The organism is Pseudomonas sp. Q2-TVG4-2 (genome assembly GCF_013620795.1).
In the GTDB taxonomy this organism is placed as follows: Bacteria; Pseudomonadota; Gammaproteobacteria; order Pseudomonadales; family Pseudomonadaceae; genus Stutzerimonas.
Map to the genome: position 1 here is coordinate 114,990 of NZ_LGLW01000001.1, position 55,914 is coordinate 170,903.

Annotated in this window: 62 protein-coding genes (1 of these 62 cut by a window edge); 32 read left to right on the top strand and 30 right to left on the bottom strand. The window is 58.9% G+C overall.

The window, feature by feature from the left end:
• Positions 1-355 carry the 5' portion of a MarR family winged helix-turn-helix transcriptional regulator gene (locus tag H3028_RS00520; protein ID WP_375154384.1) on the bottom strand. Its footprint begins 77 nt before the window's first position, so the window shows 355 of its 432 coding nt (coding positions 1-355); the start codon lies at positions 353-355; the stop codon falls past the left edge of the window.
• A gap of 265 nt (positions 356-620) precedes the next feature.
• Here H3028_RS00520 and H3028_RS00525 point away from each other — a divergent pair, with 265 nt between their 5' ends.
• The 5 genes from H3028_RS00525 (at position 621) to H3028_RS00545 (ending at position 8,909) form a co-directional block, all read left to right on the top strand.
• Complete coding sequence (locus H3028_RS00525; RefSeq protein ID WP_181295940.1) at positions 621-2,393, top strand: N-acetylglutaminylglutamine amidotransferase; 1,773 nt, start codon at positions 621-623, stop codon at positions 2,391-2,393.
• Positions 2,394-2,482: 89 nt separating this feature from the next.
• Complete coding sequence (ngg, locus tag H3028_RS00530) at positions 2,483-4,225, top strand: N-acetylglutaminylglutamine synthetase (protein WP_181295135.1); 1,743 nt, start codon at positions 2,483-2,485, stop codon at positions 4,223-4,225.
• A gap of 120 nt (positions 4,226-4,345) precedes the next feature.
• Entirely contained in the window at positions 4,346-5,545 is a 1,200-nt protein-coding gene (locus H3028_RS00535) for an osmoprotectant NAGGN system M42 family peptidase (protein WP_181295136.1), read from the top strand.
• A 219-nt stretch (positions 5,546-5,764) separates the two neighbouring features.
• The gene (locus tag H3028_RS00540; RefSeq protein WP_181295137.1) at positions 5,765-8,533 is read left to right on the top strand and encodes a hybrid sensor histidine kinase/response regulator; all 2,769 of its coding nucleotides are present in this window, start codon (positions 5,765-5,767) and stop codon (positions 8,531-8,533) included.
• Positions 8,534-8,678: 145 nt separating this feature from the next.
• Entirely contained in the window at positions 8,679-8,909 is a 231-nt protein-coding gene (locus tag H3028_RS00545) for a YheU family protein (RefSeq protein ID WP_181295138.1), read from the top strand.
• A gap of 3 nt (positions 8,910-8,912) precedes the next feature.
• On the opposite strand, the gene H3028_RS00550 is transcribed toward H3028_RS00545, so the two are convergent.
• The 5 genes from H3028_RS00550 to H3028_RS00570 form a co-directional block, all read right to left on the bottom strand.
• Positions 8,913-9,335 carry a hypothetical protein gene (locus tag H3028_RS00550; protein WP_181295139.1) on the bottom strand — a complete coding sequence of 141 codons (423 nt, stop codon included), beginning with the start codon at positions 9,333-9,335 and terminating at the stop codon, positions 8,913-8,915.
• Positions 9,336-9,466: 131 nt separating this feature from the next.
• Complete coding sequence (locus H3028_RS00555; RefSeq protein ID WP_181295941.1) at positions 9,467-10,612, bottom strand: CynX/NimT family MFS transporter; 1,146 nt, start codon at positions 10,610-10,612, stop codon at positions 9,467-9,469.
• A 110-nt stretch (positions 10,613-10,722) separates the two neighbouring features.
• Positions 10,723-11,529, bottom strand: a complete 807-nt coding sequence (locus H3028_RS00560) for an SDR family oxidoreductase (RefSeq protein WP_181295140.1) — start codon at positions 11,527-11,529, stop codon at positions 10,723-10,725.
• A 200-nt stretch (positions 11,530-11,729) separates the two neighbouring features.
• Positions 11,730-13,385, bottom strand: a complete 1,656-nt coding sequence (locus H3028_RS00565) for a cation acetate symporter (RefSeq protein WP_181295141.1) — start codon at positions 13,383-13,385, stop codon at positions 11,730-11,732.
• On the bottom strand, positions 13,385-13,699 hold the full coding sequence (locus H3028_RS00570; RefSeq protein WP_181295142.1) for a DUF485 domain-containing protein: 315 nt from the start codon (positions 13,697-13,699) through the stop codon (positions 13,385-13,387). Before H3028_RS00570 ends, H3028_RS00565 begins: the two co-directional genes overlap by 1 nt.
• A gap of 253 nt (positions 13,700-13,952) precedes the next feature.
• Between H3028_RS00570 and H3028_RS00575 the strand changes: the two genes are divergently transcribed.
• The 4 genes from H3028_RS00575 to H3028_RS00590 all read left to right on the top strand — a co-directional run bounded on the left by H3028_RS00575 (position 13,953) and on the right by H3028_RS00590 (position 17,777).
• Positions 13,953-14,177, top strand: coding sequence for a DUF2061 domain-containing protein (locus H3028_RS00575; protein WP_181295143.1), 225 nt, complete (start codon positions 13,953-13,955; stop codon positions 14,175-14,177).
• A gap of 445 nt (positions 14,178-14,622) precedes the next feature.
• Positions 14,623-15,915, top strand: a complete 1,293-nt coding sequence (locus tag H3028_RS00580; protein ID WP_181295144.1) for a serine/threonine protein kinase — start codon at positions 14,623-14,625, stop codon at positions 15,913-15,915.
• Between the two features lie 166 nt (positions 15,916-16,081).
• Positions 16,082-16,837 (top strand): VacJ family lipoprotein, encoded by a 756-nt coding sequence (locus tag H3028_RS00585; protein WP_181295942.1) that lies wholly within the window; start codon positions 16,082-16,084, stop codon positions 16,835-16,837.
• 94 nt (positions 16,838-16,931) lie between these two features.
• Positions 16,932-17,777, top strand: a complete 846-nt coding sequence (locus H3028_RS00590; RefSeq protein ID WP_181295145.1) for a pirin family protein — start codon at positions 16,932-16,934, stop codon at positions 17,775-17,777.
• Here the strand turns inward: H3028_RS00590 and H3028_RS00595 are convergent.
• Positions 17,767-18,717, bottom strand: a complete 951-nt coding sequence (locus H3028_RS00595; RefSeq protein WP_181295146.1) for a lipid A biosynthesis lauroyl acyltransferase — start codon at positions 18,715-18,717, stop codon at positions 17,767-17,769. The genes H3028_RS00590 and H3028_RS00595 overlap by 11 nt on opposite strands.
• Positions 18,718-18,876: 159 nt before the next feature.
• On the opposite strand from H3028_RS00595, the gene minC reads away from it, so the two are divergent.
• The 5 genes from minC to H3028_RS00620 all read left to right on the top strand — a co-directional run bounded on the left by minC (position 18,877) and on the right by H3028_RS00620 (position 22,882).
• Positions 18,877-19,608, top strand: coding sequence for a septum site-determining protein MinC (gene minC, locus H3028_RS00600; RefSeq protein ID WP_181295147.1), 732 nt, complete (start codon positions 18,877-18,879; stop codon positions 19,606-19,608).
• A 92-nt stretch (positions 19,609-19,700) separates the two neighbouring features.
• Positions 19,701-20,516, top strand: a complete 816-nt coding sequence (minD, locus tag H3028_RS00605) for a septum site-determining protein MinD (RefSeq protein ID WP_181295148.1) — start codon at positions 19,701-19,703, stop codon at positions 20,514-20,516.
• The gene (gene minE, locus H3028_RS00610; RefSeq protein WP_019341568.1) at positions 20,513-20,770 is read left to right on the top strand and encodes a cell division topological specificity factor MinE; all 258 of its coding nucleotides are present in this window, start codon (positions 20,513-20,515) and stop codon (positions 20,768-20,770) included. The genes minD and minE overlap by 4 nt, the downstream gene beginning before the upstream one ends.
• Before the next feature lie 78 nt (positions 20,771-20,848).
• On the top strand, positions 20,849-21,484 hold the full coding sequence (locus tag H3028_RS00615; protein WP_181295149.1) for an RluA family pseudouridine synthase: 636 nt from the start codon (positions 20,849-20,851) through the stop codon (positions 21,482-21,484).
• A gap of 108 nt (positions 21,485-21,592) precedes the next feature.
• Positions 21,593-22,882: a M18 family aminopeptidase gene (locus tag H3028_RS00620; RefSeq protein WP_181295150.1), complete on the top strand. Its 1,290-nt coding sequence runs from the start codon at positions 21,593-21,595 to the stop codon at positions 22,880-22,882.
• Positions 22,883-22,915: 33 nt separating this feature from the next.
• Here H3028_RS00620 and H3028_RS00625 read toward each other — a convergent pair whose 3' ends face one another.
• Positions 22,916-23,878, bottom strand: coding sequence for an NAD(P)H-quinone oxidoreductase (locus tag H3028_RS00625; protein WP_181295151.1), 963 nt, complete (start codon positions 23,876-23,878; stop codon positions 22,916-22,918).
• Positions 23,879-24,178: 300 nt separating this feature from the next.
• Here H3028_RS00625 and H3028_RS00630 point away from each other — a divergent pair, with 300 nt between their 5' ends.
• The gene (locus H3028_RS00630) at positions 24,179-26,275 is read left to right on the top strand and encodes a carboxy terminal-processing peptidase (protein WP_181295152.1); all 2,097 of its coding nucleotides are present in this window, start codon (positions 24,179-24,181) and stop codon (positions 26,273-26,275) included.
• A 100-nt stretch (positions 26,276-26,375) separates the two neighbouring features.
• A complete protein-coding gene (locus H3028_RS00635) occupies positions 26,376-28,172 on the top strand; it encodes a bifunctional diguanylate cyclase/phosphodiesterase (RefSeq protein ID WP_181295153.1) in 1,797 nt (598 codons plus the stop codon).
• On the opposite strand, the gene H3028_RS00640 is transcribed toward H3028_RS00635, so the two are convergent.
• From H3028_RS00640 to H3028_RS00725, 18 genes are all read right to left on the bottom strand, one after another.
• Complete coding sequence (locus H3028_RS00640) at positions 28,139-28,606, bottom strand: SEL1-like repeat protein (protein WP_181295154.1); 468 nt, start codon at positions 28,604-28,606, stop codon at positions 28,139-28,141. The genes H3028_RS00635 and H3028_RS00640 overlap by 34 nt on opposite strands.
• The gene (locus H3028_RS00645) at positions 28,606-28,986 is read right to left on the bottom strand and encodes a hypothetical protein (protein ID WP_375154385.1); all 381 of its coding nucleotides are present in this window, start codon (positions 28,984-28,986) and stop codon (positions 28,606-28,608) included. The genes H3028_RS00640 and H3028_RS00645 overlap by 1 nt, the downstream gene beginning before the upstream one ends.
• Positions 28,983-29,306 (bottom strand): helix-turn-helix transcriptional regulator, encoded by a 324-nt coding sequence (locus tag H3028_RS00650; protein ID WP_181295156.1) that lies wholly within the window; start codon positions 29,304-29,306, stop codon positions 28,983-28,985. Before H3028_RS00650 ends, H3028_RS00645 begins: the two co-directional genes overlap by 4 nt.
• A gap of 143 nt (positions 29,307-29,449) precedes the next feature.
• Positions 29,450-29,917 (bottom strand): YkvA family protein, encoded by a 468-nt coding sequence (locus tag H3028_RS00655; RefSeq protein WP_181295157.1) that lies wholly within the window; start codon positions 29,915-29,917, stop codon positions 29,450-29,452.
• Positions 29,918-30,403: 486 nt separating this feature from the next.
• Positions 30,404-30,718 (bottom strand): ComEA family DNA-binding protein, encoded by a 315-nt coding sequence (locus H3028_RS00660; protein ID WP_181295158.1) that lies wholly within the window; start codon positions 30,716-30,718, stop codon positions 30,404-30,406.
• Between the two features lie 127 nt (positions 30,719-30,845).
• Positions 30,846-32,111, bottom strand: coding sequence for a flagellar hook-associated protein FlgL (gene flgL / locus H3028_RS00665; protein WP_181295159.1), 1,266 nt, complete (start codon positions 32,109-32,111; stop codon positions 30,846-30,848).
• A gap of 11 nt (positions 32,112-32,122) precedes the next feature.
• Positions 32,123-34,111, bottom strand: a complete 1,989-nt coding sequence (flgK, locus tag H3028_RS00670; RefSeq protein WP_181295160.1) for a flagellar hook-associated protein FlgK — start codon at positions 34,109-34,111, stop codon at positions 32,123-32,125.
• Between the two features lie 2 nt (positions 34,112-34,113).
• Positions 34,114-35,307 carry a flagellar assembly peptidoglycan hydrolase FlgJ gene (gene flgJ / locus H3028_RS00675; RefSeq protein ID WP_181295161.1) on the bottom strand — a complete coding sequence of 398 codons (1,194 nt, stop codon included), beginning with the start codon at positions 35,305-35,307 and terminating at the stop codon, positions 34,114-34,116.
• 10 nt (positions 35,308-35,317) lie between these two features.
• Positions 35,318-36,421 carry a flagellar basal body P-ring protein FlgI gene (locus H3028_RS00680; protein WP_181295162.1) on the bottom strand — a complete coding sequence of 368 codons (1,104 nt, stop codon included), beginning with the start codon at positions 36,419-36,421 and terminating at the stop codon, positions 35,318-35,320.
• Positions 36,422-36,433: 12 nt separating this feature from the next.
• On the bottom strand, positions 36,434-37,129 hold the full coding sequence (flgH, locus tag H3028_RS00685) for a flagellar basal body L-ring protein FlgH (RefSeq protein WP_181295163.1): 696 nt from the start codon (positions 37,127-37,129) through the stop codon (positions 36,434-36,436).
• A 29-nt stretch (positions 37,130-37,158) separates the two neighbouring features.
• The gene (gene flgG / locus H3028_RS00690; protein ID WP_045426038.1) at positions 37,159-37,944 is read right to left on the bottom strand and encodes a flagellar basal-body rod protein FlgG; all 786 of its coding nucleotides are present in this window, start codon (positions 37,942-37,944) and stop codon (positions 37,159-37,161) included.
• A 45-nt stretch (positions 37,945-37,989) separates the two neighbouring features.
• Positions 37,990-38,730: a flagellar basal-body rod protein FlgF gene (gene flgF / locus H3028_RS00695; RefSeq protein ID WP_181295164.1), complete on the bottom strand. Its 741-nt coding sequence runs from the start codon at positions 38,728-38,730 to the stop codon at positions 37,990-37,992.
• A gap of 202 nt (positions 38,731-38,932) precedes the next feature.
• The gene (gene flgE / locus H3028_RS00700; protein WP_181295165.1) at positions 38,933-40,222 is read right to left on the bottom strand and encodes a flagellar hook protein FlgE; all 1,290 of its coding nucleotides are present in this window, start codon (positions 40,220-40,222) and stop codon (positions 38,933-38,935) included.
• 31 nt (positions 40,223-40,253) lie between these two features.
• A complete protein-coding gene (flgD, locus tag H3028_RS00705) occupies positions 40,254-40,934 on the bottom strand; it encodes a flagellar hook assembly protein FlgD (RefSeq protein WP_181295166.1) in 681 nt (226 codons plus the stop codon).
• A 19-nt stretch (positions 40,935-40,953) separates the two neighbouring features.
• Positions 40,954-41,397 (bottom strand): flagellar basal body rod protein FlgC, encoded by a 444-nt coding sequence (gene flgC / locus H3028_RS00710; protein WP_168424655.1) that lies wholly within the window; start codon positions 41,395-41,397, stop codon positions 40,954-40,956.
• Between the two features lie 14 nt (positions 41,398-41,411).
• Positions 41,412-41,816, bottom strand: coding sequence for a flagellar basal body rod protein FlgB (gene flgB, locus H3028_RS00715; protein ID WP_181295167.1), 405 nt, complete (start codon positions 41,814-41,816; stop codon positions 41,412-41,414).
• A 215-nt stretch (positions 41,817-42,031) separates the two neighbouring features.
• Complete coding sequence (gene cheR, locus H3028_RS00720) at positions 42,032-42,856, bottom strand: protein-glutamate O-methyltransferase CheR (protein WP_181295168.1); 825 nt, start codon at positions 42,854-42,856, stop codon at positions 42,032-42,034.
• Between the two features lie 37 nt (positions 42,857-42,893).
• On the bottom strand, positions 42,894-43,826 hold the full coding sequence (locus H3028_RS00725) for a chemotaxis protein CheV (RefSeq protein ID WP_181295169.1): 933 nt from the start codon (positions 43,824-43,826) through the stop codon (positions 42,894-42,896).
• 95 nt (positions 43,827-43,921) lie between these two features.
• On the opposite strand from H3028_RS00725, the gene flgA reads away from it, so the two are divergent.
• The 5 genes from flgA to H3028_RS00750 all read left to right on the top strand — a co-directional run bounded on the left by flgA (position 43,922) and on the right by H3028_RS00750 (position 48,030).
• Entirely contained in the window at positions 43,922-44,662 is a 741-nt protein-coding gene (flgA, locus tag H3028_RS00730; protein ID WP_181295170.1) for a flagellar basal body P-ring formation chaperone FlgA, read from the top strand.
• 103 nt (positions 44,663-44,765) lie between these two features.
• Complete coding sequence (gene flgM / locus H3028_RS00735) at positions 44,766-45,095, top strand: flagellar biosynthesis anti-sigma factor FlgM (RefSeq protein WP_181295171.1); 330 nt, start codon at positions 44,766-44,768, stop codon at positions 45,093-45,095.
• A gap of 47 nt (positions 45,096-45,142) precedes the next feature.
• Positions 45,143-45,613: a flagella synthesis protein FlgN gene (locus H3028_RS00740; protein WP_181295172.1), complete on the top strand. Its 471-nt coding sequence runs from the start codon at positions 45,143-45,145 to the stop codon at positions 45,611-45,613.
• Between the two features lie 72 nt (positions 45,614-45,685).
• Positions 45,686-46,432, top strand: a complete 747-nt coding sequence (locus H3028_RS00745; RefSeq protein WP_181295173.1) for a flagellar brake protein — start codon at positions 45,686-45,688, stop codon at positions 46,430-46,432.
• Between the two features lie 383 nt (positions 46,433-46,815).
• Positions 46,816-48,030 carry a site-specific integrase gene (locus H3028_RS00750; RefSeq protein WP_181295174.1) on the top strand — a complete coding sequence of 405 codons (1,215 nt, stop codon included), beginning with the start codon at positions 46,816-46,818 and terminating at the stop codon, positions 48,028-48,030.
• Here H3028_RS00750 and H3028_RS00755 read toward each other — a convergent pair.
• Positions 48,027-48,728: a hypothetical protein gene (locus tag H3028_RS00755; RefSeq protein WP_181295175.1), complete on the bottom strand. Its 702-nt coding sequence runs from the start codon at positions 48,726-48,728 to the stop codon at positions 48,027-48,029. The genes H3028_RS00750 and H3028_RS00755 overlap by 4 nt on opposite strands.
• Before the next feature lie 151 nt (positions 48,729-48,879).
• Between H3028_RS00755 and H3028_RS00760 the strand changes: the two genes are divergently transcribed.
• From H3028_RS00760 to H3028_RS00790, 7 genes are all read left to right on the top strand, one after another.
• Entirely contained in the window at positions 48,880-49,080 is a 201-nt protein-coding gene (locus tag H3028_RS00760; protein ID WP_021208502.1) for a helix-turn-helix domain-containing protein, read from the top strand.
• Complete coding sequence (locus H3028_RS00765) at positions 49,077-49,217, top strand: hypothetical protein (RefSeq protein ID WP_181295985.1); 141 nt, start codon at positions 49,077-49,079, stop codon at positions 49,215-49,217. The genes H3028_RS00760 and H3028_RS00765 overlap by 4 nt, the downstream gene beginning before the upstream one ends.
• Positions 49,214-49,558 (top strand): helix-turn-helix domain-containing protein, encoded by a 345-nt coding sequence (locus H3028_RS00770; RefSeq protein WP_258237657.1) that lies wholly within the window; start codon positions 49,214-49,216, stop codon positions 49,556-49,558. Before H3028_RS00765 ends, H3028_RS00770 begins: the two co-directional genes overlap by 4 nt.
• Positions 49,559-49,612: 54 nt before the next feature.
• The gene (locus H3028_RS00775; RefSeq protein WP_258237658.1) at positions 49,613-50,080 is read left to right on the top strand and encodes a hypothetical protein; all 468 of its coding nucleotides are present in this window, start codon (positions 49,613-49,615) and stop codon (positions 50,078-50,080) included.
• A gap of 249 nt (positions 50,081-50,329) precedes the next feature.
• Entirely contained in the window at positions 50,330-50,587 is a 258-nt protein-coding gene (locus tag H3028_RS00780; RefSeq protein ID WP_181295176.1) for a hypothetical protein, read from the top strand.
• The gene (locus H3028_RS00785) at positions 50,584-50,883 is read left to right on the top strand and encodes a hypothetical protein (protein ID WP_181295177.1); all 300 of its coding nucleotides are present in this window, start codon (positions 50,584-50,586) and stop codon (positions 50,881-50,883) included. Before H3028_RS00780 ends, H3028_RS00785 begins: the two co-directional genes overlap by 4 nt.
• A gap of 326 nt (positions 50,884-51,209) precedes the next feature.
• Entirely contained in the window at positions 51,210-51,473 is a 264-nt protein-coding gene (locus H3028_RS00790) for a pyocin activator PrtN family protein (RefSeq protein WP_181295178.1), read from the top strand.
• 59 nt (positions 51,474-51,532) lie between these two features.
• Here H3028_RS00790 and H3028_RS00795 read toward each other — a convergent pair whose 3' ends face one another.
• From H3028_RS00795 to H3028_RS00805, 3 genes are all read right to left on the bottom strand, one after another.
• Positions 51,533-51,919 (bottom strand): hypothetical protein, encoded by a 387-nt coding sequence (locus H3028_RS00795; protein WP_181295179.1) that lies wholly within the window; start codon positions 51,917-51,919, stop codon positions 51,533-51,535.
• A 417-nt stretch (positions 51,920-52,336) separates the two neighbouring features.
• Complete coding sequence (locus tag H3028_RS00800; RefSeq protein WP_181295180.1) at positions 52,337-52,651, bottom strand: DNA-binding transcriptional regulator; 315 nt, start codon at positions 52,649-52,651, stop codon at positions 52,337-52,339.
• Positions 52,648-52,992 (bottom strand): toxin, encoded by a 345-nt coding sequence (locus H3028_RS00805; protein WP_181295181.1) that lies wholly within the window; start codon positions 52,990-52,992, stop codon positions 52,648-52,650. The genes H3028_RS00800 and H3028_RS00805 overlap by 4 nt, the downstream gene beginning before the upstream one ends.
• 667 nt (positions 52,993-53,659) lie before the next feature.
• Between H3028_RS00805 and H3028_RS00810 the strand changes: the two genes are divergently transcribed.
• From H3028_RS00810 to H3028_RS00825, 4 genes are all read left to right on the top strand, one after another.
• Positions 53,660-53,851, top strand: coding sequence for a hypothetical protein (locus H3028_RS00810; RefSeq protein WP_181295182.1), 192 nt, complete (start codon positions 53,660-53,662; stop codon positions 53,849-53,851).
• 71 nt (positions 53,852-53,922) lie between these two features.
• Complete coding sequence (locus H3028_RS00815) at positions 53,923-54,486, top strand: hypothetical protein (RefSeq protein ID WP_181295183.1); 564 nt, start codon at positions 53,923-53,925, stop codon at positions 54,484-54,486.
• Positions 54,483-54,686, top strand: coding sequence for a hypothetical protein (locus H3028_RS00820; protein WP_181295184.1), 204 nt, complete (start codon positions 54,483-54,485; stop codon positions 54,684-54,686). Before H3028_RS00815 ends, H3028_RS00820 begins: the two co-directional genes overlap by 4 nt.
• Before the next feature lie 279 nt (positions 54,687-54,965).
• The gene (locus tag H3028_RS00825; RefSeq protein ID WP_181295185.1) at positions 54,966-55,583 is read left to right on the top strand and encodes a recombinase family protein; all 618 of its coding nucleotides are present in this window, start codon (positions 54,966-54,968) and stop codon (positions 55,581-55,583) included.
• The last annotated feature ends 331 nt before the right edge of the window (positions 55,584-55,914 follow it).

Below are 55,914 nucleotides of genomic sequence, written 5' to 3' on the forward strand. Positions count from 1 at the left end.
CTGCGAATCGCTTGGCGAATTCCGGTGGCAATAGCGAGGGCGCCTGTTGTTGCAGCGCCCCACCCTCCGGCGTCAACAGCAACCATTGCCGTCGCCGGTCCTGATCGTCGCGCTGACGCAACAACAGGCCACGTTCGGCGAGTCGGTCGAGCTGTCCGGACAAGGTGGCGGCGGTCAGGCTGACCCGCTTGCTCAACGCACTGGCGGTGAGCGGACCCTCGTTGGCCAGCATCTGCAGAATCATCAGCTGTACCGGGCTCAGGCCTCCATAACGGGCCAGCCGCTTGGCGTGGACTTCGGCGTCCTGTTGTAGCCTTCGAAAGGCCTGAAACAACGACAGCTCAAGCGCCGCCATTCCGGCCCTACCAGTAGTTTGATCCAGAAGTGTTTTTCCGCTCATAAGCTCTAATTTATGCTGACCTTACGGTTTGACATGAAAGCATTTGTTTGTTTTTCTGTAAAACCCGACTGACTCGAACGGATGCCATTCAGGCGGCGCTGGCAACGCCATGCAAGCCACGCAAGCAGCGGTCCAGAGCCGTGCACGCTGGTCTGAAAACCTGAACTTCGCGATCCGCACGTCAGTCACACTCCCCAACGGCAGAACCGGTAAGGATCTTATGTGTGGCATAGCTGGCGAACTTCGCTTCGATAATCAACCGGCCGATCTGGCCGCCGTTGAACGCATCACCCAACACCTCGCTTCCCGTGGACCCGACGCGTGTGGCTTCAACAGCCAGGGCCCTCTTGCCCTCGGCCACCGTCGCCTGAAAATCATGGATCTCTGCGAGGCCTCGGGCCAGCCGATGATCGACTCCGCGCTGGGTTTGTCGATGGTCTTCAACGGTGCGATCTACAACTACCCGGAATTGCGCGCCGAGCTCGAGGCACTGGGCTATAGCTTCTTTTCCGGGGGCGATACCGAAGTGCTGCTCAAGGGCTTTCACGCCTGGGGCGAGGCCTTGCTGCCGCGGCTCAATGGCATGTTTGCCTTCGCCATCTGGCAGCGCGATACGCAGGAGCTGTTCATCGCCCGCGATCGTCTTGGCATCAAGCCGTTGTACCTGTCGAAAACCGGCGACCGTCTGCGTTTCGCCTCCGCGCTGCCGGCGCTGCTCAAGGGCGGCGACATCGCCGGTGTACTGAATCCCGTGGCCTTGAACCACTACATGAGCTTCCACGCGGTGGTGCCGGCGCCAGACACACTGATCGCCGGCATCGACAAGCTGCCGCCAGGCACCTTTATGCGCGTCGACGCCACGGGCAAATCCAGTCAGCACCGGTGGTGGCAACTCGAATTCGGCGCCACGGAAGAAGAGCAGCGATACAGCTTCGAAGATTGGCAAGAGCGCACCCTGGCTACGCTGCGTGAATCCGTCGCCCTGCGCCAGCGCGCGGCCGTTGATGTAGGCGTACTGCTTTCAGGTGGTGTCGATTCCAGTCTGCTGGTCGGCCTGCTTCGTGAGGCCGGCGCGGCGGACAATCTGCTGACCTTCTCCATCGGCTTCGAGGATGCCGGTGGCGAGCGCGGAGACGAATTCAAGTATTCCGACCTGATCGCCGAGCACTACCAGACACGCCATCATCAGCTGCGCATCCAGGAGAAGGAGATTCTCGAACGGTTGCCCGCGGCCTTCCAGGCCATGAGCGAGCCGATGGTCAGCCATGACTGTATCGCCTTCTATTTGCTGTCGCGCGAAGTCTCCAAGCATTGCAAGGTGGTGCAGAGCGGCCAAGGTGCCGATGAGCTGTTCGCCGGCTATCACTGGTATCCGCAGGTCGATGGCGCCCAGGACCCAGCTGCAGCCTATCTCGCGGCCTTCCGTGACCGGAGCTACGAGGAATATTCCGAAACCATGCAGCAACAATGGGTAAAGAGCGATTTCTCCGGCGACTTCGTACGGCAGCACTTCGCTCAACCGGGCGCCGACGCGGCGGTCGACAAGGCCTTGCGCATCGACAGCACGGTGATGCTGGTGGATGACCCGGTCAAACGCGTCGACAACATGACCATGGCCTGGGGTCTTGAGGCTCGGGTGCCGTTCCTCGACCACAACGTGGCCGAGCTGTCGGCGCGCATTCCTGCCAAGTACAAGTTGCCCGAAGGTGGCAAGTACGTCCTCAAGGAAGCGGCGCGCAAGGTGATTCCGGCGGCGGTGATCGACCGGCCGAAGGGCTATTTTCCGGTGCCCGGACTCAAGCACTTGCAGGGCGATACGCTGAACTGGGTGCGTGAATTGCTGACAGACCCGAGCCAAGATCGAGGCCTATACAACCCAGCGATGCTCGAAAAGTTGTTCAGTGACCCGGAAGGTCAGCTGACGCCGCTGCGTGGTTCGAAACTGTGGCAACTGGCAGCAGTCAACCTATGGTTGAGCGAACAAGGCCTATAAGCACTCGATCGTGACGGCGCCGAACCCTAGTGGGCGCCCTGTGCTCCGCTTGTTTTCGTGCCGTCAGGACAAGCCCCAAGGAAAACACCATGCAGAAGTCTCAAGCTTACGGACAGCGATTGTTGCGCGGCCAGACACCGACCTACGAGCGGCTGCAGGCCCGTCTCGCCGAAGACGGACAGGAAGAACCCCAGGGTCCGGTGACGCTGCATTGTGGCTGGGGCCGCATTCTGATTGGCCACACCTATTCCAACCCGGCCGACCTGGCCGCAGACTTGCTTCACGAGCAGGCGGGCGAACGTGACATCGCGCTTTATGTAGCCGCGCCGCACCAAGTGCTGGCGTACGCCCCGCAGCAGTTGTTCCTCGACCCCTCCGATACCATGCGTATCTGGTTCACCGATTACCGTCCTGCACGCCGCAGCTTTCGCGGTTTCGGTATTCGCCGGGCACAAAGCGAAGCTGACTGGAAGGCGATCAATTGCCTGTATCAGTCGCGCGGCATGCTGCCGGTCAATCCGGAGCTGTGCACATCGCGCGAGAACGGCGGTCCGGTCTACTGGCTGGCAGAGGACGACGACTCCGGGCAGGTCATCGGCAGCGTGATGGGCATCAATCATCACCGGGCGTTCAACGACCCAGAAAACGGATCCAGCCTTTGGTGCCTGGCGGTCGCCCCGAGCTGCACCCGCCCTGGTGTCGGCGAAGCGCTGGTCCGCCATCTGATCGAGCAGTACATGGGCCGCGGTTTGAACTACCTCGATCTGTCGGTGCTGCACGATAACAAGCAGGCCAAGGCACTCTACGCCAAGCTTGGTTTCCGCGAGATGCAGACCTTCACCGTCAAGCGTAAGAACACGATCAATCAGTCGCTGTTTCTAGGCCCAGGTCCCGAAGCCGAACTGAACCCCTATGCCAGAATCATCGTTGATGAGGCCCGTCGACGCGGCATAGAGATCAGCATCGACGATGCCGAGGCCGGACTGTTCACGCTCACCCAGGGTGGCCGTAGGGTTCGCTGCCGCGAGTCGCTGTCGGATCTGACCTCTGCTGTGAGCATGACACTGTGCCAAGACAAGTGCTTGACCCACCGTACCCTGGCCAAAGCAGGCCTGAAATTACCCGCGCAGCAACTGGCACGTTCGGCTGAGAGTAACGCGACGTTCCTTGAGGAACACGGCAGCGTCGTGGTCAAGCCGGTCGACGGCGAACAAGGCCACGGCGTGTCGGTAGACCTGCGCAGCGCCGCGGATATGGAGGAAGCCATCGCCCAGGCACGCCAGTTCGATCAACGTGTGCTGCTCGAGAGCTACCATCCCGGGCTCGACCTGCGCGTCGTGGTGATCGGCTACGAAGTGGTGGCGGCCGCCATCCGCCGACCCGCCGAAGTGGTGGGCGATGGCAACCATAGCATTCGCGAGCTGATCGAGGCCCAAAGCCGTCGCCGCCAAGCCGCCACAGGCGGAGAAAGCCGTATTCCGATCGACAGGGAAACCCAGCGCTGCATCGAAGACGCTGGGTTCGACTACGACACTGTCCTGCCACGCGGTCAGCATCTCCCTGTCCGACGCACCGCGAACCTGCATACCGGCGGTACGCTGGACGACGTCACCGACCAGCTGCATCCGGAGTTGATTGATGCTGCCGTTCGCGCCGCTCGTGCGCTGGACATTCCGGTGGTCGGGCTCGATCTGCTGGTACCAGCTGCCGATCAGCCGGATTACGTTTTCATCGAAGCCAACGAGCGCGTCGGCCTTGCAAACCATCATCCGCAGCCAACCGCAGAGCGCTTCATCGACCTGCTATTCCCCCTGAGCCACAACACAAATTAGACAAAGGCACCCCACGGAAATGGCCCCTCGCTGCCGTCCGTGGTGCCATTCTTATCGCGGCAATCGCTCGCATTCATTCACCACATGGCGGCAGCCATTACTTGCCCCCAAGGAATGATCATGACTGCAAAGCTTCCCGAACCCGACCTTAACTACCTGCAACGCGTCTTGCTGGAAACATTGGCGATCCCTAGCCCCACCGGCTTCACCGACACCATCGTGCGTTACGTTGCCGAGCGCTTGAAGGAGCTGGGTATTCCCTTCGAGCTGACACGCCGCGGCACCATCCGCGCTACCCTCAAAGGCCGCCAGGACAGCCCCGATCGCGCCGTCGCCGCGCACCTGGACACCATCGGCGCGAGCGTTCGTGAAATCCAGGACACTGGCCGATTGGGTTTATCACCGGTCGGCTGTTGGTCGAGCCGGTTTGCCGAAGGCAGCCGAGTCAGCGTCTTTACCGATCAGGGAGTGGTCCGCGGCAGCGTGCTGCCGCTGCTCGCTTCGGGGCATGCCTTCAATAAGGCGGTCGATGAAATGCCTATCAGTTGGGATCACGTCGAAGTGCGTCTGGATGCCCACACCGCCTGCCGCGCCGATACCGTTGCGCTGGGCATCCACGTGGGCGACTTCGTTGCGTTCGACCCCATGCCGGAGTTCACCGATAGCGGCCATATCAGCGCCCGCCACTTGGATGACAAGGCCGGCGTGGCCGCGCTGCTGACGGCGCTCAAGGCGCTGGTCGAAAGCGGTCAGGAGCTGCCGATCGATTGCCACCCGCTGTTCACCATCACCGAAGAAACCGGCTCCGGAGCAGCGGGCGCGCTGCCCTGGGATGTGAGCGAGTTCGTTGGGATCGATATCGCGCCGACCGCCAGGGGGCAGGAATCCAGTGAGCACGCCGTCACGGTCGCGATGCAGGATTCCGGCGGCCCCTACGATTTCCATTTGTCGCGACATCTGATCAAGCTGGCCAACGAGCACGACATACCGGTCCGTCGGGATCTGTTTCGGTACTACCACAGCGACGCCCAGTCAGCGATCGCCGCCGGACACGACATCCGCACTGCCCTGCTCGCATTCGGCTGCGATGCGACCCATGGCTATGAGCGGACCCACATCGACAGCCTGGCGGCGATGAGCCGACTTCTATGCCGTTATCTGCTCAGCCCACCTGTCTTCGCCAGCGATGCGCACACCGGCCAGGGATCCCTGGAAAGCTTCAGTCATCAACTCGAACATGACGCCCAGATGGAAAATGACACCCGCGTTCCGCCGGTCGATTCGATCTTGGACAGGCATCCTGACGATTCGTCCGATTGAGCGTCAGGTTTCATGATATGCCGCCTACTTGAAGCATTTGCCGATTGCGAGGCGGCTTCGATCCGGGCAAAGTCGCAAGTCGCTGATATATATGGGCTGCCTGGCAGACCAGGCGCCCAGCAAAACGGGCTCGCCGCTCGCCTAACTGACACCGCGCACAGTCCGTGACTGCCTGCTCCGCTTGACCGCCTGCGACTTTGCACGATTCCGGGTCCCTACATGCTGCCGCGTCTTTGCCTGGTCCTTTTTCTCTATTGCCTCTCTGCTCAAGTCTGGGCCTTTACTTCCGTACCCATAGCCTCGGAGGACTTTCGCGAGCCGCTTGGTAGCTGGACCTATTTCCTGCGCGACCCTGCTGCAGAGCTAGATGTTGCCGAGGTGTTCGGCCTGCCGACAAAGACCTTCGAACCGGTCAGTGGCATGCACGCCAACAAAGGCAAGAACAACGACATATGGTGGTTTCGCGTCGATCTTGATAATCAGCTGAGCACGCCCATCGGCGGTTTCATCGAGATCAACTACCCGCTGCTCGACGACATCGAGCTGTATTTGCGTCACCCGGACGGCCGCATAAGCCAACAGCGATCCGGCGACAGCCAGCCCTTTAGCGCGCGCCCGGTCAAAGTCAGTAACTTCTGGTTCCCGGTCGACCTGAAGCCCGGCACCTCGACTCTGCTGCTGCGCGTGCAAAGCACCAGCACCCTGTATATGCCCCTCTACTTCAGCAGCTACGGGGCGAGCGCCGCAGCGGCTGAAGAATCGATGGGGCTCGCTGGCGCGTTCTACGGCGTGCTGTTCGCCATGTTCTGCTACAACCTCTTCCTGTTTCTGTCGCTCCGCGAACCAGCCTATTTCTGGTACCTGATCTACAACGTCAATGTCGGGCTGTTCGCGCTCAGCTTTGACGGTCTGCTGGTCAAATGGCTGACCGATGATGGCGGCGCAATCGCCTTGGGCATCTATGCACTGATGCTCAGCCACTGCCTGATTTCGATCCAGTTCAGTCGCCACTTTCTCCATACCCGCGAGCACTTCCCGCGACTCGATTTTGCCCTGCGTGTGGCGTTCCTGATTTCGTTTGGCGCGCTGTTGTCCGGGCTGGTCCTCGATGTACAGACCTGGAGCGTGCTGGCGAGTGTCATGGTGATTACCTCCTCCATCGGTCTGTTGTTAACCGGTGCGTTTGTCTGGCGCCGCGGTGTTCGCTATGGGCTTTATTACACCCTCGCGTGGGGGGTGCTGCTGGTGACTTTCGTGATTGTCACCGCCGGCTCCCTGGGCTTCAACCTGCTTGGTCTATACGGCGCCTCCATCGTCAAGGTCGGCATAGCCTTCGAGCTGATTACGCTATCCATCGGACTTGCCGACCGGATCAATCTGCTCAAGGAAGAAGGTTTCCAATCCCGCCAGGCCGCCGCGCGCGCCGAGAGCGAGAATCAGGCCAAGAGCCGTTTCCTGGCGAAGATGAGTCATGAGATCCGCACCCCGCTCAATGGTGTGCTCGGCATGCTGCAGCTGCTGCGCGAAACCTCGTTGGACCGTAACCAGCGCTTCTATCTCGATACCATCTCCAGCTCGAGCGCCTCGCTGATGTCGGTGATCAATGACATTCTCGACTATGCGCGAATCGGCGCTGGCAAGCTGGTTCTGGAAGATATCGAGTTCGATCTCGAAGCGCTGGTTTCCGAAGCCGTCAGCCTGTTCACAGCCAAAGCATTGGAAAAGGAGCTGCGCCTGCATGTGAGTCTCGCAGCTGGCGTACCGCGACGCGTACGAGGCGATCCGACCCGGCTCAAGCAAGTCTTGCTGAACTTGCTCAGCAACGCACTGAAGTTCACCGACAATGGCTGCGTCATGCTCGAGGTGGTAGGTCAGGGGCCGTCAGACGCCCGGAGACTGGTCTTCTCAGTGACCGACAGCGGTATCGGCATGCGCGCCGAAGTGCTCGCACAGTTGTTCGTATCCTTCTCCCAAGGCGACTCCAGCACTACCCGCCGTTATGGCGGCAGCGGGCTTGGGCTGGTGATCAGCAAGGAGCTGGTGGAAATGATGGGCGGCCAGATCGACGTGCAGAGCGCGCCTGGTCAGGGTAGCCGCTTCAGCTTCGACATTCCGCTGCACGACACTGGCAGCAACCATGATCCGCTTACCGCGCTGCTCGAAGGCCGTACCGCGGTGATCGCCTCTCAGGACATCCATGCGCTCGATGCACTGAGCAATCTGCTGATGCGCTGGGGCATGCGCGTCGTGCGCTGCGAAGAGCCGCAACGCCTGCCACGCTATCTCGACGATCACGCCTGCACGCCTTTGGTGGTGATGATGGCACCCTGGCCCGGAAAGCCACAGGACTGGCTGATCACACTAGGCAACCAGCTCGAGCCGAACCAGCGCGTGATGCTGCTTTACCCGCCGCAAAGCGAATACCTGGTTCTTGCGCCTACGCTGCGGCTGAGCAACCTGCCCTTGCCACTCTTGTTAGGCCCGCTGCGCGAAGCGTTGCATCGGCTCTACCAGCCCTCGGGTACCCGACCGCCTGATACGACAGTACTCGAGCGCAACGAGGCGGCGCCGCAGTCACGTATTCTCATCGCCGAGGACAACCCTGTCAGTCAGATGGTGGTTTCGAGCCTGCTACGCAAGCGTGGATACGAGGTGACAATCGCCGAGAACGGCCGGCGGGCGGTAACGGCCTACAGCGATAACCCGGCTGCCGTTCAGCTGATTCTGATGGATTGCGAGATGCCGGAATTGGACGGTTTCGAGGCGAGCCGGCAGATTCGCTGCCTCGAGACCGAACAGGGGCTCACGCCAGTCCCCATCATTGCCCTCACCGCTCACGTCCTCGAAGATCATCGCCAGCAAGGCCGCGATTCCGGCATGGATGACTTCATTGGCAAGCCATTGGATAGCGAGCAGCTGTATGCTTGCCTGGATCGTTTCCTGGGGCCTGTTGACGCTTCGCTGCAGCCACGGCGGTGGCCCGTCTGACCGCGCGGGGCGTGTAATCGCTTTATGCCGAGTCAGCGCCGAGTATCGCCGCGCTGCGCAAAGGGCCTTATTCTTCGCGACGAAACGCTGATAGATCCGATGCACTTCGATCATCGAACCCGACCCTCTCACCTGATTCGAATCCATGCTCATTCCCTACGACCAGCTCGAACCGGACACCCTCACCCGCCTCATCGAGGATTTCGTTACGCGCGAAGGCACTGATAACGGTGACGAAACACCGCTCGAAACCCGTGTCGAGCGGGTACGTCACGCGCTAAGCAGGGGCACGGCCGTGATTGTCTTCGATGCGGAACACCAGCAATGCCAGCTGGCGCTCAGGCGCGACGTGCCAAAGGAATGGCTGGAGGACTGAACCTCAGCCCAACACGCCACCGTCGCGCTCCCAGGCGCAGCGCATACGCAGATCGCGCTGATGCGGACTATGCGAGCCGCTGTCGGTTTCCCAGCGAAAGGTGTGCGTACCGTTGAGCTCGGTTTCCAGATGGACCACCGCGCTGGTCCAGTAGAGCTCGTTGAGCAACGCTTCGAAATTGCGCACCCACAGCGCCCACTCATATTCCACCGCGCGGTAGCTGGCGCCGAAGTGAATCACCTGGGTCTGATACAGGCCCTCGTCCGCACAGCAGGAAAACATCTCTCGCCCGATGAAGGGCCAACCCTCGCCTCGCGGCAGGCTATCCAATGCACGGCGATTGACGGCGCGACGCGACCGACATTGCTCGGCATCGGACGAGGGCCAGTCGCGGATACTGCCATAGACGATGGATTCCGGCTCCACAGCGAAACTCCAGACCAAAGCCCAACATGTTCAACCAAATCCAGCCTGCGTTCCAGCCTCCGCTGCGGCCATAAAAGCCTTGCACTGCTCAGGAGTGACGCAGGCCACACCTTCCCGCTGTGCTCGTATCTTCAGGTCGCAACCGCTGCGGTTACATCGCGACGAGACGCCAGGCGCAAGGCGAGCACGGACATCACCGCTGACATGCCCGCTAGTACCAGAAACGGCCACCGGTAATCGCCGGCAATGTCACGCCCCAGCCCGGTCAGGACCGGCGTGAAACATGCCAGGCAATAGCCGGTGCAGAGCATCATCGCGGTCAGCCGGCTCACCGCCAGCGGCGTGCTTGCTTCGTACATGGGTAGCACCAACGACATGGAAAACGTGCCGTTCAGCGCCACGCCCAAGAACATGCAGACCACCAGCGGCTGGACCTGCGGAAGCCAGGCGATGATCAGCAGGCAGGCCGTCGCCAGCACCCCGCAGCCGGCCATCAGAAGATGCCGTTTGCCGAAGCGCTGCGCTAGCCAGGGCATGACGAAGGCGCTCGGCATACCAATCAGCATGAAGCCGCTAAAGAACGCATTGCTTTGCAGCAGGCTGAAGCCGGCCTCGCGGTAACGCGCCACCAGCCAGGTTGCCAAGGCGTAGAACAACCCGGCCTGCAATGCGAAATAGATACTGACCAGCCAGGCGCGAGGCTCGCCCCAGGGCAATCCCGCCCGATGCTCGGCGGCTGCCTCCGGCTGGTTGGGTAACCGCCACCATACAATCAACGCCAGCATGGCCGGGATCGCCCAGAGCGCAAGGCCCAAGGTCCAGCGTTCATCCAGTAGCTGCGTCGCCGGCGCCGTCAGCACAACGCCGATGGTTCCACCCACGGCCATGCTCAGTGAATAGAAGGCCGCTGTCTTGCCCATGCGATCAAGGAAGTACCGCTTGATGAAGCCCGACAGCAATGGCCCGGCAACGGCAATTCCGGCACCGACCATGGCCGCCGTGCCGATCAATATTCCCGCGTTATCAGCGAACACACGCAACACCAGCGCCAGACCGATAAGGGCCAGACACAGGCTGATGGTGCGCTCCAGGCCAAAACGAACAGCCAAGCGTGGCGCCAACGGTGCCAGCAGTCCCATGAGCAGTACCGGCAGGGCCGTGGTCAGGCTGATGACGCTTCGGCTGAGGCTCAGCTCCGCGGCGATGCGTTCGATCAGGGGAGCAAAGGAGGTAATACCGGGGCGAAGATTGATGGCGGCAAGCACCAGAGCCAGCATGAGCAGCCAGCGGGATGGGTTTTTCACAGTGAATCCATGGGTCGGTCTGGGGTCGAACCGGCAACCCTACTCCCGACCCCAGGACACGGCAAGTAAAACGGACCGACTGGTCAGGTTCTGCTCTTATTGCGCTTCTTCTCCGCCAGCGCACCCATCTCGTCGTAGATGGCCTGAGGATTCTGCTGCTTGATTTTCCAAGCCATGCGACCTTCCTCATGCGGCAGGATCATGAACACGCCTTCGGCCACCTGCCGATAGATGTAATCGGCAATATCGGCAGCAGTGATCGGCGATGCCTCCAGTAACTTGCTGATCTGCGCCTTCATGTTCGGCGTCGGCCCGCGATACGAGTCCATCAGGTTGGTCTGGAAGAATGACGGGCAGACCACATGGACGCTCACTTCCTGTTGCTTCAATTCGACCAGCAGACTCTCCGACAAAGCGACCACGCCGGCCTTGGCCACGTTGTAGTTGCTCATGCCGGGGGCCTGCATCAGCGCCGCCATGGAGGCAATATTGATGATCTTGCCGTGGCTTTTCTGCACCAGCGGCAGGAAGGCCTTACACCCCTTGACCACGCCCATCAGGTTGATCGCGATCTGCCAGTCCCAGTCTTCCAGCGACAACTCGTCGAAGAAGCCACCGGACGCAACACCGGCGTTATTGACCACCACGTCGATACCTCCGAGCCTGGTCTCGCAGGCCTGTGCCAACGCCGTCAATTGACTGTAGTCGCGTACGTCGCAGCGCTGGGTGAAGCCGTCGCCGCCGGCCTCACGAACCATTTTCAGGGTTTCGGCCAGACCGGCCTCGTTGACATCCGAGAGCGCCAATTGCCAGCCCTCCCGCGCCCATCGCAGGGCGATCTCACGACCGAGACCAGAACCGGCGCCAGTGACCATCATGCGATTTTGCATCGTTTGCTGCCTTCTTGTCCGTTGTGTTGCAACGAGTCTAGCGAAAGCAAACGCCGGGTCCGGCCTCTATCGAAATGCTGAATGACGGTCATGTTCCGCGCCCGATTGGCGCCGATCACACGGCCAGCCACACGGATTCGCCAGCGTAGAACGCAAAAAGGGCAGCCTCAGGGCTGCCCTTCTTGTGTCCGATTCAGCGCTTAGTGAGCAACCGCTCCACTGGAACCCAGGCCAGTCTGCGACCGGACGAACTGCGAGAAGAAGCGCTCGCGCTCGAGACCGGCCGACTTGGACTTATCGGTGACCGAGAAGAACCAGATCCCCGCGAACGCGACGATCATCGAGAACAACGCCGGGTACTTGTACGGGAAGATGGCCTCGGCATAGCCGAACACATCGACCCATACGGTCGGGCTGATGATGGTCAGAATCAGCGCGGTAGCCAGACCCAGCGAGCCGCCGATCAGCGCACCACGGGTGCTCAGGCCTTTCCAGTACATGGAAAGGAACAGCACCGGGAAGTTGCAGCTGGCCGCGATCGAGAACGCCAGCCCCACCATGAAGGCGATGTTCTGCTTCTCGAAGATGATGCCCAACAGAATCGCCACGACACCCAAGGTCAGCGTGGTGATTTTGGTGACGCGCATCTCGTCCTCTTCCTTGGCCTTGCCCTTCTTGATCACGCAGGCATACAGGTCATGGGAAACGGCCGAGGCGCCCGCCAGCGTCAGACCGGCCACGACCGCCAGGATGGTGGCGAAGGCTACCGCGGAGATGAAGCCGAGGAACAGATTGCCACCGACCGCGTTGGCCAGATGGATGGCGACCATATTGGTGCCACCGATGATGGCGCCTGCGGCGTCCTTGAACTCGGGGTTGGTGCTGACCAGCAGAATGGCGCCGAAGCCGATGATGAAGGTCAGGATGTAAAAGTACCCGATGAAGCCCGTGGCGTAGAACACGCTCTTGCGCGCTTCCTTAGCATCGGCGACGGTGAAGAAGCGCATCAGAATGTGCGGCAGGCCGGCAGTACCAAACATCAGGGCCAGACCGAGAGAGATCGCAGAGATTGGGTCAGACACCAGGCCGCCCGGACTCATGATGGCAGCGCCCTTCTCATGAATGTTCACCGCTTCGGCGAATAGACTGCCGAAGTCGAAATTCACCGCTTTCATCACCATAACCGCCATGAAGCTGGCGCCTGACAGCAGCAGAACCGCCTTTATGATTTGCACCCAGGTGGTCGCCAGCATGCCGCCGAACAGCACGTACATGACCATCAGTACGCCAACCAGAACCACGGCGACGTAATAATCGAGACCGAATAACAACTGGATCAGCTTGCCGGCACCGACCATCTGCGCGATCAGGTAGAAGGCCACCACGATCAGCGAGCCGAAGGCCGAGAGGATGCGAATCTGAGTCTGTCCGAGGCGATAAGATGCAACGTCGGAGAAGGTGAACTTGCCGAGATTACGCAGCCGCTCTGCCATCAGGAACAGAATGACCGGCCAGCCGACCAGGAAACCGATGGAATAGATCAGGCCGTCGTAGCCGCTTGTATAAACCAGCGCGGAAATGCCCAGGAATGAAGCCGCGGACATGAAGTCGCCGGCAATTGCCAGACCGTTCTGGAAGCCAGTGATGCTACCGCCGGCCGTGTAATAGTCGGAGGTGGACGTGTTGCGCTTGGCTGCCCACTTGGTGATGCCCATGGTGAACGCGATGAACGCAACGAACATGGCAATCGCCGTGTAGTTGACTGCCTGTTTCTGCACCTCGCCAGTGATGGCATCGGCGAGCAACAACGGCGAGGCAACCAGCAGAACCGCTGCCATCAATAAACGCACAATCATTATTGCTGAGCCTCGCTGAGGATTTCCTGGTTGATACGATCAAACTCGCCGTTGGCACGCTGGACGTAGACGCCGGTGAGAATGAACGCCATGAAGATCACACCGACGCCCACCGGAATGCCCCAAGTGGTAACGGTGCCTGCTGCAAGCGGAATGCCCAGGATTGCTGGTTCGAAAGCGATCAGCAGGATAAAGGCGAGATAAGCACCGAGCATGACGGCCGAGAGCAGCCAGGCGAAGCGACCGCGTTTTGCGACCAGTTCCTGGAAGCGCGGATTGGCATAGATCTGCCGGTAAACCTCTTCATTTTGCATTGTCTGTCTCCACGATCTCAGCCCACTGATGAGGGCAGGCGGCTACTTTAGAGCTCAACAGACCGAGCACCACTCGACCATAGTCTGGTTTTTATTTTGCGAAACAGCCGATTTAGAGCGGCCGGCACGCTCGCGCGACGGCATAGAGCAAGCCTATACCGGTCATCAAGCACGACGATTTTCAATCAGGGCGTGACAGAGCAAGACTGCCTCCCAACAGAGAAACAATCTCGATTGCATTCGGAGACGTTCCATGACCAAGACAGTGACATTCACCCTGATGCACTTCTGCATCGCCTTCGCGGTGACCTATGCCTTGACCGGAAGTCTCGCCGCGGGTGGTCTGGTGGCGGCCATCGAGCCGCTCTGCAATTCGGTGGGCTTCTACGTTCACGAGAAGGTCTGGCAGCGCCTGGAAAAGCGCCAGACTCCGCACGACAGGATTCCCGCTCATGCATGGTTGCATCATCAGGCCTGACAACGAGACTATGCCGGCACCTGCCAAGATCGCCGCAAACAGCTGCCGACATTCAGCAACGATCGTGAACGCAACCAGCCGGTCTGCTTGTGGTCAATGGTTAACGCTCTGCGCCTCCCGCGACTTAATTATCACCAAGGGCCCTAAGGGCGGGCAGAAACGCACGACAGGAAAAGCGCACGAGGTCGAAACTACACGTGCCGGAACGCCGTATAGTTGGCCGGAATGCTTCGATAAGGGCGTCCATACCCTCACAATGCTATCGCCAAAGGACCGGCACTCCGTGCAGAAACCAATTTACACGCGCCAACCAGAACGACATCCGCTGCGCAGGATCGCCGCCAGTCGCGGCTGCGCTTCTTACGGCAGCACCGATCCCAGATAGCCAACCCCAGGTATCACGAGTTTGCCGAACTTCCAAGCCAGTTCCAGGAAAGCCCCATACATGCCATTGCTGTTGTGCCTGACTGCGTTGCTCACGCTGGTCGTGATGCCTGTCCACGCAGCTGATATCAGCGTCGAGCAGTATGGCTATCCGTTGAGCAACCCGTTCGAAGCGACGATCGCCACAACCCCCGCCGCGTTGCGTGCCGAGGTGCCCAGCGATGACGACATCGATCAGGCCGATTACCATCTGCGGCTGCGCCCCGAACGTGAGTTCACCCTGCCAGATAACTTCTGGGCCGTGAAACGACTGACCTATCGCCTGGCACGGCAACCCGGCCCTGCCCCGCTGATGTTCATCATTTCCGGCACCGGCGCGAGCTATGCGGCCGGCAAGACCGAATACCTGAAGCGATTGTTCTACGGGGCTGGGTATCACGTGGTGCAGCTGTCTTCGCCGACCAGTTTCGACTTCATTGCCGCCGCTTCACGCTTCGCCACGCCGGGCTACAGTCCTGACGATGCCAAGGATCTGTACCGGGTCATGCAGGCGGTCCGGGCGCAGCAGCATGAGCTGCCCGTCACCGAGTTCAACCTCACCGGCTACAGTCTCGGCGCGCTCAACGCTGCCTTCGTCAGCAAGCTCGACGAGACTCGACAAAGTTTCAACTTCAAGCGCGTGCTGATGCTGAACCCGCCGGTGAACCTCTACACCTCCATTAATAACCTCGACAAGCTGGTACAGACTCAAGTCGAGGCAATCGACAGCACCACCACCTTCTACGAAGTCATTCTAGAAAAGCTCACCCGTTACTATCGGCAGCACGGATCGATCAATCTCGACGAAGCCATGCTGTTCGACTTTCAACGATCAGCCCTGCGGCTGACGGACGAGCAGATGGCGATGCTGATTGGCTCGGTGTTCCGCTTCTCCGCCGCCGATATCGTCTTTACCTCGGACCTGATCAACCGCCGAGGCTTAATCGTTCCGCCCAAACATCCTATCGACGAAGGAACCAGCCTAGAGCCGTTCTTCCGGCGCGCTCTGCTCTGTGACTTCGATTGCTATATCACCGAACAGCTCATCCCCATGTGGCGCGCCCAAAAGGACGGCGGCAGCCTGGCACAGCTAGTGCAGCAGGTCAGCCTCTATGCGCTGGAAGACTATCTGCGCGACAGCCCGAAGATTGCCGTCATGCATAACGCCGACGACATCATTCTCGGCGCTGGCGATCTGGGCTTCCTGCGCCGCACCTTCGGCGAGCGCATGACGCTTTACCCTCGCGGCGGCCATTGCGGCAACCTCAATTACCGGGTTAATGCCCAAGACATGCTGGAGTTTTTCCGTGGCTAGCAGGCTGTTTAAAAACGTAGGCGAGGCAGGCAAGACAAGGCGCAGCGACCAGCGGGAGCAACAGCTGATGAAGCGGAGTTTAGGGGTTCTAAATGAGCACTCTGAGGCTGTTTTTACCGCAGTAACGCCAACACAGGTAGTTTTTAAACGGCCTGCTAGACGTTACCTGCTTGGGCTGTTGCTGCTGGCCAGCAGCCTCGCTGGCGCCCAGACGTCTGTCCCCGACGAGGACGGCTTCACCCATCCGCTACGCAACCTCGAATTCAACCCCGGGCTGGATCAGCGCGAATTCGAACGCGCCACCTTCAATGCGCTGGATATCTATGATCCCTGGGAGTCGTTGAACCGTCGCATGTACTATTTCAATTATCGGCTGGATCAGTGGGTGATGCTGCCGGCGGTACGCGGCTACCGATATGTCACGCCGCGGGCCGTACGCACCGGGGTGAGCAACTTCTTCAACAATCTTGGTGAAATACCGACGCTGTTCAATAGCGTGGCGCAGCTCAAGGGCAAGCGGGCAATGAATACCACCGCTCGCCTGCTGTTCAACACCATTCTTGGCGTTGGGGGAATCTGGGATCCAGCCACCCGCATGGGACTGCCCCGCCACAACGAGGACTTCGGCCAGACACTGGGGTTTTATGGCGTCCCGCATGGTCCCTACCTGATTCTGCCGGCGCTTGGCCCGTCCAATTTGCGCGACACTGCCGGCCAGGCCATGGACTTCGGCGTCGAGCGGCAAGTTGACTACTTCAGCTACGCCGAGGCCAGCGGCGGCGAGTTCGGCGTCACCGCTCTGCGATTGATCGACCTTCGCCATAGTACAAGTCTGCGTTATGGGCAGCTCAATTCGCCGTTCGAGTATGAGAAGGTCCGTTACGTATACACCCGGGCGCGGGAGCTACAGATCAACGAATGATCCTGTTTTTCGATAGGAACCACTGGAATTTCGCACCCTTTGATCGGCAGGCCAGCAGTAAGCTTCGCTCAATCCGCAATGAGGGCGATCTGTCATGTCCGTACGTGAAATTCTTTCCACCAGCACCGGCCGCGCCACCTCTGACGGGGCTGGTGTTCGCCTAACCCGTCTGTTCGGTGGCACCGCGCCTGAGCGATTCGATCCCTTCCTGATGCTTGATGAATTCGGCTCGGATAACCCCGACGAATACATAGCCGGCTTTCCGCCGCACCCGCACCGAGGCTTCGAGACGATCACTTATATGATCGAGGGCCGCATGCGGCATGAGGATCACCTGGGCAACGTCGGCCTGCTCGAAAGCGGGGGCGTGCAATGGATGACAGCCGCACGCGGCGTGATTCACAGCGAAATGCCGCAGCAGGAGCGCGGCGTGATGCGGGGCTTCCAGCTTTGGCTGAACCTGCCGGCGAAAAGCAAGCTGGGCGATCCCGGCTATCGCGACTTCGCGCCTGCGGAAATTCCGCGGGTGGCGCTACCGAGCGGCGTCGAAGCAGTGGTTATCGCCGGACGGCTCCAGGCCGAGGGTATCGATCAACCAGGCGCCATGCAGAGGCCCGATACCGAACCGCAGCTGTTCGATTTAAACCTGCCCGCCGGCAGCAGCATCGAACCACAGCTGCCCAACGGGCATCGGTTGCTGCTCTGCGTATACGAAGGAGAAATATCGGTTGCCGGCCAGCACCTCGGCAAAGGCCAGCTGGCCAGGCTCTCAGAACAGGGCAGACTGCAGCTCATGTCGAGCAATGGCGCTCGGGTTTTGCTGCTGGCCGGGCGTCCCATTGGTGAGCCGATTGTCCAGTACGGCCCGTTTGTAATGAACAGCCGCGAGGAGATCGAGCAAGCCCTGCGCGACTTTCGCGACGGCATCCTTACGGAGTGACCGGCTTTTTCGGCACGTTGCGGTAAAGGCTCGGCTCCCCGGCCGGGCGTGTCTTGAAACGACGATGCGCCCATAGATACTGCTCGGGGTGCTGTCTGACCGCGTCCTCGATCCATTCGTTGATGCGTCGGCAATCGGCCTCCTCGCTTTCACCTGGGAAGCCGGCGAGCGGCGGATGCACCACCAGGCTGTATCCCTGCCCGTCAGGCAGGCGCTCCAGGGTGTAAGGCACCACCCGAGCTCGCCCCAGACGCGCGAACTTGGTGGTTGCAGTAACAGTTGCCACCGGAATACCAAACCAAGGTACGAAAATGCTCTGCTTGCGGCCATAGTCCTGATCCGGCGCGTACCAGATCGCCCTCCCCGCACGCAGCACCTTGAGCATGGCGCGAACATCTTCTCGCTCGATTGCTGTTGCGTCCTTGTTGTGCCGCTCGCGACCGCGCCGCTGTACGTAATCAAACACCGGATTGTTGTGCTCGCGATACATCCCATCGATGGTGTGCCACTGGCCGAGCAGCGCCCCGCCGATTTCCAACGTGGTGAAATGCAGTGCCAAAAGAATTACGCCCTGGCCTTCCGCCTGCGCCTGCTGCAAGTGCTCCAAGCCCTGGATCCGTGCCAACCGCTGTAACCGCGCCTGGGGCCACCACCAGCTCATGGCCATCTCGAAAAAGGCAATGCCGGTCGATACGAAGTTGTCGCGTAGCAGCCGCTCACGCTCTTTGTCATTCAGTTCCGGAAAACACAGCTCCAGGTTACGGCGAGCGATATGCCGTCGCGAGCGGGCAATGCGATACATCAGCGCGCCAAGGCCGCGCCCCAGCAGCAGCAGAACCCGATACGGCAGCTGCACGACCAGCCATAGCAGACCCAGGCCCAGCCATAGCAACCAGAAACGCGGATGAAGAAAGGATGCGCAAAAACGAGGACGATCCATTGGCAACTCGAACCGGTAAAAGCGCGCATTCTAGCGACAAATCGCCTGCTGATGCGGCGGCGTCTCGATACACGGCATCCGCTCGCTCAGCCCGGCGATACTTGCAGGCAGCGGTCTGCCCCGCTATAAGTCCTCGCCATTTACCGCAGCAGGCAGATCATGAGCCAAGCCGACCTTCTCGACCAAGCCCCCGTGTTCCAGCTCAAGGGCAGCATGCTCGCCATCACCGTGCTGGAGCTGACGCAGAACGATCTGGAACGTCTTGATCGCCAACTGGCCGTGAAGGTCGAGCAGGCGCCGGATTTCTTCAACAATACGCCTCTGGTACTTGCGCTGGACAAGCTGCCCGCCGATTGCGATCTCGATCTACCAGCCCTCATCGCACTGTGCCGCAAGCACGGCCTGCGCACCCTGGCGCTACGTGCCGGGGATCCGCAGATCATCGAAGCGGCCGGCGCCCTTGATCTTCCGGTGTTACCGCCGTCCGGTGCCAAGGAGCGCAAGCTGGATCTCACCAGCAAAGCGCCAGCAGAACCGGCCAAGCCCGCCGAGCCGACCTACCGCCCCACCCGCGTGATAACCACGCCGATCCGCGGTGGCCAGCAGGTGTACGCCAAAGACGGCGATTTGATCGTGCTGGCTGCCGTCAGCCCGGGTGCGGAACTTCTCGCCGATGGCAACATCCATGTGTACGGTCCGCTACGCGGGCGGGCGCTGGCCGGCATCAAGGGCGACACCAGCGCGCGAATATTTTGCCAGCAGCTTGCCGCCGAGATGGTCTCCATCGCCGGGCACTACAAGGTCGCCGAAGACCTGCGCCGTGACCCGCTGTGGACTGAAGCCGTACAGATGCAGCTATCTGGCGATGTGTTGAACATCACCCGCCTTTAACGGATACTGCCGCGAATTTTCAAGCACCAAAACGGGCGTACTGTTAAGCCGACTCGGCTACGGTCCCGACTTCATATTTAGGGTGAATCACCTTGGCCAAGATCCTCGTAGTCACTTCCGGCAAGGGTGGCGTCGGTAAAACCACTTCCAGCGCCGCCATCGGTACCGGCCTCGCCTTGCGCGGCCACAAGACCGTCATCGTCGACTTCGACGTCGGTCTGCGTAACCTGGACCTGATCATGGGCTGCGAGCGTCGCGTGGTGTATGACTTCGTCAACGTCATTCAGGGCGACGCCACCCTGACCCAGGCACTGATCAAGGACAAGCGCCTCGAGAATCTCTATGTGCTGGCCGCCAGCCAGACCCGTGACAAGGACGCATTGACCCTCGAAGGGGTCGGTAAGGTCATCGACGAACTGGCCAAGACCTTCGAGTACGTCATCTGCGATTCCCCGGCCGGTATCGAAAAAGGCGCGCATCTGGCGATGTACTTCGCCGACGAAGCCATCGTCGTGACCAACCCGGAAGTTTCCTCGGTTCGCGACTCGGATCGCATGCTGGGTCTGCTGGCGAGCAAGTCCCGCCGCGCCGAGAACGGCGAGGAGCCGATCAAGGAACACCTGCTGCTGACCCGCTACAACCCAGAGCGCGTGGTCAAAGGCGAAATGCTTGGTGTCGAAGACGTCGAAGAGATCCTCTCGATCCGCCTGCTCGGCGTTATCCCCGAGTCGCAGGCGGTGCTCAAGGCATCCAACCAGGGCGTACCGGTCATTCTCGATGACCAGAGCGATGCCGGTCAGGCTTACAGCGACGCTGTCGACCGATTGCTGGGCAAGGATGTGGATCACCGCTTCCTCGACGTGAAGAAGCAGGGCTTTCTGCAACGACTGTTCGGAGGCCGCGAATGAACCTTCTCGACTTCTTTCGTGAGCGCAAGAAGAAGGAAACGCCTGCCAACATCGCCAAGGAACGCCTGCAGATCATCGTCGCCCATGAGCGCGGCCAACGGACGCAACCGGATTACCTGCCCGCGCTCCAGAAGGAACTGGTCGAGGTGATTCGCAAATACGTCAACATCGACAGTGACCAGGTCCAGGTTGCCTTGGAAGATCAGGGCAGTTGCTCGATCCTCGAACTGAACATTACCCTGCCGGATCGTTGAGCGACCGGGCAGTAGCTAGCTCGCTTCGACAGAATCATCGGCGACTTCGGTCGCCGATTGCGTTTCCGGAACCTCAAGATGCCCCTGAGCAATATCCAGATCGTCCACCAGGACGCCGCCCTGCTGGTAATCAACAAACCCACCCTGTTGCTGTCCGTGCCCGGTCGGGCCGATGACAACAAGGACTGCCTGGTTACGCGCCTGCAGGAGAACGGCTATCCGGAGGCGCGTATCGTTCATCGCCTGGACTGGGAAACCTCCGGCCTGATCGTGCTCGCCCGCGATGCGGACACTCATCGTGAGCTGTCTCGGCAATTCCACGATCGCGAGACCGAAAAGGCCTACACCGCTCTGTGCTGGGGCGAGCCCGGACAGCAGAGCGGCAGCATCGATTTGCCGTTGCGCTACGACCCGCCGACCAAACCGCGGCACGTGGTCGACCATGAGCTGGGCAAGCATGCGCTGACCTATTGGCGCGTACTGGAGCGCTGCGGCGGATACAGTCGCGTCGAGCTGACACCGATTACGGGGCGCTCCCACCAGCTGCGCGTCCACATGCTATCTATTGGTCATCCACTGCTCGGCGACCGGCTCTATGCACACGAACAGGCGCTGGTTGCACATGAACGGCTCTGCCTGCACGCCAGTATGCTTGCGCTGACCCATCCCCAAAGCGGCGAGCGCCTACGCTTCGAGTGCCCCGCGCCGTTCTAGACACCGCGCTCGAACGCGCTGCAACGATAGCCGTCAGCCGGCGCACGGTCGTCGAGCCAATGGCCGTCAATACGGTAAACTCCGTGACCTTGCCGTCCGGAGTCCCCCATGCGCGATGAACTCAATCAGGGCCTGATCGATTACCTCAAGGCCTCCCCCACCCCATTCCATGCCACCGCCAGCCTTGCCCAGGCCCTACAGGCCGCCGGTTACAAAGCACTCGACGAAAGCGAGACGTGGCATACAGAGCCTGGGGGCCGTTATTACGTCACCCGTAACGACTCCGCGATCATCGCCTTTCAACTCGGCAGCAAATCGGTCATTGAACAGGGCATGCGTCTGGTTGGTGCCCATACCGATAGTCCCTGCCTGCGGGTGAAACCCCAGCCGGAGCTGCAGCGCCAGGGCTTCTGGCAGCTTGGGGTGGAGATTTACGGCGGCGCATTGCTTGCGCCCTGGTTCGACCGCGATCTGTCGCTCGCGGGCCGTGTGACCTATAGCCGTGACGGCCGGATCGAAAGCCAGCTGATCGATTTCAAGCTGCCGATCGCGACGATCCCGAACCTGGCGATCCACCTCAACCGGGACGCCAATCAGGGCTGGGCGATCAACCCTCAGAACGAGCTGCCGCCGATTCTTGCGCAGGTCGCCAGCGAAGACAGTCCGGATTTCCGCGCCTTGTTGGCCGACCAACTCAGCCGCGAACACGGGCTGGTAGCTGACGTTGTGTTGGATTTCGAGCTGAGCTTCTACGACACCCAGAGCGCGGCCGTCATCGGCCTGAATGGCGACTTCATCGCCGGCGCGCGCCTGGACAATTTGCTGTCCTGCTACGCCGGCCTTCAGGCCCTGCTGCGAGCCGGCTCGGAGCAAACCTGCGTACTGGTGTGCAACGATCATGAAGAGGTCGGCTCCACATCGATGTGCGGCGCGGACGGACCATTCCTGGAGCAGGTACTGCGACGCGTACTGCCCGAGGGCGAGGCATTTCAGCGCAGCATCAATCGCTCCCTGCTAATTTCGGCAGACAACGCGCATGCAGTGCACCCCAACTACGCAGATAAACACGACGGCAATCACGGCCCGAAACTCAATGCCGGGCCGGTGATCAAGGTCAACAGCAACCAGCGTTACGCCACCAGCAGCGAAACCGCCGGTTTCTTCCGTCATTTGTGTCTGGAGAACGAGGTCTCGGTGCAAAGCTTCGTTACCCGCAGTGACATGGGCTGCGGCTCGACCATCGGCCCCATCACGGCCAGCCAGCTTGGCGTGCGGACCGTGGACATCGGCCTGCCGACCTTTGGTATGCATTCGATTCGCGAACTGGCCGGTAGCCAGGACCTGGCGCAGCTGGTCAAAGTGCTCAGCGCGTTCTATTCGAGCGCCGAGCTGCCCTGACACGAGACATCCAGGCGCATGCGCCTGGATCGTTCACTCAAGATTGCCGTCAATCACCAAGGCGACCTTGCCGGAGACCTGGTTGCTTGCCAACGCCGCAAACGCGGCTTCCACATCGCGGACTGGGAAGCTTCGCTCCAATCGGGGCGACAGGGTCTTATCAACGAATAACGGCCAGAGCTTTTCGTGCATTTCCGCCAGCAGGCCGGCCTTATCGTCCGCACTGCGACTACGCAGCGTCGAGCCGATCAACTGGATGCGCTTGGCCAGCAGACTCGCCAGATCCATTTCGGTCTTGCGGCCGCCCATCAGGCCAATGATCACCCAGCGCCCATCCGTTGCAAGCAGTTGGCTATTGAGCGCAGCGTACTTGGCACCGACCGGATCGAGGATCATGCTGAAGGGACCGAAATCGCGCAGTGCTTCCAGCGACTCATCCCGCAACACACCACCCTGGGCACCCAGCGACTCGCAGTAGGCTAGACGCTCTGCCGAGCCGACGCTGACCCAGCACGGATTGCCAAACGCTTTGCACAGCTGAATCGCCGCTGAGCCAACACCACTGGCACCGGCATGTAACAGCACCTTCTCGCCGGGCTGCAGCGCCGCTAGGCGGAACAGATTCAGCCACGCCGTCGCATAGACTTCCGGAATGACGGCCGCCGCCACCAATGACAAGCCTTGCGGTACCGGAAGGACATGGCGGGCATCGACCACCACTTCTTCGGCCATGCCTCCACCCGCCAACAGCGCACAAACCCTATCGCCGATCTTGTATGACGCGCCAGCCCCCACCTCGCTGATCACCCCGGCGCACTCCAATCCCAGGACATCAGTCACGCCTGCGGGCGGCGGGTAATGCCCCGCGCGCTGCAGCAGATCGGCTCTATTCAAGCCTGCAGCCGCCACGCGGATCCTAACCTGCCCTTCACCGCACTCCGGGGGGGCTCGCTCCGCCCATGCGACCTGTCCCTCGACGCCTTGCAATGCCTTCATGCTGCCTCCATAGTGGTTCACACCTGCGCCCGCTCAACCGTTACTCCGCTGGCAGTGCAGGCCGCTGATAAATTTCTGCTTCAGGCTACATAGCGATACGCCCGTCTAAAACCATTGATTACCGATTAGGTATGGTGTGGTACAGGGCTCGCCCTGCCATCCTGGTGCGATCTGTGTCGCGGCGTGCTAGCCGCCAGGTACCATCGGGCTGTTTGTTTTTTCCGCCGGACGGATCCCGCCCGGCGCCTGATTTGATGGCCTAATATGCGTTATTACTCAGCCTCGCGTCGCCCAATCAAAATGAAACGATCTTTGACCGCAGGCTTTCTAGCCCTGCTGCTAGGGCTTCAGGCCAACGCCACCCTGGCAAAACCTGCCGATGGGCACGATTGGGATTATCTGCAGCCTGACCGCGATCAGGTGATTGCCAGCCTTAACGTTGTCGAACTGCTCAAGCGCCATCATTACAACAAGCCACCGCTCAATGACGCCCGCTCGGCAAAGATCTTCGACAGCTATATCCAGATGCTCGACCCGTCGCGCAGTTACTTCACCGCCGGTGATCTGGCCGAGTTCGAGGCCTGGCGCAACGAGTTCGATAATTTCCTCAAGAATGGCAACCTTGAGCCCGGCTTTGCGATTTACAAGGTCCACCTGGAGCGCCTGCAGAGCCGGCTCCAGTACGCATTGAGCCTGCTGGAAAAAGGCGTGGAAAGCTTCGATTTCACGCTCGACGAGGAGCTGCTGGTCGATCGCGAGAACGCCGCCTGGTCCAAGGATGAAAAGGAACTCGATGATCTCTGGCGCAAACGCGTCAAGGACGAGGTGCTGCGACTGAAGATCGCTGGCAAGGAGCCGAAGGCCATCGAGGAGTTGCTCACCAAGCGCTATAAGAACCAGCTATCGCGCCTGGAGCAGACCCGTGGCGAGGATGTCTTCCAGACTTACATCAATGCGTTCGCGCAATCCTACGATCCCCACACTCAATATCTGTCGCCCGACAATGCGGAAAATTTCGACATCAACATGAGCCTTTCCCTGGAGGGCATCGGTGCCGTACTGCAGAGCGACAACGAGTACGTCAAGGTGGTGCGCTTGGTCCCCGCCGGCCCTGCCGAGAAGAGCAAGCAGATTGCCCCGGCCGACAAGATCGTCGGCGTAGGGCAGGCAGACGAGGAAATGGTTGATGTGATCGGCTGGCGCCTCGATGAAGTCGTCAAATTGATTCGCGGTCCGAAGGGATCGGTCGTCCGCCTCGAAGTCATCCCGGCGAGCAATGCGCCAAACGACCAAAGCAGCAAGACCGTCGCCATCACCCGCGAAGCGGTCAAGCTTGAAGAGCAGGCGGCCAAGAAGTCTGTGCTCAATCTCGAGCAGGACGGCCGCGATTACAAGCTCGGGATCATCGAGATACCGGCATTTTACCTGGACTTCAAGGCACTGCGCGCCGGCGAGAAGGATTACAAGAGCACCACCCGAGACGTGAAGAAGTTGCTGACGGAGCTGAAGGAAGAAAACGTCGACGGTGTCGTTATCGATCTGCGCAACAATGGTGGGGGCTCGCTTCAGGAGGCCACGGAGCTGACCGGCCTGTTCATCGATCAGGGACCGACGGTCCTGGTTCGCAACAGCGATGGTCGTGTCGATGTCCTCGCTGATGAGCAGCAAGGCGCCTTCTACAAAGGGCCGCTGGCCGTACTGGTCAATCGTCTATCCGCGTCGGCGTCAGAAATCTTCGCCGGCGCCATGCAGGACTACCATCGCGCACTTATCGTCGGTGGGCAGACCTTTGGCAAGGGCACCGTGCAAACCGTCCAGCCGCTCAATCATGGGGAGTTGAAGCTGACACTCGCCAAGTTCTATCGGGTTTCCGGACAGAGCACTCAGCACCAGGGGGTGATTCCGGACATTTCCTATCCAGCCGAAGTCGACACCAAGGAAATCGGCGAAAGCGCTTTGCCCGAAGCGCTACCATGGGACAGCATCCGCGCTGCGATCAATCCGGACATGAACCCGTTCAAGCCGTTCCTCGCCGAGCTCAAGGCACGCCACGAAGCGCGGACCACCGACAATCCTGATTTCGTCTTCACCCGCAACCGCCTCGCGCTCACCCAAGAGCTTACGCACGAGACGACCGTCAGTCTCAACGAAGAAAAGCGCCGGGCGCAGCAGGAACGTATCGAGAAACGTCAGCTGGCGCTGGAAAATACGCTGCGCCAGGCCAAGGGTGAAGAGCCGTTGGCCAAACTCGAGCGGGAAGATGAAACGACGCCACCGGTCGATGAGAAAAAGATCAAGCCAGAGGACGATGCCTACCTCTCTGAGACCGGTCGAATCCTGCTGGACTATCTTGGCCTGGACAACGCAATGGCGAGAAACAGCGCCGTAAACCGTTAACCGCTCCAAATGTCATCAAAATGACATCATTGCGTCGTGAAATACGGAGGGCCGCCATTTGTGCGGCCCTTCGCATTTCAACGGCCACCACGAGACCACCATGACCGTCACCGAGCAGTTGAGCACACTAGCTAGCATCCTTGCTCACGGCGACATCACCAGCCTTTTTCAGCCGATCGTCTCGCTTTCCGAGCGACGCATCCTTGGCTACGAAGCACTAACACGCGGCCCGTCCAATACGGCCCTGCACTCCCCCATCAACCTTCTCGCTGCGGCTCGGCACGCGGGTCGGCTCAATGAGCTGGAGATGATCTGCCGCGAAAATGCGTGCCGCCGCTATAGTCAGCTACAGTTGCAGGGCAAGTTATTCCTCAACGCATCGCCGGAAACCTTGCTGGACGCAACCCACAAGCCGGGTCGCACGCTGGAGCTGCTGCAGAAATACCGCATTCCGGCCGACCGAGTCGTGATCGAACTTACCGAGCAGACCCCCACCGACGACTTCGAACTGCTCGATGCCGCTTTGCATCACTACCGCAACATGGGGTTCTCAATCGCCTTGGATGATCTCGGCGCCGGCTATTCCAGCCTGCGCATGTGGTCGGAGCTGCGCCCCGATTACGTCAAAATAGACCGCTACTTCGTAGACGGTATTCACCGGGACGCCATCAAACGGGAATTCGTCGAGTCGATCATGAAAATCGCCAGAGCCTCGCGTGCGCAGGTCGTCGCAGAAGGCATCGAGCTGGTTGAGGAATTCCGAGTCCTGTCCGACATGGGCATAGATCTGGTGCAGGGCTATCTGCTCGGCCGGCCAGAAGAGCTACCGGCCACGGATGCCGCGGTCCTTCTACCTGCCGTTGACAATCGCGACGAGACCTCTGACGAGACCCATCCCGACTTATCGGTACTAGTCATGAAGCAATCCGCGGTAACCACCTCGCATCCGATAGTGGATGTACTGGAGCTATTCCGCCTGCAGGTCAATCTGAACACCATCGCCGTGCTCGATGCCATGAACATGCCCATCGGGGTTGTTCATCGGAGCCTGTTATCCGACGCGCTGCTAAAGCCCTTTGCAACCGACCTAATGGCGCGTAAACCCATCAGCAGGCTGATGAGCAATGACTTCCTCGCCGTGGAGCTTGGCCAATCTCTGCAACAAGTCAGCCGACTATTGACCAGTCGAGCCCGGCAGCGCATCGACGAAGATTTTGTCATCACCTGCAACGGCCGTTATCACGGGCTCGGACGGGTGATCGATGTACTCCGGCTGATTACCGAACTGAAAGTCCAACAGGCACGCCATGCGAACCCGTTGACCTTGCTGCCGGGCAATGTGCCGATTCAGCAATGCTTGACGCGCCTACTACGACAGGGCCGCGAGGCGGTGATCTGCTACGTGGACATCGATCACTTCAAGCCTTTCAACGACCTTTACGGTTACGCCAAGGGTGACGAAATCCTGCTGTGTCTCGCTCACTGTCTCGGTGAGCAAATCGATTCGAGTTGTGATTTCGTCGGCCATATCGGCGGAGACGACTTCATGCTGGTGATCAGTTCGAAAGATTGGTCAGCGAGGATCAAGCAGCTATTCGAAACATTCGAGCAACGTTGTCGGTCGTTCTACCGCACCGAGCATCTCATTGAGGGGTGCTTTATTGCAGAGGGTCGGCAAGGTGGCCAGCAACGCTATCCCCTGCTCTCGCTTTCGGTCGGTGCCGTTCACCTTAAGCCTGACTCGACCACTGAACTCGACGCGGCGCGCCTTGCCAGCCTGGCCTCCGAAGCCAAGCGTCAGGCCAAACAAGACGCGGGGTTCAGCCTATACACGATTGACGTTGAACAGAGGCTGGGTGTAGATCAAAGTCCGAGCTTGGCGGCGTCCGCTTTGTAACGCTCAGCCTGCTGCCGATCGGGGACCAACCCATAACCCCCGGCAGTATAGAGCTGAGCCAGACGAGTCGCCGCCAACGGATGCCCTGCGTCGGCAGCCATCTTCCACCACCGTGCCGCCTGGGCGCCGTCCGGACCATGATTGGCATCTTCGCCAAGACTGATAACACCCATTTGATAGGCGGCTTTGCCATCGCCACCCTCGGCAGCTAAACGCAGCAAGCGGATGCCCTCCTGCTTTGCACCGTATCCCTGACCTCGAAAAAGCAGGATGTGACCGTAAAAGCTTTGCGCCTTCCGGTCGCCAATAGCGGCCATGCGAGAAAACTGGCCTTCCATCCAGCGCCATAACTTCGGCTGCTGCACAGCCCAGCGCATGCCCAACAGTTTACGAGCGGTCCAATAGCCAGCTTTCGCCCGAACTGTCTGCAGCATCAGGGCACCTCCGGATAATCAAACTCGAATACCCGGGCAACTTCGCCTGCATGCCAGGAAGCGGCAGCTGCTCCGTCCGCTGGGCCAGAGAAGCGCCCAAGACGGGTAGCACATTCAAAAAACCCCGTTCTGGGCAATCGGCTGGCTCCTTGGCTGATCACCAGAGCACTGCGCAATGGCCGCTCAGCACGTGCATCCAGCGCCGCCAGATGTTCTAACGCAGCCGTCAATGTCTGCATGGCGGGCGGTGGAAGCTGGAGCCGCTCCACCAGGGCGCGATAGGTCACCAGATGCCGCTGGCGTCGGGCTTCGGTCAATTCAGCCAATAACGCCTGCCAATGCGGCCGACTAATGCGAATTGACGACGCGGCGTCTTTCAAGCTTCCTGCTCCCATCCTTCAATCTCCATCGCGCGCGCCAGCGAGCGGCGTATGGCCTCACCGGGATCGCGTTCACCGTTTTCGATAAGGACCAGATAGGAAGGACTGATGCCTACGGAACGCGCCAACGTTTCCCGACTTATACCCTTGGCTTCGCGCATCTCAGACAGTTCACTGAACCTGGGCAGAGCGACCGAAGCATCGGATCCGGCCGAGACAGCAACGCGTTGAGCGCTCGCATTCAGCAAAGCCTGATATTCATCCCAAGGCAGCACGGCATACTCTGGCACGCCGTCACGCATGATGACCTGAATACTCATCCGCTATTCCACTCATTGTTCCGTGAATGTAAGCGGATCTTAACAGCCTGAGAGCGGTTTTTTAGCCTAAGAAGCCGCACTTAAGAGTGAAAGCGTCAGCGACGCCTAAACCACACAAAAGGATTAATCCTAGCTGCCGTTTCCTATGTTTGACTGCTGCGCGCCTGGCTAACGCCGTCCGCCATCGGCTCATCTGCCGATGGTAAGCGGTCCATATCGGCCTGAACATCAGCCGATTGGCTGTCCTTCCAAGTCCGGAAGGCCTGCAGCTCGCCGGACCACTTGCGCATTACCCACCCGAGTACCGCTAGATCGTCGATGAAACCCAGACCGGGTATCCAGTCCGGGATGGCATCCATCGGTGATAGGAAGTACAGCAGACCAGCCACCGCAGCGACCAGCGCGGGCTTGCTGATAGCCCGGTACTCTCCCCGCCACCAAGCCACGCACAACGCCTGAAGCAGGCCAAGATCCTCTCGCAATCCCTTGATGAGCCCTCCTCGCGCCGAGCGCTTACGCGCGACAGCAAGAAGCACTACCGGTAACCGTCCACGAGCAAGCACCCGCTGTGCCATTGGTAGGTATTTGAGGAATTTCCAAGGTGCTTTCATCGATACCTCCCGCTCAAAGCCGTGCCATACAAAGGGCCGAACGGTTATCCACAGTTCCTGTGGATAACCTTGTGAACAAATTCTGGATGGCTGCCTCAAACGCCCGTCTGGTGCGGCCTACAAACAGATCGACGAGTTTTTGCTCAGCGAGCGAAATCCCTTTTAAATCAGCAACTTAAGAATGTCCAGCGGATTACATAACCTTATGAGCTGAACCGGCAGGTTACGATTTAAAGAATGTGCATAACCGTAACATGTCAACGCTTTTTTAAGGCGATTTTGGCTTGATGAGGGGTGGGCAACGCCAGCTGATCGATCTAATAAAGACATGCTCCGGCCTTTGGCGTTCAGGTGGGATTATATTCGTGTCCTTACGTGGCTAAAAAAGGTAGCCGCACACTACCAAAGCCATCGAAGCGGTACGCGTAGGGAATATCCAAACAAAAAAGCCGGTCAAGAGACCGGCTTCTGGGGGTGATTCGCCTATCAGTTCAAGCTGAGCTTGGCTCGGTTCTTTTCTAACGTTGCGGCACCGATCCCTTTGACTTCCAAGAGCTCATCAATCGAGCCGAATGGACCATTAGTTTCACGATACGCGACGATAGCCTTTGCCTTTGCTGCACCGATCCCCTTGAGCTCACGAGTCAAGGTCTCGGCATCGGCCGTATTGAGATTGATTGCTCCAGTTTGGGCTACCGCGACTTGCACTGATTGAGCAGGCTCAGCTTTAGCCGCGTAGCTGCCAATGGAAACGCTCGCGACTAGCGCGAAGATGGCTGCGGAGAGAAAAGACTTAATCATTGTTCACATCCCTATGAGTGGTGGATTAACGACGCGGTACTCCATGCGCCGCCCGGACACTCTAAGCCGTGACAATGGCAAGTCAAATCCGGACCATCATTCTGTGATCTACGCCCCGCTGGCCAGATCAACGCATGACATTAAACAAGCTCAGGCCCGCAATCTTCACGTAACTCTGCTGCGCAGCCTCGAGTACAACCGTCTGCAAGGATAGCCGGGACAATGCCTCGGCGTAATCCAGCTCGCGCAGCTCAGCCTGGACGCCTTTGTTGACCAGCGCGACATCTTCATTGTCGGTTTGCGTGGTTTCAATAACGTTCAAACGGGCACCGATATTGCCGCGTGCAGCATCGACGCTGACCATGCCGTGGTCGAGGTTGGTAAGCGCGACAGCGACGGCGTCGCGTACTTCGCCATCGATTGTTCCAGGCTCCTCTAGTACTTTTCTTAGACTAGCGACGGTATTGAGCAGACCCTGCTTGTTCGAGTCTGGGGTCAGGGTGACTTCGATGCTCTCACCACCGACGGCGGTACCATCTAGCTGCAAGGCGACACCACGGAACACCAGCTCGTCGCTCCGGTCTGGGTCACTGTCCAACTTGCCTGAGGCAAGAATTAGCGGATCGGAAGGATCAGACGGATCTGCAGGCGGGGCAGAGAGATCATAGACTACGTACTCCGTATCGGAGGTAAAGCGAACGCCAATGCCTGCGGCCGGAAACGGTGGGTTACCTGCGAAAGCGACTTCGTCCTGGATTAGCGGAGCGGAGACACCAAGTGTTGAGCCAGGCGTGAGCGTGCGGTCGAATGTGGTCTGCAAACGGCCAGCGTTAATTACGCTCTCGAATATTGACTTGCCGTTGTCGCTGACGGGAATGTTGAGCGAGCTGGCCACTTGCAGCTTTCGCTGCCCTTCATCGCCAGCGTAGTTGTAGGTCCCATCCGTGCCTCGAACGAACGGCTGGGTTTTCCCCTGGAACCCCGAAAACAGATACTCACCGCGTGCATTGCGGGTATTCATTAGCGATAGAAGTTCATCCTCCCGCTCGCCAAGCTCGGCAGCAATAGCCTTCCGATCCTGCGGATCCAGCGCACCGTTGCCCGCTTGCACGGCCAGTTCGCGCACACGCTGTAGCACTGTATTGACCGAATTCAGCGTCACCTCTTCCTGAGTCAGACTGTTCTTAGCCGCCGTCAGGTTGGAGTTGTACTGACTCAGCACGTTCTGCTGTTGCTCGAGCTGCAGCAGGCGTACCGAGGCGACCGGGTCGTCTGCTGGCGTGAGAATGCGGTTCCCGGTACTGATCTGCTCTTGGGTCCGCGTTGCGTTGGCATAGTTTCGCTGTATGCCATTAACGCCATTATTAAAGGCTTGCAAGGTCGAGATACGCATGGGCGGGCCTGTTACCTAAAGGTACTGATCAATGTATCGAACAACGAGCGAGCAACTTGAATGATCTGTGCCGAGGCGTTGTAGTACTGCTCAAACTTGATCAGGTTCGCCGCCTCTTCGTCCAGGTTGACCGCTGACAGCGAGTCCCGGTTATCGGTAGCCTGCTTGAGGATCGCGCCAGTTGCGTCGCTATCCATTCGTGCCTGGGCCGTTAAGGTCCCAACTCGCTCAACCAGCTCACCGTAACCATCGGTAAAGCTGTTTCCTGAACCCGGTACACCCGCGTCTACGCCAATTGTCTGACGGGTTTGCAGATCAACCATTTTCAGTGCATTGCGATTATCCGAAACGCCATTCTGGTTGAAGCCGACGGTAAAGGTATCGCCGCTCTGGGGACGGCCGCTTACTGTGAAGGTAAAGCTGCGCCCATCGATTTCGATGGCTAGTTCATTCGTCTGGCCAGGAGTAAATACGGTTGGACTTACCTGCGTGACGCCCGTACCGGTGACTGTCGGAGGGGACCCGTCGTTGTAGGTCAAGGTGATATCACTGGAAAGCGCTGCTTTTAGCGAATCCATATCTACCGACTCGACGGTGTCCGGCTGACTGATTACCCCAGTGCCAGCGTTCTGCAGATTGCTTTGCGCCCTTACAGGCGCGGCGAATGCGAGCTGATCAGCCTGATCCAAAACGGTTTTGATGTCGGTCGCGCCACGCCTTGTCGGTTGCAGCGAGAACTTATCCCCGGCCTGCGGCGTGCCGCTGATTTCGACAGTAAACCCCTGATCCTTACCCGCATTGTCGGCGAAACTCAGGTAAGGAGGAGTGCCGGGATTGGAGGTGACAGCGATACTGGCGGAATCACTCATACGCCGCGCGGTGTAGTTGGTGCCGTCGAACTCCAGACGATAATCGCTGATGGTCAGACTGCTGGTATCAGTGATCCTCAGCGAGGCATCTGCGGCGGAGGCGTTTCCGCCGAAGGGCGTTGCACGCAGATCCATTAAGGAAGTAGCGTTGTAGTTACCGAAGAGCGCAGCGCCTACTTCGCCCTTGAGATCAAGTCCCTGAGCCTGCTGGGCGTTAACCTGGTCGCTTACGGCGAGCGCCAATCTGCCGAGCGAGTTCATCGTTGAATCCAGCACCTCTTCGCGGTAGCGAATCAGGCCGCCCAGTTCACCCCCGCTAATCTGAGAGGTGATGCCCTGCCGCGATCCGCCACTGACGAACTGGATTTCGTGACGACTAGGGTCGCTTTGACCCGGAACGACCTCCAGGCGACTGACCTTATTACCGACCACCAGCGGCTGGCCGGTCCCTACAGAGATATTGAAGCTGTTGTCATCCTGAGGGACGACCGTCACGCCAATGTAGGTAGAGAGCTCGCGCACTGCCTCGTCTCGAGCGTCAAGCAAGTCATTGGGCTGCTTACCATTGGCGGAGGCGGTCGCGATGGCCTGATTGAGGCTACCGATGTTGCCCGCAAGGCGGTTGACCTGATCGGTGACCGCCGCCATCTGCTTGTTGGTGAAGTTGTTCTGTTCGGTCAGGCGGTCAGAAACGGTATTGAATCGACGCGCTAATCCTTCAGCTTCCGCCAATACCAATTGGCGTGCCGGGATATTGGCAGGGTCTTCCGCTGCCGTTTGCAGCGCCGAAAAGAACTTCTGCAGCGACGGTGTGATCCCTGTCGTGGCGCCCGCCAGCAGGGAATCGAGTTGATTGATTTGGCTCTTGTAGGCTTCGACATCGCTGCTCAGCGAGGTGCTGCTGCGCAACTGGCTGGTCAGAAACTCGCTGTAGGTCCGGCGGATTTCCACCAGCGTGGTACCCGACCCAACGTAACCCGCCCCACTGAATTGGGGGGTGCGGGTTGCCTGGGGAGCATCCTGGCGACTATAGCCGGGAGTGTTGACGTTGCTGATGTTGTGGCCGGTAATGGAAAGCTGGCTCTTGCTCGCGTTCAGCCCCGATAGGCCAATATTCAGTAGGTCAGCCATGATTAACCTCTAGTCCGCACGGCGGGCGACGCGCTGGCGTCAGCAATAGTTTGATAGGTCTGCACCTTGCGGGCGATCTGGTTGATCTTGTTCGCATATTGCGGGTCAGTTGCGTAACCGGCCCGCTGCAATTCGTTGACGAAACGCTCGGAGTCGCCCGAGGTGCTAGCCACCTGGATCGCAGGCTTGTAGCGGTCGTTGTTTTCCAGCAGCCGGACGTAGTCGTTGAAGCTTTGCTCAAACGAGTCGTAAGCCCGGAAGCCCGCCATCTGTTTGGTGGGCTTGCCGTTGACGTATTCGGTGGTTTTCACCCGCGCGGATTCGCCATCCCAGCCATTCGACTTGATACCGAACAGGTTGTGGCTGTTGCTGCCGTCCTTCTGCTTGATCATCGACTTGCCCCAGCCAGTTTCCAGCGCGGCCTGCGCGACCAGGAAGCGCGGCTCGACGCCGAGGCGCTTGGCGGCTTTTTCAGCCATGGGCAGCATGGCCGCTATAAATTCTTCCGGCGAGCTGAAGCGTGTCTTGCTCGGCGCGCTCGGAGCTATTGCTTCGACACCGTTGACGGTCAATGGCGCGTCCTGGGGCGCAGCGAAAGCGGTAGCCGGTTTCCAGTCGATATTCACCAACGGCTGTGCCTTGCCGGCGAGGTTGATCTGCTCGACCGGAGCAATTGCAGTTGCCACTTCCGCTTGAGCACGCTCGGCCAGCCGGCCTGGGATTGCGAGACGACGCTGATTGAGCAGCTGAGCATCGTTGCGAGCCGGCTCTGCTTTACCGACCGCGGTGAGAGAAGCGCTCGACGACTTGGCAGCCTCCGCTCGTGCCACCTGGCCAAACGGATTCGGCTTTTCGGTGGACTCCTGCTGTTTGCTTAACTGCCGAATCAGCACATCAGCGAGCCCTATTCCTCCACCCTCTTTGGACAGGGTGACCGAAAGTTGCTGGTCGTGCATGTCCTGATACTGCTTGCTGGCCTGGCTGTTTAACGGATTATCCTGGGATATGACCTCGGTGGCCGAACGCATCGACTTGAGCATCTCGTTCATGAACAAGGACTCGAATTCCTGAGCGACCTTGCGCACGTTCTCCGCACCGTCGCGATCCTTGCCCACCTTCAGCTGATTAAGCCGATTCAGGTCGGAGTAGCTACCGCTGTCAGGCGTACGCCGACCCTGTCCCAGACGATTTTCCATGTCCCGTTCCTCAGATCACGATCAGGTCGGCTTGCAGCGCACCGGCTTGTTTGAGCGCTTCGAGAATCGCCATCAGATCGCTAGGCGCTGCGCCCACTTGATTCACCGCTCGAACGATTTCATCCAGCGTGGTGCCCGGGCCGAACTTGAACATCGGCTTGGCTTCCTGGTCGACCTTCACATTGGTGTTCGGGACGACAACGGTTTCACCGTTCGCAAGCGGGTTCGGCTGACTCACCTGCGGGTCCTCAGTAATCGTCACAGTCAAGCTGCCATGTGTCACCGCTGCAGGTTGCACACGCACGTTCTGGCCGATGACGATGGTGCCGGTACGCGAGTTGATGATCACCTTGGCGACCGCCTGGCCGACATCGACCTCCAGGTTTTCCAGAATCGACAGGTAATCGACGCGTTGGCTCGGGTCCAGCGGTGCAGTGATGCTGATCGAACCGCCATCGAGCGCCTGGGCCACGCCAGGGCCAAGCAGCTCGTTGATATGGTCGACAATGTTTTTCGCCGTAGTGAAATCCGGACGATTGAGGTTCATCGTCAAGGTCGTACCCTGATTGAACGCGCTCGGCACCGGCCGCTCGACCGTCGCACCACCGGGGATGCGCCCGGCAGATGGGACATTGACGGTAATACGCGAACCATCCGCGCCGCCCGCATCAAAACCACCGACTACCAGATTGCCCTGAGCAATCGCATAGACGTTGCCGTCGATACCTTTGAGCGGCGCCATCAGTAGGCTCCCGCCGCGCAAGCTCTTGGCATTACCGATCGACGAGACGGTGATGTCGATGGTCTGACCCGGTTTGGCGAAAGGCGGCAAATCCGCATGAATGGACACGGCCGCGACGTTTTTCAGCTGCACGTTGCCGCCCGCCGGCACCTTGATGCCGAACTGGGCCATCATGTTATTGAAAGTCTGCACCGTGAACGGTGTCTGCGTGGTCTGGTCGCCGCTGCCGTTCAGACCCACCACCAGACCGTAGCCGATCAACTGGTTGCTACGCACACCTTGAATGGTGGCGATGTCCTTGAGCCGCTCGGCATGGGCCGGGACGGCGACCAGGCACAGCAGGGCAACGATGATCGAGCTGAACAGTTTCATTGCCGGCACCTGTTAAAACGGCCACAACGGGCTGATGAAGAAACGGTCCAGCCAACCGGGCTGGCTGGCATCGGCGAAGGCGCCGGTACCGGAATAGGTGATGCGGGCATCTGCGATGCGCGTCGACGGTACGGTGTTGTCGGTGGCGATGTCGTCCGAGCGTACCAGCCCGGCGATGCGCACCAGCTCATCGCCGGTGTTAAGCGTCATCCATTTCTCGCCGCGAATGGCCAGAATCCCGTTTGGCAGCACATCGGACACCGTGACAGTGATCGAACCGGACAGGCTATTGCTCTGCCCCGCCTGCCCGGAACCGGAAGTATCGCGCGCCGCGTCGTACTCGGCGCCAAGACTCAGGGCATTGCCGGTGAGCGGGTTGGCCATCGAAACAGCACCGCCGAACAAGGATCCCAGCCCGATGTTGGCGCTGCTGTCCTTGGAGATTTTCGAATTGGAATTCTTGCTTGCCTGGGTCCTTTCGTTGAGCGTGATGGTGATGATGTCACCGACCCGATAGGCCTTGCGGTCGTCATAGAGATTGGTTTCGAAACCCGCCTGATAGATAGCACCGTTATTCTGCGCAGCCGGCAGCGGCGTGCGCGGCAGCACCGGCGCATAGTAAGGATCGTTGGCCTTTGGCGCAGGCGCCATGCAGCCGGTCAGGACCACGGCGGATATCAATGGGAGAACACTCAACAAGCGACGCATATTCACCTCAATCCAGCGGCTGATAGCTGTTACAGCTGCTGGGTGACAAAGGACAGCATCTGATCGGCCGTGGAGATGACTTTGGAGTTCATCTCGTAGGCGCGCTGGGTGGTGATCATGTTCACCAACTCCTCGACGACGCTGACGTTGGAGTTTTCCAGGGTGTTCTGCAGTACCGTGCCAAGTCCGTTGAGGCCTGGGGTGCTGACCTGCGGTGCACCGCTCGCAGCGGTTTCCAGAAACAGGTTGCTGCCCATGGCCTGAAGGCCGGCCGGGTTGACGAAATCGGCGGTCTGCAAGTTACCGATGATCTGCGGCGCCGGATTACCGAGCGTGGTCACCGATACGGTGCCGTCTTCACCCACGGTGAAGGTCTGGGTCTCGGGCGGCACAACGATGGCCGGCTCCAATGCATAACCATTGGAGGTCACGATCTGGCCTTCGGCGTTCAGATGGAAACTGCCGTCACGGGAATAGGAAACGGTACCGTCCGGCAGCAGAACCTGAAAGAAGCCACGGCCGTTGATGGCCATGTCGAGCGGCTGCTCGGTGGTCTGGAGACTGCCCGCGGTGAACTGCTTTTGCGTGCCGACGATGCGCACACCGGTACCCAGCTGCAGCCCGGAGGGCAATTCGCTGTCCTGAGTGGACTGACCGCCCGGTTGCCGGCGGATCTGATACAGCAGATCCTGAAACTCGGCACGATCCTTCTTAAAGCCTGTGGTGGATACGTTGGCCAAGTTGTTGGAAATGGTGGTCAGGTTCATGTCCTGGGCGGACAAACCGGTCTTACTCACCCACAGTGCTGGAAGCATATTCTTCTCCTCGTACGCCGGTATTCGGGCGCGACGCGTTGTTTACTAGCTGATCTGCAAGACTCGGGCCGCAGCGGCACCGTCTTCTTCGGCGGTGCGCATCATCTTCACGTGAAGCTCGAATTGCCGGGACAACGCCAGCATCGAAGTCATTTCTGCGACCGCGTTAACGTTGCTCGCCTCAAGAAAGCCCGAGGTCACGCGGACCGCGGCATCGGCCTCGACGGGCTGGCCTTCTTTCATTCGGATAAGCCCATCGGTGCCTTTCTCCAACTGCTTCGGATCGGGATTGACCAGTTTGAGGCGGTCAACCGTAACCACCACATTCGGATCCTCACCAAGCGCCCGGATGCTGATGGAACCATCGGCACCGATTTCCACTTTTTCCTCTGGCGGCACGGCAATCGGCCCGGCATTGCCGAGCACCGGCAAACCATCGCCGGTTCTGAGCATGCCTAAGGTGTCGATATTGAGACTGCCGGTACGGGCATAAGCCTCGCTGCCATCAGGTGCCTGCACCGCAATCCAGCCATCACCCTCGACCGCCACGTCCAGATCCCTGCCCGTTTCCTGCAAGGTGCCGGCGCTGAAATCGGTACCGGGTCGTTCCGTCATTGCATAGACGCGTGCCGGAAAACTGTCGCCGAAGACCTGCATCGACCGCGCCTGTTCGAAGTCACGACGGAATCCGGTAGTCGAGATATTCGCCAGGTTGTTGGCATGGGCCTGCTGAGCGCGAGCGTTCTGGCTCGCCCCTGTCATGGCCACATAGAGCATCTTGTCCATCGAACCTCCGAGACGCGGGAATTGACACTTGCTAGTCTGGTAGAGACTGAAATGCAATGCCCATGCCATCCTATCGAGATAACCTAACTAACTGATCTCCAGTATGTTTTATTCAGAAAAAGAGAAGGCCCCGTAGGGCCTTATAAAGAGAGGGACGGCAGAATCCCGCCACGAGCGGCGACAGCGCTGTCGCTACCTCGGATTAACGTAGATTGATAATCGTCTGGGTGATGGCACTTTCAGTTTCGATGGTCTTGGCGTTTGCCTGATAGTTACGCTGTGCGACGATGAGGTTGACAAGCTGGTCCGACAGCTCGACGTTGGAGTCTTCCAGGGCGCCGGCTTGCAAGGCACCCAATGTACCGCTGCCAGGCGGGTTACGTACCGGCTCACCCGATTCAAAGGACTGCACCCACTGAGTTTTGCCGACCGGGGTCAAGCCTTGGACGTTGGCAAAGTTGGCCAGGATGATCTGTCCTTGGACCTTGGATTGCCCATTGGTGTAGCGAGCGAAAATCTCGCCGGTCTCGCTGATTTCCAGGCCGGCTAGCTCGCCTGTGGTGTAGCCGTCCTGGCTTACACTATTAACGGCAAAGGAGCTGGCGTATTGGGTGGAGCCACGCATATCCAGCGCCAGGTCCAATCCAGCCGCAGGCGCCGCATTGTTCAACGACCAGGTGCCGTCGCTGTTCTCAACGGCAGGTTGCCACGCAGCGAGAGCGGTAGTACCGGTCGCTGGCGAAACCAACGCGCCCGATGCATTAAAGACCAGCGAGGTGGTATCTGGGGTGGTCGCGACGAGAGGATCAGCATTGGTTGGATCTTGCGGATTGCGGCCGTTGATCAGGACATGCATATCCCATTCATTCGAGGCCGTCTTCACAAAGTACTGCGTCATCACATGCGCATTACCCTGCTCGTCATAAATATTCGTTGACGTTGAGGCGTTGTAACTCAACGGGTCCGCAGGGTCGAACGGTGTGTTCGCCGGTTGCGCGTTGGTCGAATTGAGGTTGAATCCTTGGGTGACTTTCGTCGTCGCCTTCGGCTCTTGGCTCACAGTCTGGATTTTCAGATCACTCACTTGACCGGTCTGAAGATTGCCGTTGCCATCAACCGAATATCCCTGGAGATTATAGCCGAAGTTGTCGACCAGATTTCCTTCCTTGTCCGTACCAAAATAGCCGGCTCGGGTATAACTCAGTGCGCCGTTATTGCTGACTTGAAAGAAGCCGTTGCCATTGATCGCCAGATCCAGTGCGTTCTGGGTGTAATTGATATTGCCCTGATTGAACTGCTGGGAAACGTTCGCTAGCTGTACACCACTGCCAACCGCGTTTTTCCCCACCCCCATATTGGCCGCATACACATCAGCAAACTCCGCCCGCGACTGCTTAAATCCCGCGGTCCCGGCGTTGGCGATGTTGTTACCTGTTACGTTGAGGTCTTTACTGGCGGCACGCATGCCGCTGAGGCCGATGTTGAACGACATGAACTGCTCCTGTTACCGGGCACGCCGGTAGTTACTGACCAATAACCTGGACTTGAGACAGCCCAATGCTGCCGACGCCGGCCAGATTGAGCATCAGCTCACCGCCGTTCTGTCCTAGAGTGACGCTGTCTACGTTGGCGGGAAGCATGGTGTACAACCCCTTGGTCTCGCCTTGGTAGGTAGCTTGTGCTTCGAATTTATAGGTACCCGGCGGCAACGTTTTGCCGTTCGAGTCCTTGCCGTCCCACATGAACGAAACGTTGCCGGCCTCTTGCTGCCCCATGTTGATCCGGTTCACCACGGCACCGGCGCTGTCATAGACATTGACCGCAACGTTGCTGCTCGATGTTGGCAGCACCAGGCTGGCCTTGAAGGTCTCACTGGTATCGACAACCGCTTTGTCGGTCGGCACGATCACTTTGCGACCAACCAGCGAAGATGCCTGAAGCGCCTGGGATGACTGATAGCCGGACAGCATGGTTTCCATGCTTGAATTCAGCTTTTCCACACCCTCAACGGTGCTGAACTGCGCCAGTTGGGCGATGAACTCACCGTTTTCCTGGGGCTCCAGCGGGTTTTGGTTGTTCAGCTGAGTGACCAACAGCTCGAGAAATTCATTCTTGCCGAGATCATTGCTTTTGACCTCGCGATCCTTCACTTGATACTGGTCGAGTACCGAACCGGTACCGCTGACGCCGCCTGTCGTGCTCATGGCTATCTCTCGTAAGGGGTTACTGGCCCAGCGTCAGAACTTTCTGCAGCATGGTCTTGGCCGTATTCATCAGCTCGGCATTGGTTTGAAACGAGCGGCTCGCGGAAATCATGTCGGCCATTTCCTCCACGACATTGACGTTCGGGTAATACACATACCCCTCTTCATTCGCAGCCGGATGGTTGGGCTCATAACGGGCTTGCAGCTCGCTCTGGTCCTCAACGACGCCTAGCACCTGAACACCTGCGCCCGCCTGGTCCTGCTCAGCGAAGAGTGATTGATTTGGCTCTCCGTTGGCCTGTTGAAGCATGGTGGCGAACACCGGATGGCGCGCGCGGTAGGTCTGGTCGACGCTGGAAGAAACCGTTTCGGCGTTAGCGATGTTGCTCGATATGGTGTTCAGGCGAGTGCTCTGGGCGCTCATGCCGCTGCCGGCAATGTTGAATACGCTACTAAGGGACATGGAATCCGCTCCTTTTATTCGCCGCGCAGGGCGCTCATGAGCCCCCTGAACTTACTATTGAGCAAGGTGAAACTTGCCTGGAAGTCGATGGCGTTCTCGGCATAGGCGGCTTGTTCGACCTGTGCATCGACAGTGTTCTGGTCAAGTGAGGCGTGTGCAGGGGTGCGGAACCGCAATCCCGGATCGGCAATTTCCATACCTTCGGCAGCAATGTGCTTGCTGCTGGTCACGGCGACGCCGAACCCGCCCTGATTCTTGCTGTGCTGCGCAGCGAGAACGGCGCCGAACTCAAGGTCGCGGGCTTTGTAGTTAGGCGTGTCGGCGTTAGCGATATTGTTCGCTAGCACTTCGGCACGCTGAGCGCGAAAGCCGAGCGCCTTCTCGTGGACGCCAAGTGCCTTGTCGAAACTGATGGTCATGATCTGGCCCTCTGCCGGATACAGGTCTGCTTAGCAAACCGTCAGCAAAGGCCGTGCCATAAAAATAACTATTTGATATATAAGGATTTTTATCAAACACCCTACGAGCCTAGCGTCAAAAGCGGCAAGCCTTTTCCAGCTTTTGCCGCCTTCTCACTCGTCACCGACAGATTTCTGCCGCCGCCTCGCGGCAGGCACCACGGAAATAGGCAGAGCTATTTCGCTTTATAGATGATGCCAGGGCTGCATTGAACCATCTGATACAACTCGGGCAGCCCGTTCAGCGCCTCGGATGCTCCGAGAAACAAATACCCGCCTGGCTTCAGAGTCGCATGGATGCGTTTGAGAATATCTTTCTTAACATCGGCCGAGAAATAGATCAGGACGTTTCGACAGAACACCACATCGAACTTTCCCAACACCGCATAACTGTCGAGCAAATTCTGAACGCGAAACTCAACGCGGCTACGAATAGTCGGTTTGACTACCCAACGACCAGGTGTCTTGACGTCGAAATAACGCTGTAGACGCTCGCTGGACAAGCCTCGCGCGATGGCGAGGCTGTCATATTCGGCCGCCTTGGATGCCGCGAGCATGGTCCCTGATAATTCGGTAGCCACGATCTGCACGGCCGGTTTCGGCTGGCTTGGGCTCGCTCGCTCGAATTCATCGATGGTCATGGACAATGAATACGGTTCCTGCCCCGATGAACAGGCCGCTGACCACACACGCAAACGCTGCCCTGCAGCGCTTTTCAGTAGCTCAGGCAGAACCCGACTTTTGAGCACCTCGAATGGATAGGTATCGCGAAACCAGAGCGTTTCGTTGGTCGTCATCGCGTCCACGACTTGCTCCCGCAGGCCGCTACGCGGATGAGCCTGAATCTTGCGGACCAGATCACCCAGGCTCTTGAGCCCTTGCTGCTCCATCAGTTTGTTCAGCCTGCTGGAAACCAGGTATTGCTTATTATTACCCAGCAAGATGCCGCACGTCTTTTCGAGGAATATTCGGAACTGATCGAAATCCGGATCACCTGACACTAATTATGCCCACCAGTCATGTTGTGAGGACCACGCCTCAATTCTTATCCGTAGCCCGGATTCGCTCTATCACTCGATTGGCCAGATCGTCCGCCTGAAACTTGGCGAGAAAATCATCAGCGCCGACTCGCTTGACCATGCCCTGGTTAAACACACCGGAAAGCGAAGTATGCAGCAGAATATGCAAGTCTCGCATCACGGGATCCTGACGCACCTCGGTGGTGAGCGTATAGCCATCCATTTCCGGCATTTCAATATCGGAAATCATCATCACGAATTCTTCGGATGGTTTTTTCCCATCTGCCACTAGCTCTCGAAGGTAGTCCAGCGCCTCGCGGCCATCGTTGCGTGCAACCACCTCGATTCCCAGATTTTGTAGACAACGAATAATCTGTTTTCGCGCGACGGCGGAGTCATCAACAATCAGGACCCGGCTAGCTGATGCCTTGCTACTGGTTTCCTCGTCGGCGATGCTGACCGATAGCTGCTCCGAAACAGGCGCCACCTCGGCCAGTACTTTTTCCACGTCGATAATCTCGACCATTTGCCCATCGAGGTGGGTCACGGCGGTCAAGTAATGATCATGCCCGACACCCTTGGGAGGCGGCAGGATATCCTCCCAATTCATATTGACGATCCGCTCTACCGAGTGCACCAGGAACCCGAGCACCTTGGTGTTGTATTCCACGATGATGGCGAAACTGTTGGGCAAGTCTTGCAGCGCTGGCTTTCCGGTGGCCAGCGACAGATCGAGGATTGAAAGCGTGCTGCCTCGGATGTTCGCAACCCCACGCACAACCGGATTAGACCGAGGCATGACGGTGAGCCGAGGGCACTGCAACACCTCTTTCACTTTAAACACGTTTATGCCGTAGAGCTGCTTGCCCTCCAGCCTGAATAACAGCAACTCCAGGCGATTCTGCCCCACCAGCTGGGTACGCTGGTTAACCGAATCCAATACACCGGCCATGCCAATTTCCTCTTGCTTGCGAAATGAGTGTTCGGATGCCAGTTGTTTGGACTTAACGGCACGCCCTTTGCTTCTGCCGTGCCATGAGCAGACAGATGACTTTTTTCCGGCGTCCTTGCAGGGTGCTTTGCCTAGCAATCCTAATACCAACCTTGTGCGGGCTGAGCCGGTTAGCTGACTCGGCAAGCGTGACACGACCTGAACAGCTTATCGACGCGACCCGCGGGTTTCTTGAGCGTGAAGTGACTGACTATTTGCAGCGTAGCCAAATCCAGGCGCGCTACGAGGTCGAAATCAACAGGCTGGATCCCCGCCTGCGCCTGGCGCCCTGCGACCGCCCGTTTACGACCAAGCTGGAAAGCCCGGCGCAGCCGGTCGGCCGCACGACTGTACGGGTCAGATGCGAAGGCTCATCGCCCTGGTCCGTTTTCGTCCCCGCGCAGGTCCATTTGTTCCGGGAGGTGATAGTCGCCCGGCGGCCGCTGGCACGTGAAAGCATTCTTGAGCAGGCTGACGTCACCCTCGCCGAGCGGGACGTCAGCCTGCTGACCCAGGGTTACCTGACGGCATTTGATCAAGTTCTGGGGAACAAACTCACTCGCAGCGCCCTGCCCGACCAAGTCCTTCCGCCTACTTATGTCTCACCTGCAGAAGTAATCCGCAAAGGTGATCAGGTGGTAATCAGCGCGAAAAATTCGACGATAAATGTGAGAATGCCAGGAGAAGCTTTGTCCGACGGCGCACTTGGCAGCCAGATCCGGGTCAAAAATCAACGATCCGGACGCACCGTCAAAGCTCGCGTCGTCGGCCCCGGACAGGTAGAAGTCGCGATGTAGGCGATAAGTCGCTGACGCAGCCATCCCAACGAAAAAAAACTAAAGTTTCTCGTAGGTTTGCCGAAAAGCAGGCAAGCGTCCTGACTTATTCGAGGTTTCGATCATGGCTATCGATTTCAACCGGCCCAACAGTGCCGTCAATTCACCCAACAGCGGACGTAGCGGTAGCGTTCAGAACAGCGAGCGGGCACCCGCTCAGCAGGCGCCTACTGAAGCAGTGAAGAACGCTGGTACCGCAGCAGCATCCGGCGAGAGCGTCCAACTGAGCCCGGAAGCGCAGCGTCTTCAGCAAACTACGGAGAAGCTGAGTCAGCAACCTTCGGTCGATCAGGAGCGCGTCGCTCAGATCAAGCAGGCCATCGCCGACGGCAGCTACCAAGTAGATAACCAGCGTGTAGCATCGAAGCTGCTCGCATTCGAAAGCCAGCGTTGATTCTTGGTAGCAAAGGGTAGCCAGGCGTCAACGCGTTAGAGGCCACTATGCAAGATACCGAAGTGCTTCAGCAGCTCATTGATGATATCGGCACCGCTCTAAAGCTTCTTGAGCTTACCGATGCTGAGTATCAGGCACTCGCCGAGCGCAACCTAACAGGCCTTGAACAACTGCTCACGCAGAAGCAGGCGCTGCTAGCGCTGCTTGGCCAGCACGGCAGCTTCCGCAGCCAGACGCTTGCCAAGGCCCAATTTAGCGCCGACCGGAACGGCCTAGCGGCGTTTGCCGCAGGCTCCGCAATAGGCGAAGAGATCCTTGCGCAGGCAGAACAGCTCGACAACGCTCTTGAGGCTTGCCGACATGCCAACGAGCGCAACGGCAAGCTAATCCGTGCAAACCAGAGCGTTGTCGGCAACATGCTGCAGGTATTGCAGGGTAGCAATCAAACTCCCGATCTTTACGACCGTCGAGGCGCAGCCGCCAAAAGCGCGAATCACCGCCCGCTCAGCCAAGCTTGAAACACACTCAGCCAATAAAGGCGAAATGCTACTATGTAGCCGATGTCGTTACATGCCGGAGAGCAAAGCTAAGTGTCCAATCCTTTCGCCGAGAACGAAGGTCCTCAGCCTCCTCAAATCCTCAAGACCTCAGTTGAGATCCAGGCGAACCTGCGGCTCCTGCTGGATAACCATATTCCTTTGCTGATCCGCTTCGCCGAGCGCAATCGGCGATATCAGACCTATCTGGTTGAGATAAATCGCGAAAAAGGCTGGATTGCATTCGACGAACTCATCCCTAGCGATGGCGAGCGCATGATCGCCTCGGCAGAGCCGTTTCAGGTTGAGGGATACTACGAGGGAGTGCGCATCGCTTGGAATAACGACCACCCGGCTCACCTCAGCGAGCTGGACGGCGCACCCTGCTACTGGACCCCCCTACCTGATCAGATTCTCTATCATCAGCGGCGCAACGCGTACCGCGCTCCACTAAGCGCGCAACCCATTGCCGCGGAATTAAGCGGCCAAACCGTCAAGAGGCCTCTGGAAGGCAAAGTACTGGACATGTCGGCGACCGGCTGCAAGCTTAGTTTCCCAGGCAACTTGCAAAATAGCCTGCAGGCAGGCCAAGTCTACGAACACCTTTCGGCCAAACTGCCCTTCGGCACCATCACAACCGCAGCCGAGTTACGGCATGTGGTTTTTGATGAGAAGCTCGACTTAACATTCTGCGGGATGCGTTTCTACCGTATCAGCGGCCTGGCGCAGCGGCAGATAGAGCGATTTGTCTACCAGCTCCAGCGCGAAGCACGACGCGACCAAGCAGGCCGCTTTAGCTGACTCCAGATGATATGTTCGGCATAGCCGAGCGATGGTCAGCAGCTATCCTCACCCTCTAGCGGATCCCCTACGAACACAAACCGGAGGCCTCCGTCATATTGATGCCGAAGGGGCCGAGCGGAGCAGATCTGGATTCCATTGCCCGTCGCGGGCAACTCGCCTCGCTGTGGAGCTACCGGAGCCGGCGCTGCAATCGGCGTTTAGGCATAAAGCTGGCGTCCCAGGCGAGGTTCGAACTCACAACCTTCCCCTTAGGAGGGGCAAACAGGCCTCTTCCAAATCAAGAACTTACCTTTAAAATCAGTCACTTATCGTCCCGTTGCATCCGGTGAATTAGCCCCGTATAGTCACTTTTGCACCCACACGGCACCCATGGGGACACCGTGCGAGAGAAGCTGACGGCACGCCGACTGAATAGCCTGGAAGTCACCGGCAGGGAATACGAAGTTCACGATACCACCGTGCCCGGCCTGTTCGTGCGCGTGACGGCTGCCGGGGCAAAGTCGTACGTCGTGACCTGGGCGCGCGGCCGCAAGAAGACGCTCGGCCGTGTCGGCATCCTGACGCTTGAGCAGGCCCGCGAAGAGGCGCTGCAGTACCTCAACGAAGCACGCAAGCACGGCGAACCGCTAGCCGTCACACAAGGCCGGCGAGGTGCTGGCACCCCTACCCTGCGCCAGTTCATCGATGACCACTATATGCCGTGGTTCAAGGCCCACCACAAAGGCTACGAGAAGACGCTGCACACGCTTGACACCAGCTTCGAGCCGATCATGCACCGCCGCCTCGATGAGATCACCGGCCGCGACCTCGAGCAGATCCGCACCGCCTGGCTGAACGGCAGCAACAAGCCGGCCACCGCGAACCGCAAGATGGGCAGCATCAGCGGAGTATTCAGCCGCGCCGTGGAATGGGGCTACCTGCCTGCCTCGCCCCTGGAGAAGGTCAAACAACTAAAGGTCGATTCGATCGGCCGCATCCGCTACCTGTCGAAAGAGGAAAGTATGGCCCTCAGGGGCGCGCTAGACGCACGCGAGCGGATTGCCAGAGCGGAGCGTAACAGTGCGAACGAATGGCGCTTAGAGCGGCGCAGAAAGCTTCTGCCGAGCCTGCAGGAAGTTGCCTTTACCGACCATCTCAAGCCTATGGTTCTGCTATCGCTCAATACGGGGATGCGCCGCGGTGAGGTATTCAATCTGCGATGGCAAGACGTGAACCTGCAGGGTAAGACTCTGGCAGTGGCTGGGGAAGGCGCGAAGACCAGCGAGACGCGGCATATCCCGCTAAACGCCGAGGCGCTGGCTACGCTCAAGGCCTGGAAGGAGCAAGGGAACGGGACGGGCTATGTGTTCCCAGGCGCAGAAGGCAAACCTATGGCGGACGTGAAAACAGCCTGGCTGGAGCTGCTGAAGAATGCCGGCATCGTTGGTTTCCGCTGGCACGATATGCGCCACGACTTCGCATCGCGGCTAGTGATGGCTGGCGTACCGCTGAACACAGTGCGCGATCTGCTGGGGCACACGGATATCAAGATGACGCTCCGCTATGCCCACCTTGCCCCGGATAGTAAGGCAGCTGCGGTTGATTTGATTTGCTAGATGAGCGGTCTGCCCTCATAGGCCTTTAGCTTAACCTGGGCCATACGTAACCGGGATTGCAAAGCCTGAAGCTCCATAACTATCCGTTGCTGAGCATGGGCAAGCTCTTCGTACTTTTCAGACGCCTTAGGATTCTGAATCAGCAGCTCTTTGAGCTCTTGATAGAGCTGATCTGAGCTTGCTTGAAGGTCCCGTATTTCCGTGGGGACACCTAAGTCAGCATAAGTGATAGCCTCGGCGCTCTTACGCTCGCTCACAATGTCCTGTACCAACCACCAGTACCGGGAAAGCTCCTCAAGCTGAGCATTTTCCATGCAACAATCGACTGGTGACTTAGGAAGGCTGTTCCAAAATGGCGGGGACAGCTTAATAGTTTCCCAGAGTTGCGATTCTTCATAAGTGAGAAGTGCAGGGAAGTTACTAGCCAACTGGAAAAAGCGGACTGCCTCGTCCGCAGACCAAAGCTCCTCGTCAACCAGCGCAGCGACGGTGGATGGTGTGTCGCCTTCCCTTGCCAGGACGGAAAGAGGCGCCTCGATCCGCTGAAGCCCTTCCTGCACAGCCCACTCCACCACACCAGTAACAGTGCGCTTCTGGATGCGGGCGGCTAGATCAATTCCATATTTGATTCGTGGATCGATTCGCAGCGAGACGCTGACTGTCGAAGCCTGATCAGCTGTTTTCTTTGGCCTGGCCATGATATCTCCTTTGAACGCAAAGACTGGACGCGAATGCATTAACTGTCAATCGTCCCACTGCATTTCGTAATGCATATGCTTGCACAAACCAGATATGCGTTCTACGATTGCAATCACTGGCCACCCATCACTCGGCCAGTTGGAGAAGACGATGAGCCAACTAGCAACCCTGCAACCCCTCGCCGTAGGCCCTGAAGAGGCCGCACGAGCGTCCGGCACCACCCGTTCCGCCGTTTATGAAGCCATCGCCCGGGGCGATCTCGTGTCGTTTAAGGCAGGCAAGCGCCGACTGATCCTCGTTGAGGAACTGCGCGCCTGGCTGAACCGGATGGCAAAGGAGAACGCCCGGTGAACACCGATACGTTGAAAATTAAACTGATTGGTAAGGCCGGCGCCGTGTTGGGCTGGCTGTCCCTGCCGGGCATTGCTCGCCTGGCTGATCTGGAACAGCTCCGTAACTTCGGGGCGTGCCGCTTGGAGCTTGTATGAGAGAGAAACTAGACGGTAAACCCGAAGCGGAGCTGCAACTCCGCCAGGGCAATTACCAAAACGTCATGAGCATGACAGCACGGATTGTGGCACCCGCTCCCGATCTTGTCGACCACTCCGCCGACGCACAGGCCGCCAGGCTCGTCGCCGCCTTGCGGGCGGGCCCCGTCTCGACCATCACCGCCGCTAAGGATCTGGACATAGTCCATCCGCCATCGACAGTGCGCCGCTTGCGCCGCGACGGGTGGGGAATAGTCACCGAATGGACCTATATCCCCACCGAAGCGGGCCGGAAGCCGCATAGGGTCGGCCTGTACGTCCTGATAGCAGAAGCTGCCTAACGGCCTGGCTGCCGGCGGAGCAGCCCTCTGCCGGCCTTCTGATGGATGACAGGAATGGCTATTCGCAAAGGCAAAGGCAACACCAAAACGAAGGCGCCCCCGTTCGCGATGCTGCAGAAGGCCATGATCCAGTCGGCCGGCTACAGATCGCTCAGCTTTGTAGCGCGTGGCGTTCTGGTGGAGCTGTTAGCGCAGTACAACGGCGAGAACAACGGCGACCTGTCCGCCACTCGAACCATGGCGAGAGATTGGGGCATCGGCTCAGCGCACACGTTACAGAAGGCGCTGGCCGACCTGGAGGAAGGCGGATGGATCATTCAGACCAGAAGCAGCCTGTTCAACCGGCACGGCGCCAGGTGCGCCCTGTATGCAGTTGCCTGGCTGCCGATCAACGAATGTCCCGGCAAGGATCTGGAAGTAGCGCCGCGCCGCGCTCCGGTGCGCCCATTGCCAACCCTGTTCGGTTCGATTTCTTCCAGTGCAGAAAATGCACACGTACCGGTGCAGAAACTGCACAAGTAGAAAACCGCGTCCGTACGGTTTCGTATGGCTCTGTTTCGGGCGCCCTTCTATATGTGCAGAAAGTGCACCGTAATCGCGGTTCTACGTGTGCAGAAAGTGCACACCCTTTTAGATATTATACCACCCAGTAAGGCGTAGCTCACCGACGAGCTGCATCAAGTAAGACCGCCACAGACAGATAACCAACACACATTCACGCGGCACCGAGAATCTAGGGAGGGGGACCGGTGCCGCACAAGGAGAACACCAATGACCGCATCAATGAACGCAGCCATCGAAACAACCGTTTGCCCAATCGACGCGTACGACAACGTGACCCAAGCCCGCGAGATTCTCCAATGGATGGAGGCGTTAGGGGCCGCGACGAGTGACGCACTAAAGACCAACGACCTGTCACGCGCCAAGGCCCTAGCCGGCCTGACGTCATACCTGGGGAACGACTGGGCGAATTACTTCGATTGCCAGGCCGAAAGCCTAGCCATCAAGCACGGGTTGAATAAGCAATGAGCGCCGTGTGCTGGAGCCATCTGCTGCCCGATCCGTCGCGGCTCAACCACCTGTCCACCGATGAACTGCAAGCCATCGGGCGCACCGCCCAATGCGAGGCGATGACCGTAGCGCACGGAATTGCCTCCATCGGTGAGCTGCTGGCCTTCACGGCTGACGCTGGCGAACTTGTGGACGATACCGCCCGAAATATCGGCTGGCTGATCAAATCGCTGGGCACACTGTCCGGCCGGATCGTGGATGTCGCGAACGGCGTCGAATATGAGCTTGAGCGACGAAAGCCAGCCGCCGAGTAACGCCAGACCCCGCCAGCGAGCGGGTTCTTTTTGGTCCGCTCCCGATGAGGATTGTTATGGATCCCGAAATCATCCACATTCCCCAACTAGCTCAAATGCTAAGCCGTACTGAAAGTTCAATCAGAAGCGCAATTCGAGATGGCGCGCAGTGGCTTCCACCCTACTTCCGGCAAGGCACTCGAATTTGCTGGAGGGTTGAGACCGTTCGCCACTTTCTGCGCGAGTATGAAGAAGGGGCGTTGCCGAAGAAAAAGCCAGGCAGGCCGCGTAGGGAACCGCCAACGCTGCGGTCCATTGATCAAAGCAAACGCTGACGGCCCGGCACGATGAAGACTCTTTTTATCCTGATGGCTCAATACGACGGCTTGGCAGTCATCCCGCTAGAGCGCGTGTGCGCCGATTACTTCCCTCATCTATCGCCTGAGAAGTTGCTGCGCAAGGTGCTTGCCGGCCAGCTCCGGCTTCCAATCACCCGTATCGAGCCGAGCCAGAAAGCCGCCCGCGGGGTTCACGTCCAGGACTTGGCTGACTACATCGATGCGCGCCGGGATGAGGCCTTGGAGGGCCTTGAGAAGCTTCACCGTAGGTGAACGAGTGCCGAGCGCTGATGATTGGTTCGCCTACCGTCTGACCGCGACGAAACCCAACCCTAACCAGCTGGGTTTTTCTTCCTCGCCGCCTTTTCGTTCCGCACTAGCCCTTTGGCTTTCTTCAAGCGCGCCAGGATGGCTTCAGCCCGCGGCCCCTCGTGGGCGAGCGCAGCCTGCCGGGCCTTTACTATCGGCTGTCGCTTGTAGTCGTTCGCGATGGCTTTCCAGCGTTCGCAGACAGCGACCTCGCCGCTATAGTCCTTTGACTTGCGCAAAAGGATGGCGGCTCGCTCAAAGTAGTACGGCGCAGCGCATAGACGCTCCCCTTCTGGCTGCCGCCAGTAGGAATCCGCCTCAGCGGCGCAACAGGCCAGCATCGTTGCAAGGTCATGCTTGCCCGTCTCGGCGAGCTCATACGTCGGTATTCCGTTCACGTCCGGTTTCATCATGCGCTCCTTGCAGCAGGCTCAACGGTAGCACCCTGCCAACCATTGCGGTATGGCCTGCTCCACCGTAGCGATATCCGTCCAGAGTGGCGCCCTCGCCACCGTGGAGCCACCCTGCCCCTACCAATATCAGTCGAAACTACCAAAACTGGTAGTCTCGACAACGTTCAGTATGGGCACCAACCCGAACCGGAACCGGTACCGTCCGGAGTTATTCCGCCAACTCGGACTATTTCCAAATCTGCCACCGTGTCGAAATCAACACACTGTGTCGTTTTCAACACTTCGTTTGGCTTGGTGGCAGCCGATCACTAAGGAACAGAAAGGCCCTCACCGGTCGGGCAAACTGCGGACAGTTGCAACGCAACGGGCACAAAAAACCCCGCACGTGGCGGGGCAAATTGCTGGCCTTACGACTCACACGGCTGCTAGACGATCAACCATATCCGGGTATTCTTCGACCAGCTTGATCAAAAGAGCAGCTTGCGGATTGGGTTTTGCCTTCGCCTGCTCCCAGTTGCGTAGCGTCGCTGGATTGGTTCGGATTCTTCTGGCGAACACAGCTTGCGACATATGAAGTTTGCTACGAAGCTGGACAATCTCTCGGGCGGTAACCTCCGGGGCTGGCTTCTCTTCGACGGAGCGATGGCGGAGCGTAATTTTGCCCTCGCGCTGCGCTGCCATCTCCCCAACGCCCTGCATCATCTCAGCGAACAAATCGCGCTTTTTCATTTGGCACCTCGCAGTTTAAGCTCATCAGTGATGGCTTTCTTGAGAGCCTTTTCCTGATCGGAAGTCAGATTCTCAAGTTCATCTTTATCGTAGACGGCGAACATCCAGAACTGGCCATCTCCAGACAGCCAGTAATAGATAACCCGTAAGCCTCCCCTCTTGCCTTTTCCTCTTCGCGCATCGGCCCAGCGAACCTTGCGGAACCCTCCCGTTCTAGGCATTACGTCGCCCAACTCTGGACTAGCAACCAGATCCTGCTGAAGTTGGCGATACTCATCGTCCGTCAGGTAGTCGCCAACGGTGGCGGTGAAACTAGAGGTTTCGACGAAGACGGCTTTCATGGACGAAACTATACGCAAGTTGCTTACATTTGAGCAAGACGTTGCCGCAATATATTGCGCGAGGAACGGCGGCTCCCGGCACACTGATCGGGGTTCTGTTGTGTTGCTTTGGTGAAGGTTATGCCGCTGCCGTATCCATTCAGTCTTGAAGAATAGAGACAGACCAACCTGTCCGACTCGGACCAGATCGGCGGTTTCACTCGATCAGACCGAGGGTTTCCCCAGAGTTGGGGATATCTCACCGAGACCAAACCATCTCAGTGAGACCAAAACGGCTCACTCGCCCTGACAGCAGGCCGGAGCAGGTACGCAAAACACTGGTACGCAAGCCGGTACGCACGGAATCAGTACTTTTTCGGTGCGTACCTCGGCTAGTCGAAAACACCGAAATTCCGGTAGTTCCGATAAGCGCTCGCCTGCCCGACACGCCGCGCCACTGGTGTAAGGGTGTCGGGCGTATCACTTTGGATCACCCAGAATTGCTGGCACGTTTCCAGTCTTCCGCCCCTTCGCCACCCCCCGCCGATTCGCCCTCCCTTCTGTATCAGCTCAAGCACACCTTAAAACTACTGGATGAATACACACTAAAAGCTTGCCTTCTGCTTGCATCGGCATATCATGTCAATTAAGACGACACGTCTTGTTAGCAGACACAGAGGGCTAAACTATGGCATTCACCGAAGCTCAGCAGCCGACCAAGCGCCGGGGGCGCGCCAAGGACGTCACGAAGCGCGAGGTGGAGGCTGCCCGTAATCGCCTCCGTGATGCCGCCGCAGCTGGCGATGTTCAAGCCTGCGCCGCCCTAGTCGCCCTGGCTGAGCGCCGCCCGGTATTCCCTGATGTGGTTATTGCCGCATGACGACAGCCATCCCTTATGGCATTTCCAGCGGCCAGATCCCGGCCGCCCTAGCAGGATGACGAGGACACCCTATGCAAACAGCCACTATTGCTGATCTGCGCCGCGAGCTTGAAGAGCTGCGCCCCCTGAGCGAAGCCGAGATCGCACAGCAAGTCCGCGCCGGAGCTGACGCAGCAGAACTGCTCAACAAACAGGACGAGATCGACCGCAGGCGTAAAGCAGTCGCGCTGACCTTGGACGCCGCAGAGCACCGCGAGAGCGAAGCTCACAAAACCGAAGCGCGAAAGGAGGCCGCAAAGCTGATCGCAGGAATGGAGCGTCATCGCCGCCTGGCAGCCTATGCCCTCTCCGACTGCGAGGCCGCTGTCACCGCCCTGGAGGCCGCCGTCGCCCTATTCGACGAAGAGGCGCGGAAAGCTGGTCTGCTGGCAGCCAAAGCCAACCAGATCAGCCTGCTGAGCGAGATGCGCGAGCGCTTTTCCGAGGCGGGCAGGCTTTGGGGGCGGGCTTTTGCCGTGTGCCTGAACGAAAGGGCGACAGCTTTCGAGATAAGAGCATCAGAGGTGAAGTGCGAGCGCCGATTTCTGGAGGTGCTTAATCGCCAGGCGGGGCCAAATGGAGCGCAGAGGCAATGAGCCGGGGCAACGCTTACGGACGCGAGTACCAAAAGCCCGAGCCATTCCCACGCGAACTGGCTGTGCTGATCGTAAAAAAGGCCGTGGCCATAGCTGAGAAATTCGAGAACCAGGCAATCGACCAGATGACCAAGGACGCCCGGCGTGCCCTGCAGCGTGGCACCGACCCAGCAGCCATCGTTAAGCAGCTTGGCCTCTGAAAAACAATCACGGGAAATCATACCCATATCGACAATGGCGCCTGCAGAGGGGGCATATCGTCATTTACTAACTAATTGACGATATGCCCCATCCCGGCAATTCCGGACGTCATGCCTCCCATCCCGGCAATTCGTAACGCGCGTAACGACCGTTCACAAAGGTATAGCTGAGCTAATACACAAAAATACGAGCAAAAGGGGCTTTATTTCTTTTTGTGGTACGTCTAAAGTGCAACACCATTAAGTGAGCACCTTAAATGCAACACAGGGAGATAAACCATGTTCGTTCGCGCCTACCTTCGCGCTTCAACAAGTGAGCAGGACGCCAGCCGCGCCCGTGACGCCCTGGAGCAATTCGCCGCCAACCACGGGCAGCACATCGCGTGCGAGTACCTGGAGAACGAGAGCGGCGCCAAGGCCGACCGCCCCGAGCTGCTGCGCCTGCTGAAGGATGCCAAGAAGGGCGACGTACTCCTGGTCGAATCGATTGATCGTCTCTCCCGCCTGCCGGCTGATGACTGGCAGAAGCTGAAGACTGCCATCGACTCCAAGGGGCTACGCATCGTCGCGCTCGATCTGCCAACCAGCCACCAAGGCATTGCCGACACCAAGGGCGACGAGTTCACCAATCGAATGCTGGCCGCTATCAATTCGATGCTGGTGGACATGATGGCCGCCATCGCCCGCAAGGACTACGAGCAGCGCCGTGAACGCCAAGCGCAAGGCATCAAGAAGGCGAAGGAGGAAGGCCGCTACAAGGGCCGCCCTGTAGACGTGGATCTGCACCGCAAGGTTAGGCGCTTCCTCGAGCTCGGAATGGGTATCCGAGAGACGGCACGCGAGGCCGGTTGCTCAACCACTACCGTGCTCAAGATCCGCGATAGCCTTGCCGCTTAGACGCAGCCTTCAGAGAATCACCCGTTGAGAGGACCAATCAGTGTCAAATCTTGAAGAAACGGTCCGTTTGTACAAACAGCTTGAGCAACAATTCGTTGCCATCTCTCAGACAATCGGAGAGATCGCGGCGCGTCAGGACCAACCCTCCGCAGCTGCAGCTGCTGTGCCACGATTTCTGACGGAGCCGCAGATGGCGGAACACCTTGGCATAACGAAACGAGCGATACAGCATCGGCGCTTGCGCGGACAGATCCCTTCTTCTGTAATGCAAAAAATCGGTTCTGATTGGATCTACAGCGTTGCCCGATACGAAGATTGGCTAGAGAGTCTG

Coding starts and splice junctions, on each gene's coding strand:
- H3028_RS00525 (WP_181295940.1), top strand. CDS start 621: ATGTGTGGCATAGCTGGCGAACTTCGCTTCGATAATCAACCGGCCGAT.
- ngg (WP_181295135.1), top strand. CDS start 2,483: ATGCAGAAGTCTCAAGCTTACGGACAGCGATTGTTGCGCGGCCAGACA.
- H3028_RS00535 (WP_181295136.1), top strand. CDS start 4,346: ATGACTGCAAAGCTTCCCGAACCCGACCTTAACTACCTGCAACGCGTC.
- H3028_RS00540 (WP_181295137.1), top strand. CDS start 5,765: ATGCTGCCGCGTCTTTGCCTGGTCCTTTTTCTCTATTGCCTCTCTGCT.
- H3028_RS00545 (WP_181295138.1), top strand. CDS start 8,679: ATGCTCATTCCCTACGACCAGCTCGAACCGGACACCCTCACCCGCCTC.
- H3028_RS00555 (WP_181295941.1), bottom strand. CDS start 10,612: ATGCTGGCTCTGGTGCTTGCCGCCATCAATCTTCGCCCCGGTATTACC.
- H3028_RS00560 (WP_181295140.1), bottom strand. CDS start 11,529: ATGCAAAATCGCATGATGGTCACTGGCGCCGGTTCTGGTCTCGGTCGT.
- H3028_RS00565 (WP_181295141.1), bottom strand. CDS start 13,385: ATGATTGTGCGTTTATTGATGGCAGCGGTTCTGCTGGTTGCCTCGCCG.
- H3028_RS00570 (WP_181295142.1), bottom strand. CDS start 13,699: ATGCAAAATGAAGAGGTTTACCGGCAGATCTATGCCAATCCGCGCTTC.
- H3028_RS00575 (WP_181295143.1), top strand. CDS start 13,953: ATGACCAAGACAGTGACATTCACCCTGATGCACTTCTGCATCGCCTTC.
- H3028_RS00580 (WP_181295144.1), top strand. CDS start 14,623: ATGCCATTGCTGTTGTGCCTGACTGCGTTGCTCACGCTGGTCGTGATG.
- H3028_RS00590 (WP_181295145.1), top strand. CDS start 16,932: ATGTCCGTACGTGAAATTCTTTCCACCAGCACCGGCCGCGCCACCTCT.
- H3028_RS00595 (WP_181295146.1), bottom strand. CDS start 18,717: ATGGATCGTCCTCGTTTTTGCGCATCCTTTCTTCATCCGCGTTTCTGG.
- minC (WP_181295147.1), top strand. CDS start 18,877: ATGAGCCAAGCCGACCTTCTCGACCAAGCCCCCGTGTTCCAGCTCAAG.
- minE (WP_019341568.1), top strand. CDS start 20,513: ATGAACCTTCTCGACTTCTTTCGTGAGCGCAAGAAGAAGGAAACGCCT.
- H3028_RS00615 (WP_181295149.1), top strand. CDS start 20,849: ATGCCCCTGAGCAATATCCAGATCGTCCACCAGGACGCCGCCCTGCTG.
- H3028_RS00620 (WP_181295150.1), top strand. CDS start 21,593: ATGCGCGATGAACTCAATCAGGGCCTGATCGATTACCTCAAGGCCTCC.
- H3028_RS00625 (WP_181295151.1), bottom strand. CDS start 23,878: ATGAAGGCATTGCAAGGCGTCGAGGGACAGGTCGCATGGGCGGAGCGA.
- H3028_RS00630 (WP_181295152.1), top strand. CDS start 24,179: ATGAAACGATCTTTGACCGCAGGCTTTCTAGCCCTGCTGCTAGGGCTT.
- H3028_RS00635 (WP_181295153.1), top strand. CDS start 26,376: ATGACCGTCACCGAGCAGTTGAGCACACTAGCTAGCATCCTTGCTCAC.
- H3028_RS00640 (WP_181295154.1), bottom strand. CDS start 28,606: ATGCTGCAGACAGTTCGGGCGAAAGCTGGCTATTGGACCGCTCGTAAA.
- H3028_RS00650 (WP_181295156.1), bottom strand. CDS start 29,306: ATGAGTATTCAGGTCATCATGCGTGACGGCGTGCCAGAGTATGCCGTG.
- H3028_RS00655 (WP_181295157.1), bottom strand. CDS start 29,917: ATGAAAGCACCTTGGAAATTCCTCAAATACCTACCAATGGCACAGCGG.
- H3028_RS00660 (WP_181295158.1), bottom strand. CDS start 30,718: ATGATTAAGTCTTTTCTCTCCGCAGCCATCTTCGCGCTAGTCGCGAGC.
- flgL (WP_181295159.1), bottom strand. CDS start 32,111: ATGCGTATCTCGACCTTGCAAGCCTTTAATAATGGCGTTAATGGCATA.
- flgK (WP_181295160.1), bottom strand. CDS start 34,111: ATGGCTGACCTACTGAATATTGGCCTATCGGGGCTGAACGCGAGCAAG.
- flgJ (WP_181295161.1), bottom strand. CDS start 35,307: ATGGAAAATCGTCTGGGACAGGGTCGGCGTACGCCTGACAGCGGTAGC.
- H3028_RS00680 (WP_181295162.1), bottom strand. CDS start 36,421: ATGAAACTGTTCAGCTCGATCATCGTTGCCCTGCTGTGCCTGGTCGCC.
- flgH (WP_181295163.1), bottom strand. CDS start 37,129: ATGCGTCGCTTGTTGAGTGTTCTCCCATTGATATCCGCCGTGGTCCTG.
- flgG (WP_045426038.1), bottom strand. CDS start 37,944: ATGCTTCCAGCACTGTGGGTGAGTAAGACCGGTTTGTCCGCCCAGGAC.
- flgF (WP_181295164.1), bottom strand. CDS start 38,730: ATGGACAAGATGCTCTATGTGGCCATGACAGGGGCGAGCCAGAACGCT.
- flgE (WP_181295165.1), bottom strand. CDS start 40,222: ATGTCGTTCAACATCGGCCTCAGCGGCATGCGTGCCGCCAGTAAAGAC.
- flgD (WP_181295166.1), bottom strand. CDS start 40,934: ATGAGCACGACAGGCGGCGTCAGCGGTACCGGTTCGGTACTCGACCAG.
- flgC (WP_168424655.1), bottom strand. CDS start 41,397: ATGTCCCTTAGTAGCGTATTCAACATTGCCGGCAGCGGCATGAGCGCC.
- flgB (WP_181295167.1), bottom strand. CDS start 41,816: ATGACCATCAGTTTCGACAAGGCACTTGGCGTCCACGAGAAGGCGCTC.
- H3028_RS00725 (WP_181295169.1), bottom strand. CDS start 43,826: ATGGCCGGTGTATTGGATTCGGTTAACCAGCGTACCCAGCTGGTGGGG.
- flgA (WP_181295170.1), top strand. CDS start 43,922: ATGACTTTTTTCCGGCGTCCTTGCAGGGTGCTTTGCCTAGCAATCCTA.
- flgM (WP_181295171.1), top strand. CDS start 44,766: ATGGCTATCGATTTCAACCGGCCCAACAGTGCCGTCAATTCACCCAAC.
- H3028_RS00740 (WP_181295172.1), top strand. CDS start 45,143: ATGCAAGATACCGAAGTGCTTCAGCAGCTCATTGATGATATCGGCACC.
- H3028_RS00755 (WP_181295175.1), bottom strand. CDS start 48,728: ATGGCCAGGCCAAAGAAAACAGCTGATCAGGCTTCGACAGTCAGCGTC.
- H3028_RS00760 (WP_021208502.1), top strand. CDS start 48,880: ATGAGCCAACTAGCAACCCTGCAACCCCTCGCCGTAGGCCCTGAAGAG.
- H3028_RS00770 (WP_258237657.1), top strand. CDS start 49,214: ATGAGAGAGAAACTAGACGGTAAACCCGAAGCGGAGCTGCAACTCCGC.
- H3028_RS00775 (WP_258237658.1), top strand. CDS start 49,613: ATGGCTATTCGCAAAGGCAAAGGCAACACCAAAACGAAGGCGCCCCCG.
- H3028_RS00780 (WP_181295176.1), top strand. CDS start 50,330: ATGACCGCATCAATGAACGCAGCCATCGAAACAACCGTTTGCCCAATC.
- H3028_RS00785 (WP_181295177.1), top strand. CDS start 50,584: ATGAGCGCCGTGTGCTGGAGCCATCTGCTGCCCGATCCGTCGCGGCTC.
- H3028_RS00790 (WP_181295178.1), top strand. CDS start 51,210: ATGAAGACTCTTTTTATCCTGATGGCTCAATACGACGGCTTGGCAGTC.
- H3028_RS00795 (WP_181295179.1), bottom strand. CDS start 51,919: ATGAAACCGGACGTGAACGGAATACCGACGTATGAGCTCGCCGAGACG.
- H3028_RS00800 (WP_181295180.1), bottom strand. CDS start 52,651: ATGAAAAAGCGCGATTTGTTCGCTGAGATGATGCAGGGCGTTGGGGAG.
- H3028_RS00805 (WP_181295181.1), bottom strand. CDS start 52,992: ATGAAAGCCGTCTTCGTCGAAACCTCTAGTTTCACCGCCACCGTTGGC.
- H3028_RS00810 (WP_181295182.1), top strand. CDS start 53,660: ATGGCATTCACCGAAGCTCAGCAGCCGACCAAGCGCCGGGGGCGCGCC.
- H3028_RS00815 (WP_181295183.1), top strand. CDS start 53,923: ATGCAAACAGCCACTATTGCTGATCTGCGCCGCGAGCTTGAAGAGCTG.
- H3028_RS00820 (WP_181295184.1), top strand. CDS start 54,483: ATGAGCCGGGGCAACGCTTACGGACGCGAGTACCAAAAGCCCGAGCCA.
- H3028_RS00825 (WP_181295185.1), top strand. CDS start 54,966: ATGTTCGTTCGCGCCTACCTTCGCGCTTCAACAAGTGAGCAGGACGCC.